Genomic DNA, 57,671 nt, shown 5'->3' with positions numbered 1-57,671 from the left:
AAAGCCCGACTTATACCCTGGCCGAACCGTATCAGGTTACGCTGAAGGGGCAAACTGTCACCATCATGCATTTTGACCTGTATCGCATGATCAGTGCAGATGAATTTGCTGAGGCCGGCTTCCGTGACGAGTTTAACGACAGCAATATTTGTGTGGTGGAATGGCCAGAAAAAGCCGATGGCGTGCTGCCCGAACCTGATTTGAATATATTTTTGCGCGTCGCCGGTGACGGTCGTGAGGTAGAATTGCACGCGTTGTCTGCCAAAGGTGTCGCATGTCTCGCATTACTCAAGTTTGCCCCGAATCTGTAAGCGCTGTTAGTACGGTAAGCACTACTGTGCATTCCCAACAACGTCGTGTCCTGCTCAAGGCTGGCGGCACCCTGCTGCTATCCGTGTTTGCGCCCACTGCCAATGCGGCACAAATACTGGCCGTGCGCGTCTGGCCGGCAGAAGACTATACCCGCGTCACGCTGGAAAACGATAGCGAACTGAAAACCAGTCATTTTGTGTTGAAAGACCCGTATCGCCTGTTTGTCGATATCGAAGGTCTGGAACTGAATGCCAAGCTGAAAGAACTGGTTGCCAAGATCAAATCAAATGATCCATACATCAAACAGGTGCGCGTAGGCCAGAACAAGCCGAATGTCGTGCGCCTGGTGTTTGATCTGAAAGAAGAAGTCAGCCCGCAGGTATTTACCCTGCAACCAGTGGGTAATTATAAACACCGCCTGGTATTCGATCTGTACCCAGCCAATCCGCCCGACCCTATTGCTGCAATGATAGAAAAGGGTGAATGGAACAAGGATGGTATTCCTGCACCTGGCACACCAAACGCGGTGGCGAATAACGGCAAGCCAGATACAAGAACCGATACTAAAGCCGATACTAAGGCCGATAGCAAAACAGACAACAAGCCAGACGAAAAAATCGCCGCCAGACCAGAAATCCAGCAGCAAACCGCACCAGAAAAGCCGGCCGAAAAACCTGCTGAAAAGCCGGTACAGCTAACCCGCATGATCACCATCGCCATTGACCCAGGCCATGGTGGAGAAGACCCCGGTGCCATTGGTCGTGGTGGCAGCCGTGAAAAAGACGTGGTTCTGTCGATAGCCAAGCGACTCAAAGCCAAAATTGAGCAGCATCCGAATATGCGTGTCATGCTGACGCGTGATTCGGATTATTTTGTGCCCTTGAATGTCAGGGTACAGAAAGCCCGTGCCGTGCAGGCTGATTTGTTCATGTCGGTACATGCCGATGCCTTTGTCAATTCCAGCGCACGCGGATCATCGGTGTTTGTGTTGTCAGAAAAAGGTGCCAGCTCCACAGCTGCACGCTGGCTGGCAGACAAGGAAAACGCTGCCGATCTGATCGGCGGCGTCAACATCAAAACCCATGACAGACAGTTGGCCAGTGTCTTGCTGGATCTGTCCACAACGGCACAGATCAATGACAGCCTGAAGCTTGGTAAAGTCGTGCTGAATGAAATCGGCGGCATCAACAAGTTGCACAAGGGTTCGGTTGAACAGGCTGGCTTTGCTGTATTAAAAGCGCCGGACATTCCCAGCATATTGATAGAAACTGCCTTTATCTCCAACCCGGAAGAAGAAGCCAAGCTGACCGATGAAGACTATCAGAATCAGTTGGCCGATGCCGTCATGAAGGGTATCAAGAAATATTTCGCCAAGAACCCGCCACTGGCAAAAAACCGCATGACCTGAAGTGATGGTGCCTGGGTTATAGGCAGCACAGACGCTGCACCTTGTGCAGCGCATTCGCCAGTGCTTCCATGGAAATGGAACCCAATGCCAAGCGCAAAGCCTGGGGCGCACTGGTACCGGCAGCAAAGGCATCCGCCGTACTCACCATGACACCCTGCTGCGCCAGGGCAGCAGCAATCTGATCTGCCCGCATCCCATCTGCCAGCGTCAACCACAAATAATACGATGAGGGGTGCGCCCTGATATGGCAACCCTGCAAGATGCGGCGTGCCAGCCGCTGGCGCTGTCTTGCATCCTTGCGTTTTTGCACTTCCAGCTTGTCAACAACACCAGCTTCTATCCACTGGCAGGCAAGGCTGACCATCAATGATGGTGTGTTGCCGGACGATACCCGTATCGCCGTTTCCAATGCCGGTATCAAGGCTGGTGGTGCCACCACCATGCCTATGCGCAAACCAGATGCCACGCTTTTTGATAAACCAGATACATATACAGTCTGCGCCGGGGCATAGGTGAACACTGGTCTGGGCGCTGGTTCTGCCAGGAAAGCATAGGCAGCATCTTCAATAATCAGAAACCGATACCGCGCTGCCAGCTGCGCCAGCTTCTTGCGTTCGGCATCCGACATGACCGACCCCATGGGGTTGTGCATACTGGGCATTACATAGACCGCACGCACCGGTCGCCGCCTGCATAGCGCTGCCAGTGCCGTCAGATCAAGTTTGTCGTCATGCAAGGGCAATGCCTCGACATCCAGCCTGGCCTGTTGCGCCAGTATTTTCATTCCCGGAAAGCTCACCGCATCCATCACCAGAATATCGCCCGGCATCAGCAAACCCAGCACGCTGATTGCCAGCCCCTGCTGTGCGCCGTTGACGATCAGGACCTGTTCCGCCGGTACCCGCAAACCACGGTTACGCAAATGCCTGGCCATGGTATGCCTTTCATGCATGCGACCGCCTTGCGGTGCTGAATGCAGCAAGGCATCCAGGTCACCTGAACTGGCCATGCTACGCAAGCCTTCTCGCAACAATTCGTCCTGTCCGGGCAGGGTTGGGTAATTGAAGACCAGATCAATGCTCCCGGCCTGCAGGGTTTGTTGTTCCAGCCCCAGACCGCGCGGCAGTGTGGTATCGCGTACAAATGTACCCCGCCCCATTTCACAGGCAACCAGACCACGCGCTTCCAGTTCAGCATAGACACGCGATGCCGTCGCCAGGGCAATGCCCTGTTGCTGCATCAGTTTTCGCAGTGTGGGTAACTGTGTACCGGGGCGCAGACTGCCATTGCCTATGCGCAGGGCAAAATCATCGACGATGGATTTATAACGCGCCAGAGCCATGGAAAGTATCTAGAACAATTTTTTTACTGTATTAAGTCACAAGACTACACTGCGTTTTTATTTCTGGCAATCATGGCCAGTCTCATTTCCAGGATGCGCTAATGATCAGCCTCAGCACGCTTGCTACCTTTAGTCTTGCGGTTTTATTTTTACTGTGTTCACCTGGCCCCAACATGGCCTTTGTCATGACTTGCGGCGTGCAATATGGTGTGCGTGGTGGCGTCGCTGCTGCGCTGGGCATAGGTGCTGCCGACATCGTACTGACAGTACTGACGGCCAGCGGCATTACTGCCGTCATTACAGCCTGGCCACCGTCGTTTGATCTGTTGCGTTATGCCGGGGCGCTGTATTTATTGTGGCTGGCCTACAAGGCCTTGCGTCGTCCTGCGATGGTGATGCAGGCCAGTGTGGCCGCATTTTCCTTGCGAACGGTATTTGTACAATCCAGCCTGAACAGTCTGTTCAATCCCAAAGCCTGGTTATTCTTCATGGTGTTTTTGCCGCAATTTGTGGATACACAAAACGGCATGGTAGTGCAACAACTGCTGTTGCTGGGATTGGTACTGACGCTGATCAGCAGCCTGTTCCACGCATTGCTGGGCAGCTTTGGCCATGTCATGCGCGGTGTACTGGTAAGGCATGCGTACGCAGCAAGACTGCAAGCCTGGCTGCTGGCGACGGTGCTGGTAACCTTGGCGCTTCGCTTGATGCTGATGACGCGCTAACGCCCACCGACTATCGGCTGTCGAGGTGGAATTGGCGAGGCTGAATTGTCGGTATGTTATGATTTGTTGGCAATCCATCCACTCTCCAACAATGGGCAGGCCAAGGCACTGCCACCGCAACAGGACACCAGCATGGCAATTAAAAGTATTTTGAATGTGACCGCAGCAGCAGGCGTCAAACTGTCCACGCGCATCATCGCTTACACCGCCTTTGGCATCGTCTTCAACCTGTTTTTGCTGATTTTCTTTTCCAGCTCTGCTGGCAGAAACAGCAGTGCCGTACCCTGGGTACTGTTATTGCTGATGGCCCTGGCATCACCCGTGGTGTATTTCATCATGGGAAAAAAACAGGGTACGGCCACCGCCCTGCATTTTATTATGGATGAACATGGTGATGACCTGAGCCGTTTTGTCGTCGGCAAACTGGCAGATACTTATCCGCAGTTGCTGGACAGCACCCAGGCCAAAGGTGGCGCCATTCATGAAAAGCTGAGCGCCGTGATTACCAGTATCAGCCAGCAATCAACGATCAACAAGGCGATTTTCGACAAGCTGCTTGAAAAGTTTGACTTCATTTCCATCGTCACCCGCGTGATGGAAAAAACGTCTACTGAAGGCGCAACCACGCAGGACGAAAAAGTGGATCGCATCGCCAGTGCGTTAAAGTCAGAAATTAATGTAGGTACCCTGAAACCAGACATGCGCCAGACCCAGATACTGGTGGCAGGCAATGCCGGCGTGGCACTGGTGTGTGCGTGGGTATTGCCGGTAATTTTCAGATAAGTACAAACAAATGCCAGTAATCTGTATTCAGGTTTGATCTTCTGACAGGGCACCGTTGGCAGCAAGGGCGTCCGAATCACAGGCTGTACCTGCTGCTATCCAGCGCCTGACGCGCTTGGCAAACCAGGCTTGCCAGCTTGTCGGTAGCCAGCGCAAATACGTCGCGGGCTGTACCAACATACCGCAGCGGTATTGCTGTACGTCGGCATGCCATTCCAGCGCAAGGCAACTGCCGCGTAACTGCCATAAAAAGACCCTTGCCACCGGGCAGGGTTCTGCCGCACAACAAACACCACAACCATTGCAAGGCTGGCCCAATAAGGGCTTCATCGGGGCATTGGCCTGCAACCAGATGATGGTGGAATCCATTACATCATGCCCCTAGCGAAGTGAAGCTACAGTCAAGCAAAAGTAAAACAGATTAGCTGGTTTTGCGCGTGCTCTGAAACAGCTTCCACAATGCACCCAGCACAACAGGTACCACGGCAGCACCAACACCGATCAGGACAATCGCGTTCAGGTGATCGCGTATGAACGGGATGTTACCAAAGAAATAACCAGACAGCACCACGCTGAATACCCACAGCAAGGCTCCCAGCACGTTATATAGCTGGAAGGTTTTGTGTGTCATGTCCGAGATACCTGCCACAAATGGCGCGAAAGTACGGACCAGTGGAATGAAGCGCGCCAGCACCACGGTTTTGCCGCCATGTTTTTCATAGAATTCATGGGTCTTCATCAGCGCCTTGCGATCTATCCAGCGATAGTCTTTTTCCAGCACCTTGTGACCGATCATACTGCCTATCCAGTAATTGATAGAGTTACCAGTAATCGAAGCGATCACCAGCAAAGTGATCAATAACCATACATTCATCGACCCGGTGGCACAAAATGTACCGGCAATAAACAGCAGGGAATCCCCCGGCAGGAAAGGGAAGATCACAAATGCCGTTTCGCAAAACACGATGGCAAACAACACAAAATAAACAAGGGTGCCATATTGCTGAATGACAGTGCCCAGCATTTTATCGACATGCAGAATCATGTCGAGGAGTTGCATAAAATCCATTATTATCCCAGGGTCAATACGAAGCCGCCGCAATCATACACCAGACCGCAATGTCTGAGACGCACTGACAGGTATAATCATGTCATGAATTCTAACTCTGCTACTTATCGCCCCATACTGGCACTGCCGGACAATCTGATTTCCCAGATCGCCGCAGGCGAAGTTGTGGAAAGGCCGTCTGCCGTTGTCAAAGAGATATTGGAAAACGCCCTTGATGCCGGTGCCAGCAATATCGTCATCCGTCTTGAAGAAGGCGGCGTCAAGCGTATTGCCATTACCGACAATGGCCGTGGCATCCCGCCAGACCAGTTGACGCTGGCGGTGGCCCGCCATGCCACCTCCAAAATCGCCAGTCTGGATGAACTCGAACATGTGGCTACCCTGGGTTTCCGTGGCGAAGCTTTAGCCTCCATCGCTTCGGTATCATTGCTGACGCTGACCACCCGCACGGCCGATGCCCCACATGCCTGGCAAATAGAAAACGGCAAGGTCTCACCTGCATCCGGCGCACAAGGCACGACCGTGGATGTGCAAGACCTGTATTACAACACCCCGGCCAGACGAAAGTTTTTAAAGTCGGAACAGACAGAATTTGGACATTGCGCAGAAATCGTGCGCCGCATTGCCCTGGCAAGGCCCGATGTTTCGTTTTCATTAAGCCATAATGGCAAGGCCGTCGACCACTGGAATGTCAGCGCCATCGACAAGCGCAGCGCGCAGATATTGGGCGAAGCGTTCTCAAATGCCCGCCTGTCGCTCGATGAAAGTGCTGGCCCCTTGCGCATACATGGTTTTGTTGGCTTGCCAACAGCATCCAAGGCACGCGCCGATGCCCAATTCTTTTACGTCAATGGCCGTTTTGTACGCGACAAGTTGCTGACCCATGCCGTGCGCGCTGCGTATCAAGACGTTTTGCACGGCGATCGTTATCCATCCTATGTATTGGGGCTGGATCTGGACCCGGCGCTGGTGGATGTGAACGTGCATCCATCCAAGATAGAAGTACGCTTCCGTGATAGCCGGTCCGTGCATCAGTTTGTGTTTCATGCAGTCAGCCGGGCACTGGCGCACACATCGGCGACCTCATTTGGCACTGTCCCCGGCCCCATGTCTGCTGGCTCTGGCATCGCAACGCCATCCGGCACAGGAAATGCGTGGGTATCCGGCGAACAAACCACTTTTTCAGCACAATTTGCCAATCCATCGCCCTATGCCGGTGGCGGAGGTGGAAACAATGGCAGCGGCTACGGCAATGCGTACCAAAATCCCTACCGCCCTCAGCCAAATGGTAACGTCACACAAAGTATGGAAAGCTATGGCGCTTTCTTTCGTCCCAATGCAAATGGCACAGGCGTCAATGAGACAGGGGCCAACTACGCAGGGGCCAATTTCGCACCCGCCAATCAAGTTGCCAACAGCCTGCCGGATGACGACTACCCATTAGGCTTCGCCCTCGCCCAATTGCATGGCGTCTATGTACTGGCACAAAACAGCAAGGGCCTGGTACTGGTCGACATGCATGCCGCCCATGAACGCATTTTGTACGAGCAGCTAAAAAATGCTCTCGATGAAAACAGCATGCCAGTGCAACCCATGCTGATACCCGTGACCTTCTTTGCGGATGCGATTGAAGTCGGTACTGTGGAAGAACATCAGGATACGCTCAAGGCCCTGGGCTTTGACATGGCCGCCATCTCCCCAACTACCCTGGCGGTGCGCGCCGTGCCTGCCCTGTTGAAGAATGCCGATGCCCAGTCACTGGCCAGAGATGTCTTGCGTGAAGTGCGCGAATTTGGTGGGTCACGCGTGTTGATAGACAGACGCAATGAATTGCTGGGCACCCTGGCCTGCCATACCGCCGTGCGCGCCAACCGCAGCCTGACCGTACCTGAAATGAATGCCCTGCTGCGCCAGATGGAACAGACAGAACGTTCAGACCAGTGCAACCATGGCCGGCCAACCTGGGTACAACTAGGCTTGAATGATCTCGACAAAATGTTCTTGCGTGGTCAGTAACAAGCATGGCCCCGTGACTCCATGACCAACACCCTGCCACACCATGACTGAACCAGCCCAGGCCATACCCGGCTTTCAGGCAGCGCCGCTATTTTTTCTGATAGCGGTCTTCCTGATGCTGCAACCGCTGTCCACCGACCTGTACCTGGCATCCCTGCCCAGCCTGGCCACGGTGTTTGCCGTGCCGGCATCCACCGTGCAACTGACGCTGTCATTGTTTGTGGCAGGCTTTGGTGGCGCGCAACTGGTGATAGGCCCGTTGTCTGACCGGTATGGCCGTCGCCCTGTCGTCATCGCGGGCCTGAGCCTGTATTTACTGGCCAGCCTGCTGTGTGGCGCATCACAAAGCATAGGCATGCTGATCTTTGCGCGCTTCTTGCAGGCACTGGGTTGCTGCTCTGCCGTCATCATCGCCCGGGCTATCGTGCGCGATGCCTATGCGCCGCAAGACAGTGTCAGGGTTATTTCCAAGGCCAGCAGTTGGGTATCCGCCGCGCCCTTGCTGGGGCCTATACTGGGATCATTTTTGCAGGTGCACCTGGGCTGGCGCGCCGCCTTTGTGGTGCATGCCCTGCTGGCGACAGCACTGCTGATCATGGTCATTGCCCGCCTGCCAGAAACCAATTTATACAAAGACCCCAAAGCCACTGAGCTGTCTGGGCTGGCCCGCAATTACCGCATCGTGCTGGGCTCGCCGCTGTTTTGGGCCTATGCCTTGCCGGGGGCCTTGTCGTATGGGTCCATCTTTGTGTTTATCTCTGGCGCATCGTTTGTATTGATCAAGGTGCTGGCCCTGCCCACTGGCTGGTTTGGTTATTGTTTTGCTTTTGGCGTTTCAGGTTACTTAAGTGGCACCGTGGTGTGCCGTCGCCTGCATGCGCGCTTTGGCACCAAACTCACCTTGCGCATAGGCAGCAGCCTGTCTTTGGCTGCGGGCGCAATTTTCCTGGCCATGGTACTGGCAGGCATGCAGCACTGGGCCATGATACCGCCCGTCATGTTCATGACCATGGGCGCACATGGTATCAACTTCCCTATTTCGCAATCCAATTCTGTCTCGCCTTTTCCGCAACAGGCTGGCACTGCTGCGGGGCTGATGGGCGCGCTGTACATGCTGGTGGCCTTTATCGTTGGCACCATCGTTGGTGGCACACATAATGGCACGGTCTACCCGCTGGCCATTATCGCCTGCAGCATGGGCAGCCTGATCTTTATCGCGGCACGCGTCTTACCCGCCATGATCCCGGCAGAACACACCGTATGAATACCACCACTACCCTGACGAACAAAGTCATAGCCATCATGGGGCCTACCGCCTCAGGCAAAACCGCCGCCGCGCTGGAAATTGCGCGCCACTATCCGGCAGAAATCATCTCCGTTGATTCTGCCCTGGTGTACCGCGACATGAACATAGGCACAGCCAAACCCAGCGCCGAAGAACTGGCCGCCGTACCACACCACCTGATCGACATCATCGACCCCGCAGAATCCTATTCCGTCGCCCAGTTTCGCAAAGACACGCAAAGACTGGTCAGCGACATACAGGCCAGGGGCAAGCTGCCCCTGCTGGTGGGTGGCACCATGATGTATTTCAAAGCCCTGATGGATGGCCTGGACGACCTGCCCGGTGCCGACCCCGCCATACGTACAGAACTGGATGCCGAAGCCGCCCGCATAGGCATAAGCGGCCTGCACGCAAGACTGGCAACGCTAGACCCGGAAACCGCAGCAAGGCTAAAGCCACAAGACAGCCAGCGCATACAACGCGCACTGGAAATCATCGCCATCACCGGCCAGCCCATGTCCGCCCTGCTGGCCAAACAGGAACGCGCCGCCCCACCGTTCGACATGCACGCCATCTCACTGGAACCATCCGACCGCAGCGTGCTACACCAACGCATCGCCCTGCGTTTTGACACCATGCTCAAGCAAGGTTTTATTGATGAAGTAAAAGCGCTCAAACAAAGACCAGACCTGCACGCCAACCTGCCATCCATACGCTGCGTAGGTTACCGCCAGGCATGGGATTATCTGGATGGACAAACCACCCTGGCAGAAATGCGCGAGCTAGGCATCATCGCCACCCGCCAACTGGCCAAACGCCAGGTCACCTGGTTAAGATCCATGCCAAACCGCATCATCATCGACTGCCTGGCAGCCGACGCCCAGGCGCAGATCATGGCCAGTGTGCGGCAGGCGTTGACAATATAAGCCAGCACCACACCTTCGCAATACAGACACTAAACCGCCAAAAACCCGCTACTAAATAACCACTAAAAAAGCCACTAAAAAGTCACCAACGCAGCCAAAGCCAGGCAACAAGCCCCACCCAACGCCAGGCAGAAACCCGACAAAACTGCAAAAACCATTGCTTTTTATGCCAAAACGGGAGAGACTTCCAGCAAAATAAGGCCCAAAGTATTGACACCCCAAGTCCAAACTGACATAATCGCAGGCTTCTTGGTGATATAGCTCAGTTGGTTAGAGCACAGCACTCATAATGCTGGGGTCGGTGGTTCAAGTCCACCTATCACCACCAGAATTTTCTGGCAGAGCGATCTGCTGGATACAAAAAACCCGCTTTTAGCCTTGTGCTTGAGCGGGGTTTTTGTTTAATTCAATCTTATATCGTCTATCTACATCCAATACTTTTGCATCCATCCTTAAATCCATGGATGGAAGCTATTAACCTCATGGACGAAAAATGTCTAAACTTGCCAAACCAATCTCAAATATCTAGATCAAACGCGCAAAACCTGGGGATAAAGCCTTACACGCCGGCAAATGGTGGAGGCATACATCTAGAGATAATGCTTATAGAATAAAAATTGGCGTCTGAGTTATATAATATAGAAGTTGCAACGCTTCGCGAACCTCCCAGCTTTGGCCTGCCTTCCAGCCTACAAATTAGAGTGGCAAATGTGGTCCTATATAACCAATCTCAATCGTATGGTCAGTAAAATTTGGAAATAAATGAATTCGCCCTGAACTGCCAAAGCGGGCATGCCACTCAAATAATTGACTAACACCATGTTGATTTTTGAAATAACGAAATCTTGCTAAACTGGGGTTGTTCATGGTTTTATTGCTTTCTTGCGTCACTTTCCGCCCCCACGCCAGTGCATGATTCTGATGCCAGTTTTTTGCTGTAATATTCAAATCACTTAAACACCCCTTAATTGTTTCAAATTGGTTTTCACCAATATCCGCTATTTGCCTCTCGACATCAAGTCCAAACAAAAGCGAGGGGAATACTTCGGCGCGTTTTTCCCAAAATGTCGCGCTAGTCAATTGATGAGATGCTTGCACTTCATATCTGGAAATAATTCCTTCTGCTTGCTTTGTTCCCGCCAAGTTATCAATTATTTCAGACACATCCTCGACACTACCATCACACAATAATTCCTTAAATCTGATGGTTAGCTGATCGCGCTCCCACTCAGTGACAGTTGGCAAAGAAATTGCAATCGCACATTGAATTGCGCATAAGACAAGCGCATTAGTATCAGTCGTAATCTCCATCGCAGGCTCGCATCCTAAGAATCGGTCTTTAACATCGTCGGGAAGACCATAAAGCAGAGGTGCTTTAGTTGCAAGCCCCATCCAGAAACGAGCCTCTGCTTTAGTGTTTGGATTACGTATTAAAATCACCAACAATGAATAGAGTGATTCGTCACCAGCCACTTTAATTTCAGGCATTTCACGCGGCAATCTTAGTCGTTGACTCAAGCCTAATTTCGCAATTAATGCAATCATGCCTTGCGCCATGTTCACCAATGACGTTTTTGCCTTTTCAACTGTCCAAGAAGCGGGAGTAAGCGACGCCTCGTTGAAGATCATTTCGCGCATCGCTTATCCTTTAGTTTTGGGTGCCAATAGCTCAATCAAATTTTCATCGTGTTGATCAAAAAATCCGGCTGGCCAATTATCAAGTCTGCCATCGTCGCTTATATTGGGGCTAGTTACTTTCGCCATTGCACCTTCACGTTCAAAGTAGTGGAAAGCAGCGTGAGCCGCTGCTAATCTCCCTATGCCTCCTTGACGGATATCAATTCGCGCACCATCCATAATATGGTCACTATGCGTTTCCATGATCACTTGCACACCCGCAGCAGCAGTACGAGCAGCTAATTGCCCAAGCCGTGTTTGACCTCGTGGATGCATATGAGCTTCAGGATTTTCTAACAAAACCATAGCACCTTTTTCGGCCGACAACAGTGCTACTATGACTGGCAACACGTAACTCAGCCCAAAACCGACATTGGTGGCACGAAATGCACGTGTCTTTATATCACCAGGCCGATCAAACTCAAACCCACTCAGTACCGAATCAGCCTTTCTAATTGCCTCAATCGACAGATGGCTACCGGGGCTTATTTCTTGCAGCCACGCATCTACTTGGGCTTCGAGACTACGAGGAATTTCTGGTTTAGAGAACAAGCGAGGATCATCGTGGTCAAGTAGAATTTTCTTCCCATATTCGAGCAAAAAATGCAATACATACTCGCCATGCAAGCCAAGATTTTCCCCCCTAACATGTGTCTCAGACAGTGGGAGCATTTTACGTGGACCAAAACGCTCTGCAAAAACATAGTGAAATTGCCCTCCAAATGGTGATATTGCCTCACGTTCGACGGCTTTTATCCATTGATCTTGCGCCTGAAGCTGTGAAATGCCCTGCCAAAGTAATCCCTGTTCTTCGGTGCTTGCAATAATTTTTAGGGTAGCTAAACTGGCCGGATCCTGAATTAACTCCTGCACCGTTTCAAAATGCGACGATGAAAGTATGTTTTTCATCTCACGGTTAACTGCTATATCAGGTAAGATTGAAGTAAGCCGATCTGACTTCTGGTCATAGGAATACCAAAAATCTATCGCAATTTTCGAAGACATGCCAGCTTCGGTTTTAGTATACGCGTTTAAGCCAATTCCAACTTGGTCAGCGTCTGCCCCCTCAAATAAAACATCGTAACCTGTACCAAGTTCGGTCAACTCACCATTCAGTGCCAAACGACCCGTTTTTAAGTCTCCACTAAGCCATGATTGCCGCATTAATAAAATACTTTGAATAACACTGCTTTTACCCATGCCATTCAAACCCGTCAACAACGTGAACATCCCCAATGGCAATGAGAGTTGTTTGAAGCATTTAAAATTGGCAAGTCGAATTTCAGAAATCATTTTAGTGTCTCTTTAATTAGTTGTTCGACCCTGGAAAAACGTATTTCAACTCGAGTGGAAGCTGCGGTTGACGATGAAATTGAAGTATTAAATTCATCATCTTCCATTAGGTGTTTGAAACTATCGATCAGTATGTCTTTTTTTAAAATCAAATCTGCCTGTTGCTCTGGCGCGCAATGAGCCAAATTAACACTCCAAGTTTCAAATAATGCTTTGTTAATGGGTTTTCTACGGCCATCCATTTGCGGCTTACGAAAAGTGTCACCGCCAAAAATAGCGCGCGAACAATCCATTGCTTGTCTGAATTTCTTATCGAGATCACCCCTTTCTGCTTCTGAAAGGGTATTTAATTCACGCATTGTTTGTGTCAAAAATTTATCCAAACCATCATTTTTACTCGCATACTCTTGCCAAGGATGTAAATAAAAGGCAAAGAACCGCAATACCATCTCTTGCGCCTGCATGCGCGTGTCATTTACTGGATTTGTTGTGGCTGTTGAAAATTCTCTTGCCTTGGCAACTTCTTGCAAAAACTCCCGAACCACGCCTTTGTTCAATGCATTTCGAATTTCTTGTGCTGTCAACTCCATACCACCAGTATTAATTCGCTTGAAAATATTGATCATTACCTCCTCAGGAGTACCATCTTGGATTAAATTCATAATCAATTGAGTCTCCTCAATCCGGCGTTGCAAGGGCCGCGGTAATTGTTCAAAGGTCGATCCATTTAATTTCGTCAGATACTCCAAGTCTTGCAAGACAAATACATTTTTTACGAAATCATAAATAGTCGTCATCCTTTGAATACCGTCAACCACCGACCAACGATCTTCGCCATCCGATGCCACATAAAATACTGGCAAAGGAATTTTTAATAACAATGATTCGATCAATCTGCTTTTACGGCCGATATCCCACAATCTAGCTTTGCGTTGAAAGGCCGGTGCCAAGTCAATTTCTTTAAAATCAATACGTTTGATAATGCCATCAATTAGCGCCGGGATCGTATTAACTTTAATTTTATCCGGGTCAAATGGACGAGTAATGCCTAAATTAGGGTCATCAATTTCAACCTCAACGTCTGCGGCGGTGCCGTTCTGGACAATTTCTGGAAGGTCAGTCATAGGATTGGGAGCTGAGGTTAGCGGTAGACTACTGGCTGCAATTTGATATTATTTTTTACAAGTATTAGGTTTTTGAGTCTAACAGAAAACACCTGTTATTTCCTTTCGAGGTCATATTATTAGGAGTGTTTTCGTCACAGCTTAGTGAAGAAAAGGAACGTGCAACGATTTGCTAGGTAAGTTGACAAACAAAATACTCGAAAGTGCATATTATTTTGTCATACGCTGGAAGGCCGACCAGGAGAAATGGGGAGTGCCCTCTGACAATATAAAAATAGTGAATAATTTTGTCTTCGAGCTATATGTGACACCTCGCGAAGCGTTGACAGGGTTATAGGTAAGTCAGCCATCGAGTGGCGAATGTCCTTTATTAGAATGCAGACCTGATCACAAGCACGGAAACCAACATTGGAAGATGCCATACCACAAGCACCAACCCGGCAAGGCTAGAGAACGTTGCAAGTGCACACTCTCCTTGCACGGAAATCGAGAAATCTTTTTTCACCAAATCGCCATAGACATGCTCAAACTGGCATATTTCTGGCTGAAATTAAAACCAACAACAGGCGTCGATGAGAGTCTGTAAAAATACTGTGTACGTTCTCCTGGTCATGAGCCAATCTTGGCGCACTACGTTGATGTCCAGTTTTCCATTTTGCGTATCAGCTCAAGCACCGCCACTCATCGCATTGACGTTTTACCTTCGTGTCTATGGTTTCTTGCTATTCGACGTAACGACGTTGATTTTCCCCGATGATAATTTCGTTGAAATCAAATGTGGCTTGGTCGGCAAGCTGTATCAACAAGCATCTTTTGATCTGAAAACTGGTATTGCGGCGGCAACCTCTGAAGTCTGCAATATCCATCCCCTATGCATTACTTTCCTGCCCAAGACAAAAATTGCACACTCGCAATAACATGCGCTAAAATGAGAATAATTCTCATTAACGTTTAATTGGTGCCTGGCACCTTGTTTGAAAACAGTGTCATGTCAGTCAACGATTTCAGCTTGCGGCAGCAAATGCATATTCTCTACAGTGACCATCAAGGTTGGCTGCAGACGTGGCTGCGCCGCAGGTTGGGGGATTCATTCGAAGCGGCAGATCTGACACAGGACACTTTTGTCAGCATACTCAAGAATGAGCAGGCGGCAGATATTCTTGAACCGCGACCCTTTCTTGCCACAATTGCGCGCAGGTTGATGGCGCACCGCCACAGGCGGCAACTGCTGGAATCTGCCTATCTGGATGCCCTGTCTGCCTTGCCTGAGCCGGTTGCAGCCTCGCCTGAATTGCAGTTACTGGCACTTGAGGCCTTGCAACAGATCGATATGGCTTTGGATGGCTTGCCACCAGCAGTGAAAGAAGCTTTTCTTCTGGCGCATCTGGAAGAGTTGAGTTACGCAGAAATTGCCGAGCGTCTGAAGGTCTCAAGCAGTTCGGTCAAGCAATATCTTACCCGCGCCAACCGGCAATGCCTTTTTGCACTGGCCGCCTGACATGATGTCATCTCAGGCCAATGCCATTACACCAGCGCCCATCATTGTGGGCGGCAAACCACTTGACCCAGGCATTGCCGATCAGGCGTCCGAATGGTTGACGCTGCATATGTCAGGAGAAATGACGGAGGCTGACAATCAGCGCTGGCAGGCATGGCGCGACGCACACCCCGACCACAATCGCGCATGGCAACATATTGAAGGCGTAATGGGGCGTTTTGGCAAGCTGCAGGCAAGCGCTGCTTACAAAAGCCTGTCACCATATGCAGCTGAAACAATGGCGGATAGCGATACCCATGCAAGCCGTCGTAAAGCCATGAAAATTTTGCTGTACCTGGGTGGTACCGGCGTAGCTGGCCTGTTTACGTCACAAACGCAAACCTGGCAACAACTGGCAGCCGATTACCATACCGGTGTTGGTGAAAAACGCGAAATAAGTCTTGCAGATGGCACCCGCATCACGCTCAATACCGCAAGCAGCATCAATGTAAGCTTTGATGGCAAACGCCGCCTGGTGCGTCTGGTGGCTGGTGAAATCATGATAGTTACAGGTCACATCAACGCCAATGAACGACCGTTCGTGATAGCTAGCAACGATGGCAACATTTGTGCGCTTGGCACACAATTTACGGTGCGCCAATATGAGGACCACACAGCGGTTACAGTGCTGGAACATGCAGTAGAAATTACCCCTGAGGGAACACCAGGTTCTTCGCAGGTAGTAAGGACTGGCCAGGGTGTATCCTTTACCCGGCATGGCTTTGGCAAGCTCAAATCCACTGATGAGCAGGCTGCGGCCTGGGTGCGTGGCCAGATCATTGCAGATGATATGCGGCTGGCTGACTTTGTGGCGGATCTGGGCCGATACCGGAAAGGTGTATTGAGATGTGATCCAGCCGTAGCTGATTTACGGCTTTCTGCCGTGTTGCCACTCAAAGATGTTGAAAGCATCCTCAACATGCTACCCAATTCCCTGCCGGTCAAAGTGATGTCGTTTACCCGCTTTTGGGTGACGATAGCACCTGCCTGATGATACTTTTTCAGTTCCCTCTATGAGGAAATTATCTTTTTTTACCCCTGATAATCATTTCTCTGAAAAATAATCCAATTTCTTCTGCCCGATTTCATTTCTCGCGGCACCTAACAAGTGAACGCTTTATTTTTAGCCATTAACTTGAGAGAAGACCATGCAGTCCAGGGAAATTACAATGCCATGTCCGCATAGCAAACGGACACAATTTAAACAGGCCTATACATCGCATAGCATCAAGACGAAAGGTATGGCAAAGGCGATTGCATCGGCAATTGCCGCCATGGCTGTTATTGCCGGCAGTGTACCCGGCAGCGCCATGGCACAAGCGAATGTTGCAAGGCAAGAACAGACCGTACGACAGGCCTACCACATTTCAGCAGGAGCACTTGCACCTGCATTGCGTCATCTTGCCAGCGTGGCAGAAGTACCGCTGACTTTTACGGCAGATCAGACTGACGGCAAAACCACGGCAGGCATCAACGGCCAATACACTGCGCAAGAAGCCTTTGCACTACTGCTGCGTGGTACAGGCTTGCAGTCTGTTCGCCTGGAGAATGGTGGTTATGTATTGCGGCCTCAAGCGGTTGCTCCTGAAAATGCCGCTGCCAGCCCGGCATCCGCACTGCCAGATGTGCAAGTGAGCGCATCTGCCGATAAAGAAAAAGCCTGGGGCCCGGTGTATGGCTATGTTGCCAAACGCAGCGCAAGCGCAACCAAAACTGATACTTTGCTGGTCGAGACACCACAATCCATATCGGTAGTCACCAGTGACCAGATACAGGCCCAGGCTTCGAAATCCATTCGCGATGTCATCGGCTACACACCGGGTGTGGGCGCGCAAACCAACGGTTACCGGGATACCGATAATCTGATACTGCGTGGCTTTCAAATAGATAATTCGAGCATACGCCGTGATGGCTTGCGTTCGCCCAGCAATACCTTCACCGGCACACAAGAACCCTATGGACTGGAACGTGTAGATATCTTGCGTGGTGCAGCATCCTTGCTATATGGCGCGACAGAGCCGGGTGGCCTGATCAATCTGGTTACCAAACGCCCATCAGCGGAGACCTGGCACGAAGCTGGCCTGGAGGTAGGTAGCTATAACCGGGTAGAAGCAACCGCCGACCTGAGCGGCAGCCTGAATGAAGAAGGCAGCCTGTCTTACCGGCTGACCCTGCTCAATCGCAAGAGTGATAGCTTCATTGACTTTGTACCCAATGACAGGCTCTATATTGCCCCCGCGCTGAACTGGAAAATTGCTGATTCTACGCAACTGACCTTACTTACCCACTACCAGGAAAGCAAGCTGAACCGTCAATGGGGCCTGCCACCGGAAGGTTCTTTGCTACCAAATAAAAATGGTGTTCTGCCCAGGGGACTGAGCATAGGCGAGCCACTGGATAACAGAAAAGATATACACAAATCTGCCACCTTGTTGTTGGAGCATCAATTCAACGAACAAAATAAAATCAATCTGTCACTGCGACGCAATCAGGTTGATCTGGATTGGAATTATGCTGGCAGAGACAGCCTTCAGGATGATCAGCGCACCCTGACCCGTTATTTTGCAAGGCGCATGGAAAAAGTAACGGCATGGACCTTCGATGCCAACCTGCAATCACAGATCAGGACAGGTTCTATCGACCACCAATTGACACTGGGTGTGGATGGCAGTTCTTCCGATGCGCAACGTACCCGCCGGTATGCGTTGATCGCGCCGCTGGATCTGTTCAAACCCGTCTACGGCGCAAAACCATATGGCGATGACGGTAAAGATGGTTACCGCGAGAACACCCGTGCCCTGGGCCTGTATCTGCAAGACCAGATCAAAATTGATCAGCGCTGGGTACTGTTGCTGGGCGCGCGTCATGACAGTGTGAAGATTGATCAGTCAGACTATTTTGAACCTGCATGGAACATGGACAAAACCACGTCCACTACTGGTCGGGCAGGCCTGGTATACCTGGCTGAAAATGGCCTGGCACCCTTCATCAGTTTCAGCCAATCCTTCCAGCCCATAGGTGGTACCGACAGACTGGGTGCGCGCTTCAAACCCACCAAGGGCGAGCAATATGAATTCGGTGTACGTTACCAGCCTGCTGGCAGCAATACCCTGCTGTCTGCAGCAATGTATCAACTGACTCAAAGCAATGTACAGGTACCCGACCCGGCAGACCCGGATAACTATTCAATACAAACCGGTGAAATCCGCGCGCGTGGCCTTGAACTGGAAGCCAAAAGCGACCTGACCCGTAACCTGCAACTGATTGCCGCCTACACCTATACCGATGCCAAGACCACCAAAGCGGGACCGACCCAGCCAGATGTCGTCGGTCAGCGCCAGGCAAACACCCCAACGCATCAATTCTCTGCCTGGGCCGATTATCAGTTTGCCGATTTGGGCGTCCCCAAACTGAAACTGGGTATGGGCATGCGTTATGTGGGCAAGGCCCTGGCATCGAATGCACCATATGAAGTCCCGGCGTTTCATGTGTTTGATGCTGGTGTGAGCTACGACGTGGACAAATGGCGTTTCAAATTGAATGTCAAAAATCTGACAGATAAATCGTATATCGTCGAATGCGGTAATGGCTATTGCAACTACGGCGACCCACGGCAAGTGACGCTTTCTGCACAATACCGCTGGTGAAGACGGCAGCAGCAGCTTAGACACATGCACACCAGCACACCAACGTATCGACCTGACCATTTCTGTGTCTACCTTAAAGCTACCCAGCCTCCCCAGACAGCACAAGTTGCGACCCACCATGGTAATTGTCCATCGGTGGGTAGGGCTGGTGCTGGCTGGCTTTTTAATTCTGTCTGGCTTGACTGGCAGCCTGCTGGCGTGGAACACGGAGTTGGAGACCATGCTGAATCCCCAGCTATTTCTGGCAGCGCCACCGACAGAACATGCAGCGATGCTGGATCCGTTGACACTGCGGCAGCAAGTGATGCAACACTATCCTGCGGCTGATATACCGTATGTGCCACTGTTTACCCAGACAGGGCACGCCACATTATTTTTTCTGGCACCGCGTGCTGGTCAAGTTCAGGAATTGCCCAATGAATTGCCCAATGACCAGATTTTCGTCAACCCCTACACGGGCCACATTTTGGGTCAACGCAAGTTTGGTGACATCGCACAGGGCAAGAAAAATCTCATGCCTTTCATTTACCGCTTACATCGTTCACTGGCATTGGGCAAAGCGGGCAGCTATGTGTTTGGAATCATCGCCCTGCTATGGACGCTGGATTGTTTCGTCGGTGCTTACCTGAGCTTGCCACCGCCGTCGCGTCAGGTAAATGGAAAATCCTGGTTGCGTCGCTGGTATCCAGCCTGGAAATTGCGCTGGAATGCAGGAAACTACAAACTGAACTTTGACCTGCACCGGGCCGGTGGTTTGTGGTTATGGGCAATGCTGTTCATCCTGGCCTGGAGCGGCGTCGCCTTTAATCTCCAGCAAGTGTATGCACCAGTCATGCATGCAGTGTTTTCTCACCAGCCTGGTGATGACATCATGCCTGCACTGGATAAAGCACAACCGGAACCAGGTATCAGCTGGACGCAAGCGCGCAACAATGGACGCACGCTGATGCGTCAGCAAGCTGTAAACAATGGCTTCGACATCAGTCGTGAAGATTCACTTTACTATGATGCTGACAAAGCGGTCTTTCGCTATGACGTACTCAGCAGCGCTGACATACGCACCGTTTCTGGTGGTAGCAGTATCTGGTTTGACGCCAATACCGGCGCATTCCGTGCGCTCTGGTTGCCCACGGGTGCCGCCAGTGGCGATACGCTCTCGACCTGGCTTACCAGCCTGCACATGGCTGCCTTATGGGGCATACCGTTCAAGTTACTTATCTGCCTGATGGGTATCGCGCTTACAGGTTTGAGTGCTACCGGCGTTTTCATCTGGGCACGAAAACGCCGCGCACGGCTGGCGGGAACTCAACGACAATAACCGATCAATACAAACACTCTCGCACGTCAGATTACCGTTTTTAATCTTTAGTACAAGTTCGTTTGTTATCTAGTTTGTTATCTAGAATGAAGACCTTCAGCAACTCAAGCAACCCTACACTTGCCTTGGCGTGATGGAATTGAAGCTTTCACTTGTGTCTTCGTGCCTTCACTATGACGAATAACCTGCTTCGCTGTTCTTGCCACAGGCGTTGCTAGCTACCCTCCCCCGCCGCTTTCCCCGTATGACTAAAAAACTGCACACCTATCTGTTCCGACAAAGTTTCGCTGGTCTGGATCAGGCGTTGCAGCAGGTCGGCCAGGTAGAGGCTGCCACCGACCAGGTCGGCTTCTGGTGTCAGGGCCTGCAATTCGTCGGCCAGTGCTGCCAGTTGTTCAGTTCCAGCCGGGCCGCGACCGGGTGCCATTTGCTGCAAGGTCTTGAGGATGCCGTCGACCTGAAACACGATGGAGCGGGTATTACTTTCATCCAGCAGTAGCAGATCAAGCAAAGGTAACCATTCTGGCCGGGCCTGGTAGCGCGCGCGGTAGGTGATAATGCTATCTGACAGCAGCAACATCCACTCCAGGTCGCCACCATCCATAGCCAGCCCGCGTCGCAATATCTGGCACTGGAATTGCAGCCTTTCCAGCCGCCGCCCCAGCGACATGAAACGCCAGCCCAGGTCGCGACTCATGCCATCCATTGCATAACCGGACATCAACATGGCGGCTTCGGTGGCGTCGTCCAGGCGGCGCATTGCTTCGGCCTGGGATGGTTGCTCTTCGACGGGGCTGTCTTGCCGCATCTTGCTGATTGCACGCCAGTTATCGAGTGAAATGCGTTCGCGCAACTGGCTGGCGCAGCGGTAGAGTTGCTGCTGTTGCTGCACCAGCCCCGGCACATCCGGCGACACCACGGCCCGCAGCAGCGCTGATTCGATTTGGGCGTCGGTCAGCATGGCGGCTGGCTGCACCGGTTCAGCGGTGACGTCAGTTGGTTCGGGTGGTGCGATCAACCAGTACCATTGGCACAGGCCAGTCATGGCTGCCCATTCGGCACCACGATCGTCTGGCCGGACGTGGAAAAGGAAATTGAGGGTGACGCGCAGCAGCCTGGCAATATTGTCGCAGCGTTCGGTGTTGCGGCCAAACCAGTGCAGGTTTTCTGCCACCCTGCTTGACAGGTGGGTGTCATCGCGCACTGGCTCACGCCGTTCCACGTTACCGCGCTCCTGATGTGGCAGGTCTTGCTGGGCCCTGGCCTGGACCCAGGTATCCTTGCTGCCGCCGCCTTGCTGCATTGTGATTACACGCGCATCTGGCCCGGTGGCCACGCGAGTCAGCCCGCCTGGCATGACGACATAGCCCTTGGGCGTGGCGCAGGCGTATACGCGCAGGCCAGTGGCGCAGGGGTACAAGCCGGCCCGGGGGGCTTCTTTCCAGACCGGTGCCTGCGACAGCCGCACCAGTTCCTGTGCCACGTAATTGCCGGGGTTGGCGCGCAACTGCCCGATCAGCGCAGCACGGGCATCGCCACGCTGGTCGGCACCAAACACCGGTCCCTGACGCAGTTGTGGAAACGCCGGCTTGATCACCAGGCTGTCGAGGCGGCTGACCACCGTATCCAGCGCAGCAGCTTCGCCACACCACCAGGTCGCCACCGATGGCATCTTGAGCGGTTCGCCCAGCAGGCGCTGGCACAGCGACGGCAAAAAGCCCAGCAAGGCACCTGATTCCAGCAAGCTTGATCCCAGACTATTGGTCACCAGCACGGTACCACGGCGGACAGCGTCGGTGAGGCCAGCCACGCCCAGCGCGGAGTCGGCACGCAGCTCCAGCGGATCGCAAAAATCATCATCGACCCGGCGCACGATGACGTGCACGCGCTGCATGCCGGACAGGGTCTTGAGCCAGACCATGCCGTTGCGCACCGTGAGGTCGCCGCCCTCAACCAGCGGCAGGCCCAAATAGCGTGCCAGATAGGTATGTTCGTAATAGGTTTCGTTATGTGGGCCAGGGGTCAGCAGCACCATGAGTGGCGGTTCGCCCGCGCGCAGTCCGGCACCGGCACTGCGCCTGCCCCAGTGCGCCAGACTGTCGCGCATGGTGTCAAAAAAACCTTCCAGCTTGCGCACCTTGAGATCACGTAGCATGTCTGGGAAGATGCGACCAATGACGGCGCGGTTTTCCAGCGCATAGCCAGCGCCGGAAGGTGCCTGGGTGCGGTCACCCACCACCCACCAGCGGCCATCAGGCGCGCGCGCCAAATCCAGTGCATAGAAATGCAGGGCGATGTCGCCCTGATGGCGTATGCCCTGACAAGGCCGTAAAAAGCCTGCATGGCCGTGTACCAGCGCTGGTGGCAGCAGGCCCTCAGCCAGCAGGCGCTGTTCGCCGTAGACATCAAGCAGGATGCGATTGAGCAAGGTAGCGCGCTGTGCTACTGCAGCCTCCACCTGTGCCCATTCATCATACGGCAAGATCAGCGGCAACACGTTCAGGTCCCATGGCCGCTGCATGCCCTTGGCATCGGCATAGACGTTGTAGGTGACACCGTTCTCACGTACCTGACGCTGCACTACCTCAATACGCTGACGCATCATGGCCGGGGACTCACCGGCCAGGCTGTCGAGCATGGCGCGCCAGTGTCCACGTGGCCGCAAACTCGCTTCCATCATTTCATCGTAGCTGCCGGGTGTGCCCGGATAACCCGTCAGTAGTGTGTAGTCCATGCGTCTCCTGTTTTGCTTTTAGTTTTATTTTTAGTTTTACTTTTAACCCGGCTGCCAGCGCAAATCCAGCGTCATCGGAAAGCTGGGATTGGGCGCTTCACGCAGCACCGTCATCGGTCCAGGCGTGTGTCCGTAGGCCCAAAAGCGGGCGAAGCGACGGGCCTCGGCAGCGTTGGCGTTGACTGGCGAACCACTCTCGGCACGGCCACCCGGATGGCTGACATGATAGGTGCAGCCACCCACCGCGCGCCCGCTCCAGCTATCGACCAGGTCGAAAGTCAGCGGCGCTTGCACCTTGATGGTCGGGTGCAGCGCCGACCACGGACTCCAGGCGCGGAAGCGCACGCCGGCCACATATTCTCCCGGCACGCCGGTCGGATGCAGCGGCAGCATACGGCCATTGCAGGCGACCACGTGGCGTCCGTCGGTAAGACCGCGCACCAGCAATTGCATGCGTTCAACCGACGAATCGACATAGCGTGCGGTACCACCAGTGCTCATTTCTTCGCCCAGCACATGCCATGGTTCGATCGCCTGGCGCAACTCCAGTTCGACGCCCTGATAGACTACCGTGCCGTAACGCGGGAAGCGGAATTCGATGAAGGGGTCAAACCAGTGATCCTCGAAGGCATAACCTGCCTCACGCAAGTCACGTGCAACATCGCGGATGTCCTGCGCCACCACATGCGGCAACATCCAGCGGTCATGCAGTGCCGTGCCCCAATGCACCAGCTTGGCCTGGTAGGGCTGGCGCCAGAAGCGCGCCACCAGCGCCCGCAGCAACAGCATTTGCAGCAGGCTCATGCGTTCGTGCGGTGGCATTTCGAAGGCGCGGAATTCCACCAGGCCGAGACGGCCAGTTGGCCCATCTGGCGAATACAGCTTGTCGATGGAGAATTCGGCACGGTGGGTGTTACCAGTCAGGTCTACCAGCAGGTTGCGCAACAGGCGGTCGACCATCCAAGGCTTATCGCCCGGATGCAGCGTGGGCAGCAACTGATCCATCTGCTGAAAAGCAATCGCCAGCTCATACAGATTATCGTCGCGCGCTTCGTCAACCCGTGGCGCCTGGCTGGTAGGGCCAATGAAGGTGCCAGAAAACAGATAAGACAGCGATGGATGGTTTTGCCAGTAAGTGATCAGGCTCTTCAGCAAATCGGGCCGCCGCAGCAAGGGGCTGTCTTCGGCGGTGGCGCCACCCAGTGTCGCATGGTTGCCGCCGCCAGTGCCGGTATGGCGGCCATCGACCATGAATTTTTCTGTTCCCAGCCGACACAGGCGTGCCTCTTCATACAAGGTGGACATGTTGTAGACCAGCTCCTTCCAGCTGGCTGCCGGATGGATATTTACCTCGATCACGCCAGGATCGGGCGTTACGCTCAGCAACTTGATGCGCGGGTCGCGTGGCGGTGGATAACCTTCTATCCACAGTTTCATGTTCAGCAGCGCGGCTGTACTTTCGACCGCAGCTACCAGCGCCAGATAGTCCTCGACCCGGGTCAGCGGTGGCATGAACACGTGCAAACGGCCAACGCGCACTTGTACGCACAGCGCAGTATGGATCACGTCACGCGGTGCCAGTTTGGAAGCGGTAGCGGCTGGCTGGCCGGTCTTGGCTTGCTGACTGCCTTTAAGCTGCTGGGCAGCCTTGGCTTGCTGATCTGCCTTGACTTGCTGACTGGCCTTCATTTGCTGACCACCCTTGGCAGCGGCCAGGTTCTGTGCGGGCTGCTTGTCGTACAGCGGCGGAGACAGTGCATCACGCGGCGCGAAAGGATCACGATCGAAGGCCGGCTCTTCGTCTTCCGGCATTACCCACGGCAGCGCATTCAGTGGCAGGCGCAAGCCCATGGGCGAATCGCCATCCAACAGATACAGATGCTCGCGCTTGAGCGGCCAGCGTGAAGTGCGCCACAGGGTGCCGATGGCGAGAGACTGGTCAGTCTCTTCCGGCTTGAGCGGCAATACATAGCCGACCACAGCGCCCAAACCCGTCTGCAACAGGCGCGCCAGGCGACGCCGTTCATCGGCCTGTGCCAGGTCAACACTCAACGGATCAAGATTGACCGGTAGCGTCTGTTCAAGCCTGGCCTGCTGCAGCACATCTTCATACGCCGGCAGGTGGCTGTCGGCAGGCAGGCGCAGCGCGCGCGCCAGAGCTGCGGCGAAGCGTTCGGCGTCTTGTGGGCCATAGCCATCGTTGACCTGTTCATCGGCGAACAGGCTGGCATCCAGCCACATTGGCTGGCCGTCGACACGCCAATAGATATTCAGCGCCCAGCGCGGCAGCGGCTCGCCCGGATACCACTTGCCCTGCCCATAGTGCAACATGCCGCCGGGTGCGAAATGGTTCTTCAGTCGGTGCATCAGTTGGCCCGCCAGACGGCGCTTGTCATCGCCGTGGGCTTCGGTGTTCCACTGTGCTCCATCCATATCGTCGATCGACACAAAGGTCGGTTCGCCGCCCTGCGTCAGACGCACGTCCTGATGTCTGAGGTCGGCATCGACCTGTTCACCCAACTGGTCGATCCGTTGCCAGTCTGCGTCCGAGTAGGGCTTGGTCACGCGCGGGTCTTCATGGATGCGGGTGATCGTCATTTCATGCTCAAACGTTACTTCGGCTTCGTCGGTGTAGCCAGTGACCGGCGCGGCTGACGATGGCAAGGCAGTACACGCCAGCGGAATGTGGCCTTCACTGGCCAGCATGCCGGAGGTCGGATCAAGGCCGATCCAGCCAGCGCCCGGCACATATACTTCGGCCCATGCGTGCAAGTCAGTGAAATCGACGCTGGTGCCGCTGGGGCCGTCCAGCGCTTCCTGATCGGCCCGCAACTGTATCAGGTAGCCCGATACGAAACGGGCCGCCAGGCCGACATCGCGCAAAATCTGCACCAGCAGCCAGCCGCTGTCACGACAGGAGCCGGCAAGTAATCCCAGTGTTTGTTCGGGAGTCTGCACGCCAGGTTCCATACGCAACTGATACGCAATGTCAGTCTGCAGCCGCTGATTGATGGCAACCAGAAAATCGTTGGTGCCCATGGCTTCCTTGAGCAAATCGCTGCGCATCTGCTTCACCCATTCCTGACGCAGCGGGCCGGGCTCTTCGTTCTGCAAGTACGGGCCAAGTTCGGCCTTGAGCTGGGCCGGGTACGCGAACGGGAAAGTCTCGGCATATTTCTCGACGAAGAAATCGAAGGGGTTGATGACCGTCATGTCGGCCACCAGATCGACCGTAAATTCCAGCCGGTCAGTCTTCTCGGGAAACACGAAGCGACCGATATAGTTGCCATACGGGTCTTGCTGCCAGTTGATGAAGTATTGTTCTGGTGTCACTGTCAGCGAATACGACAGGATGGGGGTACGGGCATGTGGCGCTGGACGCAGGCGCACTTCATGGGGTGACAACGCAACCAGGCGATCGTAACGGTAACTGGTTTTGTGGTGTAGCGCGACTCGGATTGCCATGCGGAGACCTTTGGTTGAGTGAGGGGGCGACCCTGTCAATCTAGCAGGATCTATGCCACTGGCGCAAGAAAATCCACTGCTGACCACGATGTGTAATGCACTCAGCCCACTCATCACACCATGCGCACCCTATGCTGGTGCGGTACGCACCGACATCGCCCATAACGGTTCATGACAATGGTTCATGACAACGGTGTGACCGTGACATTAACCTGCAGTTCGTGGGCGCCACCGCCCAGCACCACACCGCGCATCGGGGTGACATCACTGAAATCGCGCCCCCAGCCCAGGGTCAGATGTTCGCTCTGCACCAGGCAACTATTGGTCGGGTCGAAATCGACCCAGCCCAGCTCCGGGCAAAATACCGCCACCCAGGCATGCGAGGCATCCGCCCCGATCAGTCTTGGCTGCCCCTCCGGTGGATGGGTCTGGATGTAGCCGCTGACATAGCGTGCCGGCAGGCCAAGGCTGCGCAGGCCGCCTATCATCAGTTGGGCGAAGTCCTGGCACACGCCGCGCCGGCCAGCCAGCACTTGTTCGAGCGGCGTAGCGATGTCGGTGGCGTTACCGTCAAATTCGAAATCATCAAAGATGCGTGTGGTCAGGTCGAGTGCAGCGTCCAGCAATGGCCGGCCTGGGGTAAAACTGGTCCGCGCATACTGCTCCAGTGCTGCATTCCAGCGCACATGGGGTGACTCAAACAAATAGCTGCAGGCATCGAGTATGGCTGGCTGGCGTGACTGTTGCACCATGTCGCGCACCGTTTCCCAGCGCGGTGAGACGGCAATCTGTTCAATGCCGGGACGGGCTGCCAGCGCAATGGTCGACTCGGCCAGAACACGCAACACCTTGTGTGGCGTGGTCACCGTAAAGCGGCGGATGGCATTGCCGAAGAAATCAACCCCGTCGACGCCCTCGTCCACACCCGGATCAACCAGTAAATTGTGCGATTCGGTCTGCTGCACGGCAAAACAGCGCGGTGCCATGTGCAGCAACTGCTGCGACAGTGTCACCAGGCTCTGGTAGGTGTAACGGGTTTCATGCACCACGCTGTAGCGCAACATAGGCACAGTGCGGGCCACGGTTGAATTCATGGCGAATTAAGTAAGAAGCAAAAGACGTACTGTAGCATGTCTGGTCGCGTGCATCTCCCGCAAGTTCAATTGACGGGGATGAGTGTGGATATACCACCACCCTTCAGAGCAAGCATTTGACCCGCATCACTGATTTTGTATGCAGCAGCCTGGACTGAACGCTGAACCTGACAGCCACACAATAATCGGCATGCAACTACCATGTGCGTATCAGCCCAGACGGTTCTCGCTTCACTGTACCAGTCTTAAGCTTTAGCGTAGCTTCCCTTGTTGTCTGCAATGAAGCTATTCAACTGCTCAAGCAACCCGGCACTGGCCTTGCGCGTGATGAAATTGAAGGTTTCATTGCTGCCGTCGATATGATGAATATCCGCCAGCGCCAGGCCACCTTCAATGTTTTTGCCATAGGTGTCGCTCAGGTATTGGTTGCTGACATCACCTTCGCCAAAAGCATCGGCCTGGTGGTTTGCTATCAGCGTATTGACGATGTATGCCTGCGCATCTGCCTGATCCTTGGCGACTTCGTCAACGAACTGTATCGTGCAGCGGGGGTAGTAACGCGCTTTGGCGTCGATGTCTGCGGTTGAACCACGGGTTACGATGATGGTTTTTCCGGCCAGGGTTTCAGGGTGATCAAATGCCGCTTTGTCGATGCTGCGCACTAACAATGATCTTTGTACCTGAAAATAGGCATCACTCCAGCAGCCGCCAGGCCCAACATGGCGATTATCCCGTTGTTGCACGCCGGCAGCGGCGATGTCGCATCGGTTCTCGTCAGGCATGGTCCAGATGCCGTCGAAGTCATGTTCTATCAAGACGATGTCCAAGCCCAGACTGAGGGCGAATTTTTCCAGGAAGATGACATCCAGGCCTGTGAGTTTACCGTGTTCGTCCTTGTAGCAGACAGGCGCAAATCCGCCGTATGTGCAGACCGTCAATTTACCAGGGGTCAGAGTGGTGATGGTTGCCAGGGTTGTGGGCGTCGTTGCGTCTGTCATGATCTTGTTACTTTCTTTGTGGTGATAGTAAAGCCTGCATGCTACACAAACCATCATAGGTATTAATCAGAGGTACTGCTACTCTGATTTAGCGTCTGCCTTGTAAGGCTCATCCAGGCTTTCGACTTTCAACAAATCTGTCGTTGTCAGGATGCCAATCTTGACGATGTTGTAGCCATTCAGGGTTTCGCAACGCAGCGAACCTTCAGTGCAAAAACGTATGTCGCCGAGGTAATTTTGATTCGGGTAGTAGAAAAACATCATGTCACCAGCGCGTTCTATGTTCAGGGCGCGGTCCAGGACTTCTTCCGGAAACTGGCCTTGCGTTACCTTGAGCAACCATTCACGAAATCTTGGGATGGAGGCGGTGGCGATTTCTTTGGTGCGTTTATTGTGGGGGCCGTGAAAACCCAAGCGTGTTTTCTCCAAATGCTTGCTGGCAAGCATTTGCCTTTCCGTACCAGCCATAAAGATAAGCGCACAGGCAGACATGCAACTGCCGTTGACTGCGGTATTCATTTTGCCTTCTGTAATCAGGTCAGCAATGGCATACGCGGCACGCATATCGCCACCAGGGCTTTCTGTCATGACGACTGTTTTGACCGGGCCTTCTTCGAGCTTTTTGCGAAATTGCTGACTGTCTTCCGGCACGACTTTGCCGAACAATATCAGCGTCTGGTTGGACCGCAACATGGTCATGGCAGTCGCGTTGCCTGACAAAAGGATGGTGCACAGAGTGAAAAAAGCAAAAAGCTGTTTTAATTTGGATTGCATGGCGATAAGGCGTCGTTTAAATATAGGGATGATGCATGCTGCCGATTTCTGACGAACGGGTATCAGTCTTAGAAAAAACAAGTCGAAGCAGATACCTGTCCTTTTGGCATTGCAGGCATTAAACACCAGACATTCATAATTTGACAATGTTTTTATATATTATCTACCGCACAGACATGACATGGCGTTTGGGCGAAAATGTGCGGCACTGATGTTGGTCTTCATCTCCAATCCACAAGGATATATTCATGCTGACGCTATCTACCTCACTTACCTGGCAACAAATGCTGCTTGCTTATGGCAGTGCACTGCTCACCCTGCTGGCGCTGGATGCAATATGGCTGGGGGTGTTGATGGGATCGACTTACCGCGCATACCTGGGTGAGATGATGCTGGCACAACCCAGGCTGATACCGGCCGCATTGTTCTATTTGCTGTATAGCGTGGGTATGCTGGTGTTTGGCATTATGCCTGCCCTGCGTGCGGAAAGCTGGCAGCAAGCGGTGATGTTATGTGCTTTGCTGGGTTTGGTGGCGTATGGCACTTACGACCTCAGCAACCTGGCAACATTAAAAGCCTGGCCAGTGACGCTCACGGTGATTGATATCTGCTGGGGTGCGCTGGTATCAGGCATCGCTGGTACAGTGGGGTATTGTGTGGCAAGCCGGACATAGCGTGACATCAATAAGTTGGCATCCATAAGCTGGCATCAACTAAGCAGGACATTGATCTCTATGAACATACTGATCTTTGGTGCCACCGGCATGGTTGGGTAAAGCATACTGCCTGCATGTCTGCTGGACCAATATGTGAAAGGCTCTATCACCGTAGACCGCACCCTGAGCAATTGTATCGGGATGATGAACTGCGTTTTTCTCTTGATCAATTCTGCTCGCTTGTTGTTTGTAGTATCTCTATAAGATCACAACAGCATCCGGCAACTCATTCAGATTATCGCCATTCACCGGAAAGTGTTTTGTCAGGTGCTGGCTGACGGCTTGTATACCGCGAATCGCGCCTTGTTCATACTGCTCCAGTTTGAAGGCGCTTTCCATCATGCGGCAAATTTGTTCCCATTCATCGCTTGATGTCCTGGTATGAATGCCGCGATCAGCCACAATTTCTACATCGCGGTCAGCCAGCAGCAGGTAAATTAGTACGCCATTATTGTGTGCCGTATCCCAGATGTGTAACTGCGAAAATACGTCGATGGCGCGTGCACGGGCTGTCTGGCCACGAATCAACGGGCCACATTCCAGTGCTGCCTCTACCACGAAACGGATTTCACCAAGATGGCTGGATTCGCTGGCTTTGATGGCTTGCTCGATGGCTTGCAGGCTTAATGGAGGAAAGACCCGCCGGAGCTCGTTGTGTGTCGTGAGCAGGTGTTTTGTGATGCGCCTGATGTTGAAGTTAGTCATGATCACCACCGTCCAGATGCACCGCCGCCGCCAAAGCCACCGCCACCACCGCTAAAGCCGCTACCGCCGCCACTAAATCCACCACCACCTCTGCCACTGCCGCCATAGTAGGCACCAATACCTCGCGCGCCCAGGCTGCCGCTTAACAGCGTAAAGAATAATGCCAGTACACCCGCGATCATGGCGATGGATATGGCACCGGCTACCAGCCAGGCGACGCCGCCAACAACACCGCCGGTGACGATGGCACCGGGCAATCGGCCAAACAGGGCGCGCAATACACCGCCCACCACCAGGGCCATGATAAATAGTATGGGTGCATATTGCTGGAAGCCATCGGCATCGCTGGTTCGGCTGGTTAGGCGTGACGTTTTTGCAGGCAAGGGTTCACCATCAACCACACGTATCATTTGATCGGCACCAGCCTGTATGCCTGCATTGAAATCGCCCTGTTTGAAATAGGGGGTGATGGTGTCGCTGATAATGCGTTTGCTGGTGGCGTCGTTGAGTACACCCTCCAGGCCATAGCCTACTTCTATACGCAGGCTGCGGTCATTTTTGGCGATCAGCAGGATTGCGCCATCGTCAACTTTTTTCCGCCCCAGCTTCCATTGTTCGGCTACGCGCAATGCGTACTGTTCTATGGTTTCCGGTGCAGTGGTCGGCACGATGAGGACTGCAATCTGGCTACCTTTCTTGTTTTCAAAATCGCGCAACTTTTGTTCCAGTGCGGCTTTTTGATCTGTCGTCAGGGTTGCTGTCTGGTCTGTAACGCGGTTCTGTATGGGTGGGACGGCAATCTGGGCACAGGCAACACCTGCCCATGCCAGCATGACGCTCAACAATACTGTTCTTGCGTGCCTGAGGATATTCATTGCGCGCCGCCGGGTTTGGCTGCGGGCGTGCCAAAATCCACGGCAGGCGGTTTGGCCAGTTCTTTTTCATTCTCAACGGCGAAGTTGGGTTTGACCTTGTAGCCAAACATCATCGCTGTCAGATTAGAGGGGAAAGACCTGACCAGTACATTGTATTCCTGCACGGACTTGATATAGCGGTTACGGGCGACGGTGATACGATTTTCTGTACCTTCCAGTTGTGCCTGCAAATCACGGAAATTGGCATCTGATTTCAATTGAGGATAATTTTCTGTGACGACCAGCAGGCGCGACAAGGCACCAGACAGTTCGCCCTGGGCGGACTGGAATTTGGCGAAGGCTTCGGGATTGTTCAACAGTTCTGGCGTGGCCTGCACACTGCCGACTTTGGCACGGGCATTGGTAACACCAAGCAAGATATCTTTTTCTTGCGCGGCAAAACCTTTGACGGTGTTGACCAGGTTAGGCACCAGATCGGCACGACGCTGGTACTGGTTCAGGACTTCTGACCAGCTTGATTTGACTTGCTCATCCCCGCTTTGGAAACTGTTATATCCACAGCCGGAGAGGTTAAGTGTGAGTATTGCTGACAACAGCAGCCAAAACTTGCGCATGGGGAATTCTCCTGATCGATGGTTTTCCAGCAACAGCGGTGAAAGCAGTCCACATGTCTGGAATAATAACAATATTGCATCATCAGCTTGCCATGCATGCCGAAAAATCACTGTGCGGTAGCGCACCATGATGGGCAGCCGGATGCTTTATTAGCCGTCAAGCACATCTGAATCCAGTTTGCCAGGTCGTGATTTGATAAAGCGCAAAGACGGAGCATCGATTATTGAAGGCCTGGCTTTGTCTGAGTGTCGTCAACTTGTGCTATCGCTATCATTTACATATTGTCAGCTGTTTGCAAATCCATCTATACTCGTTTCCACCATCTCTTAACCGATAGGAAGCCGCTGATGATTACCCGTCGCAGATTTGCCTTGTCGCTTTCGGCACTTGCCCTGTCACCGCTCAGTTCTTATGTACATGCTGCTGCCAGGAAAATACCTGCCCTGTTGCGCCCGCCTGTGGCAAGGGAAGAGGCTGTGACTGACACCCTGTGGGGCAAGTCTATTGTGGACCCCTATCGATGGATGGAACAGAAACCCGATACCGACGAATTTGTCAGCTACCTGAAAGCACAGGGTGCCTATGCAAGGCAGATGCTAGACCGCCTGCCGGGCCGGCGTGTAGTGGAAGCATCGGTAACGCGTTTCACTGCCGCCGTGACGGATGTGGCAATACGCCAGATCAGCAGCACTTACATCATCTTTGCTCGTCGTACACCCGGGCAACAGACTTACAAAATTTATGCGCGCCCTCATGCCGGTGGTGCAGACATCTTGCTGATTGACCCCGAAGCCGGTGCGCAGGGTGGAGCCCCACGCCGGGTGACCGGTTTGCTGATGTCGCCAGACAGCAAACATCTGGCTTACACCATCGATAAAGGTGGTGATGAAATACGTGAGTTGCGCGTCCTGACACTGGATGGCGGCAAGGATGTACTGATCACGTTGCAGAATGGACTGCCAGCCAGCTGGTTGCCCGATTCCAGCGGATTTTTTTATTCACGCCTGCGCGATGGTGCAGTCAAGGGCAAGGTCGATTATTCGTTCGACACCGCGACCTGGCTGCACAGGATGAACACCGAGGCAGCACAAGACACAATGGCACTGCGCTGGTCAGATGGTCCGGCCATGGGCCAGACCGAACGCGAAATGCCAATGGTACTCACAAGTACGGTCAGTGACTGGGCGCTGGGTGCCATCTACAGCAACGGTGAATGGCCAGCCTATGGCATGGTGGCACGCAGCAGCGAGCTGGCACAAGGCAAACCCAACTGGATAGCCGTATTTGGCAAGGATGATGTCGCCGTCCATGCAGTCACTGCAGGTGACTATGTGTATGTGCTGGCCAAGGGCAAGGCCGAGCGGGGTGAAGTTTTCAAGGTCAGCATTAGTGACCCGGACAAGACCAAACGTGAAGTGGTGGTAGCGCAAGGCGAGTACGTGATTGACAGCCTGAGCCTCGCCAAAGATGGCTTGTATATTCATGAACTGCGTGGTCAGGTAGGTGCGCTGCGTCGCTACAGTTTTGCCACCGGCAAGGTGGAAGACGTTGCATTGCCTTTGAGCGGTGCCGTGTGGGATGTCAATTGCAATGCCAGGCTGGAAGGTGCATGGTTTGGCATGGATGGCCTGACATGGTTTGCCCGAATCATGAATACTGGTGCCGACCTGAAGGCAAAAGATATTGGCCTGACCCCGAAAGCACCGTTTGATACGTCGCCCTTTTTAACTACACGTCTGGAAATCAAGGCGCGCGACGGTGTCAAAGTACCGATAGAAATTCTGCATAAGAACAATACCAAGCTCAACGGCAAGAACCCTGTACTGATCGAAGCCTACGGTTCATACGGCATCATTCTCGATCCGGGTTTTCAGGGTTCCAAACTGGCTTTCCTGGATCAGGGTGGCGTGATTGTGTATGCCCATGTACGCGGTGGCGGCGAAAAAGGCGAGAGCTGGCATTTGGCCGGACAAAAAGCCAACAAGCCCAATACCTGGCGTGATGCGATAGACGTGGCCGAAGCCCTGATTAAAGATGGCTGGACTTCACGCGGCAAAATTGCACTGTGGGGTACATCCGCCGGTGGCATCATGGTGGGCCGCGCCATTACCGAGCGCCCCGATTTGTTTGCCGTTGCCATCGGTGAGGTAGGTGCCTTCAACACCTTGCGCTTTGAACTGACATCGAATGGCCCAGGCAATGATGAAGAATTTGGTACGGTAAAAAAAGAGGACGAGTTTAATGGCCTGATGGAAATGGATGCGTATCACCATGTTCTGCCCAATGTCAGCTACCCGGCCACACTGCTGATGACGGGTGCCAACGATATACGGGTAGAGCCCTGGCAAGTCGCCAAGATGGCAGCACGTATGCAAAAAAACCACGACCCTAAACGCCCGGTATTAATGCGTGTTGATTTTGATTCCGGCCATTTCTCGACCACCAGGAAAAATGCCATCGCCAAAAACGTCGATGTCTTCAGCTTCATTTTTGAGCATACGCGTGGTTAAACTGCCTGGCATGGCTTGAAGGCGTAAAGGGAATGCGTCTGACTTCAGATCACAATCGTGGAATGCCGGCTCCCTTGTAGCGGCAATGCGGTGTTTGATACATGCACATCGTGCGATGAATCATGATTTTTGACGAACAGCTTTTTGATGAGATAGGACATGCGGTTTTTCTGGAAATCCTCATAGTCCGCCAGCACCTGTCTCAGACTTGTTGCCTGGGCCTGCAACTCTTGTTCAACAGCAGGTGAAATCCAGTCTATGCGCCAATCTATACGCATACCGTTTGCCAGCGGCAAGCTGGCCAGCATGATTTCATCATTCAGAATTTCACTGGCTAGCGCTGGTGAAAAATCAGTGGCGTAGAATTTTTTTAAGGTACCCAGACCAAAATCCAACAGGTATTTTTCGTTGATGATGCAGACGGCATGTCCTTCTTTTTGCCTGTCATGCGCAAAGCCTTTGTAACCTATGTAAAAAATACCATTGTTTTGCCGGATTTCGGCATAACAACCCTGTACTCTGGCGACGTAGCCTTTTTCCTGGAGTATGTGTGACAGCATGGCAGACATGGCGAAACAGCATGTGCCATAACGGTCAAAAAATTCAAGAAATTGAAAATCATCAGCAATCTGCCTCAGCTCAAGAGCCAGTTTACTGTCTGTAATTACATCTAAAAATGCGGTGTTCATTGGGCTGGAGGCTGGGAGGCTGCGGACTGGCGACAAAAGGAAGAGAGCTACCTATCCACCGGTGAAAATGTTTACTTATGGCAATAATAGTAAACTTATAATGAAAAAGACGTGATAATTAGTAAATACTTGTAAGCATTTGTTTCAAGTACTGTACTTTGCGCCAATCCCTGACGCAGGCATTGGAAAGAGTGAGAGCAAGTCCAAGTCCAAGTCCCAGTCCCAGTCCCAGTCCCAGTCAATTAACGCCCGGGGCGCGGCAGGAAATAGTTTTTGCCCATACCCAGGCTGATCCAGCCATTGGAATAGTCATAGGCCCCCATGGGGTGACCAAAGTAATAGCCCTGTATGGTCTGGCAACCTAACTCACTCAGTATGCGTGCCTGTTCAGCTGTTTCTATACCTTCGGCGGTGACATCCAGATCCAGGCTTTTTGCCATTTGCATGATGGCGGCCACCATGCCCAGATCGCGTTCTGCGCCGGGTAAGGCAATCACGAATGAGCGGTCGATCTTGATACGCGACACGGGCAAGTGCTTGAGCAAGGCCATGGAAGAATAGCCGGCACCAAAATCATCAATCGCCACACGTACACCGATTTCCCGCAGGCTGTTGACCACCTTGCGGCTTTGATGAAAATCTTGCAGCATGGCTTCGGTGATTTCAATTTCCAGCAAATGAGGAGGTAGCTGGTAGGTATCCAGGGCATCCTGAATTTGCCTGGTAAACTGCTCATTCTTGAACTGGCCAGCAGAGACATTGACGGCCATGAATAACTGCCCCTGCCCGACTTCGTTCCAGCTATTCAACTGCTTCAGCGCCTCTGCCACTACCCAGTTGCCTATGCAATCGATAAAGCCAACCTCTTCGGCCACATGCACGAACTGCCCTGGTTCCAGCAAACCAGAGGCAGGATGATTCCAGCGCAGCAGGGCTTCAAAACCGATCAGGCGAAAATCAGCCAAATCGATAATGGGCTGGTAAAACAATTCAAACTCGTTTCTTTCGACGGCACCATACAGATTTTGCTCTATGTTCAAACGCGTACCAGACTTGTCGCGGAGGTTGCTGGAATAGGCGCAGATCTTCCCCTTGCCGCAACGTTTGGCTTCATACATGGCACTGTCGGCAGCCCCCAGAATTTCATGAATACTATTGCCGTCACCAGGAAACTTGGCGACACCTATACTGGCACTAATCACAAAATGATGGTCTTCGATCACTACCGGCTCGGCAAAAGATTTCAGAATCTTTTCAGCCACCAGCAAGCCTTCCGAGGGATGATTGAGGCTGGATACGATGACGACAAATTCATCCCCGCCCAGTCGTATCGCTTCATCGTGACGGCGTATCTGCCGCACTATGCGCATGGCGGCTTCCTGAATAACGCGGTCACCAACATGGTGGCCCATGGTGTCATTGATGGCTTTGAATTCATCCAGGTCGACAAAGATGACGGCGAAATGATTCTCGGCATTCAAGGTCTGCTGGATTTCGGTTTCCAGCCGCTGATCCAGCAAATAGCGATTGCCCAGGCCAGTCAGCGGGTCGTGGTAGGCCAGATGCGCCAGTTGCCGCTGGGCTTCGCGAATAAAACTGATGTCTGAAATGGCATGTACATATTGCTTTGCCTTGCCGGTTTCATCACGTACCACGCAAATATGCTGTAGCGCCGGGAACAGACGACCATCCCTGCATTTGCAGGCGACTTCGCCTGACCAATAACCTTCGGGCATAGCGGCAATGTCTTGATAGGTGGGGTCATTGTCCCGCCGTCCCAGCAAGATTTCACTGGGGTAATACCCCAGTATTTCTTCCTGCGGATAACCGGTCAGTCGTGTCAGTGCCGGGTTGATGGAGCTGACCTTGCCAGCCTCATCCAGTATCATGATGCCTTCTGCGGTAGTGCTGAAAACGACGCTTGCCTGCCGCAGGTTTTCTTCTGCCAGCTTGCGCAGGGTGATGTCGCGCAAGGCGCCGATGACGGTCTGTTTTCTTCCATGCCCTACATGCAGTTTGCCAACCATTTCCAGCCAGGCATAATCACCGTTGCTGCGCAGAGCACGAAAGCTGCAGTTGAATACGTCTGATTTGGTCAAAGCCTGCTGCACATTGGCCCTGTCATCCGGATGTATGCATTCCAGCATGGTGAGCAGGTTGGCCTGGAAAGGACTGAGGGCGCTATCCCACATGCGGTGAAAACGCTCGTCACCCTTGACGGTATCCAGTTGCTCTTCCCATTCCCAGATGCCGAGATCGGCGGCTTGGAGGGCGATGGACAGGCGTTCTTCGGATTTTTCCAGCGCGATTTCGGCATCATGGCGAGAACGTGCCACCTGTATGACTGCCGCCAGTTCCTTGGCACCAAATGGTTTCATGACATAGCCAAAGGGCTTGCTGGCAATGGCGCGCCTGACCGTATTATCATCTGCATAAGCAGTAAGAAAGATGACGGGTAATTTCCAGCGCTGATAAATCGCCTTGCAGGCATCGATACCATCTTCTGCGCCATCAAGATGGATATCCATCAACACCAGAGTAGGTTCGAGCTGTGAAACGGCCGACAACGCCTGGGTAAAATTACTGCGTATGCCGCACACGCGGTGCCCCAGTTCCACCAGAGTATGTTGCAGATCCAGTGCCACCACAGGTTCATCTTCCACGATCAGGATGTGCTCGGCATGCATCAAACTATTCCTTTCCGTTTTGGGCTGAGTGCTATCGTAAAACAGGAACCGGATGCGGTCGAAGATGTCGTCATTTCACCATGCAGTTGCGCGACAAACATGGGGATTAATTGCGTCCCCAGTCCTTTTGCTGCATCCCAGTTGAATTCCGTCGCTAATCCACGGCCATTGTCAGCCACTTGCAAATGCAGTTTATCGTCAGAAACTTCTTGCAGGCGGATATCAATACAGGCTTGTAACGGCCCCTGCCCGACCAGCCAGTCCGCAGGAAATGCATGCTTGATGGAATTCAGTATCAGTTCATTGATGACCAGGCCCAGCGGAATCATGCGGTGCGCACTCATAAAAACAGGTTTGCCTGGCCCCGAATACTGTAGTTTGATACCCAGCTTGGCAGTGTCATGGCTGGCAACCGTCAAGGCAATCAGTCGGTTGATAAATTCAGACAATTCAATCTCTGACATCATTTCCGAGTCATACAGCAATTGATGCACCAGCGCCATGGCCCTGATCCTGCCCTGGCTTTCACCCAGCACCCGCGCCACATCTTCGGACGCTTGCCGGGCCTGTAAATTGAGCAGGCTGGACACAATCTGCAGATTGTTTTTGACGCGGTGATGCACTTCATGCAGCAAGGCGGTTTTTTCTTCCAGTGCCTGTTCCAGTGCTTCCCACTGCCTTTTTTTACTACCTATATCATGCGCCAGTTTGCACGCGCCGATGACTTTGCCATTGCGGTCGCGCAAGGGTGAAATGGTAATCGAGACATCCACCAGATGCCCATCCTTATGTATGCGTACCGTATCGAAAGGCGGGATGCGTTCGCCATTGGCGATACGCCGCAGCAAATGCTGTTCTTCACTGAGCAGTGGTGCAGGGAACAGGAAAGTAATCGGTTTGCCCAGTGCTTCCCTGGAGGTATAACCGAGCAGGCGCTCGGCAGCCGGGTTCCAGCCGGTAATGATGCCTTCCAGTGATTTGGTGATGATGGCATCATCGGATGATTCTATAACCGAGCGATAACGGTCTTCCGACTGATGCAGGGCCGCTTCGCTGTCATGCCGCTTGCTGATGTCAATGCCGGACGGTATCAGATGGGTGATCTTGCCGGTTTCATCACGTAGCGGGGCCAGCATGAAATCCACCCACATGCGGCTGTCATCGATCATTTTGGCATGGACGTCATAACGTACAATTTCGCCATTGCGACAACGACTGATTGCGTCTTTCAACTGTTCGCCAGCCTGGGCGTCATGGCTCCACCAGTACGCATCCCACAGTTTTTTACCACGGACATCTTCAATGGCAATACCGGCAGCTTCCAACGGGGCGCGATTGCATTCCAGCACGGTGCCATCCAGATCCAGCAAGCCGACAAAGGCAAACAGATTATCCAGTACCCGCAACAGGCGCTGCTTGCTTTCCTCAGCTACCTGCGCTTCGAAAGAGTCTATGGATGCATCCTGTATCAGTGCCAGGATGCCACAGATATTGCCGCTTTCATCGCGCCGGGGGTAGTAAGACGCCAGGCGAAACAGTTTGCCGTTTTCTTTTCCCGGGGCATCGCCACGTATCTCCTGGCGCACCAGTGGAATGCCGGTTTCAAGCACGAAGCGCAGTTTGGGTTCGACGACATCAGCCACTTGCGGCAAATAATCACGGATGGGGTGACCCAGTTGCTCTGTGATAGGGATACGGTTCAGTTCGGCATGCCGGCGATTGATGAAGAGCAGTCGCAAATCAAGGTCGAGCACTGCCACGCCTATCGGCAAGGTGTCCGTCATGAGCAAAAACAATTGCTCCATTTCCCGACCTTGAAGACCATGCATGGCGCAGCCCTTCGTACGAAAAATTTACTTTATAAATGACTCTATCAGGACTTACGCAAAATTGTCACAGTAAGGCATAGCGACGCTTACACCTTGCAGTAACAGTTTTACCTTAATCATATTTTAACTATAAACAACAAAATATTAAAATTTAAATAATTTTTTTAACAATCTTTGAATATCTGTTGCATGTATGTCGCTTGCATGTCACTTGCATATAACGTCCATGTCACTGGCACATTAGCTGTGCAATACAGATGTGCAGCGCAACATACATGCAATACGCAATCACAACAAAGCCAGGCACCGGGCCTGGCTTTGACAGAGCAAAGATCAATGTATGAATATGGTCTGCAACTAGCTTGTAGACTTCCCTAGCAGTAACATTAGTGCATATTGATGCATTGTCCAGTTATTTTATTGTGCCAGTCGCTCTAAGGTGCTTCGACCACCAGCAAGGTCAGACGCCTTACCAGCGGCAACACCAACAATAGGGTTGGAAAGGCAAATACCCATGACAGCGCCCATGATCCCATCCAGATTTCGATGAAATGTTCCTCCAGACCGACGCTGCGCAAGCTACTGATCAGTGAAACGATACAGGTCATCAGTATCGACAGTAAAAAGGGCATGACGAGGCTTCCGTAGCGTGCAGGCAATTTGCGCATAGAGATGGCAGGAGTAACGTTTTTAATGATGTAAAAGTGCCGCAAGCCGGCTGAAATGACCCCATAGGCCACAATTGGTGGCTTGCTGAAGGCAGACGCTGACGGCAGCTTGGCAAAGTGTGCGATGTCAGTGTAATTGGCACTGATTTAAAAGTAAACTGTCGCCCGGACCGCAAGCCGTGCCAGCAAACATGTCCGGAAACGCAATCTGCGGTAAGATTTTGCCATGGACAATCCTGCACTCAAAAAAACTGGCATGAAGAAACATCTGGTCGTTGCCCTCGCCTATGATCAATTGTGCACCTTTGAATTTGGCTGCACGGTAGAGTTATTTGCATTGCATCGCCCCGAGCTGGATGTGGACTGGTATGACTTTGCCGTCTGCGCCATGGAAGCAGGCAAATTGCGGGCTGCGGGTGGCATCATTGTAGAAGTGCCACATGATTTGAGTATGCTTGATCAGGCCGATACCATCATCATCCCCGGCTGGCGCGATGCAGACGAAATGCCACCACCGGCGATACTGGAAAAAATCCGTGCAGCCCATGCGCGTGGTGCCAGAATTTGCAGTATCTGTTCCGGCGTGTTTGTCCTCGCAGCAGCCGGCATACTGGATGGCAGGACGGTAACGACACACTGGCGCTATGCCGAAAAATTGCTGAAGCGCTACCCAGCCATTCATGTGGAAGCGAATGCCCTGTATGTCGACCAGGGGCAGATACTGACCTCGGCAGGCTCCGCCGCCGGGCTGGACATGTTGCTGCACCTGGTACGCAAGGACTACGGTGCCAGGGTCGCCAATCTGGTGGCGCAAAGACTGGTGGTACCGCCACATCGTGAAGGTGGACAGGCGCAGTTTGTGCCGCGCCCCATGCCCAGCGACGAGCATGCACGCCTGGCAAAGCTGATGGACTGGATCAGATCCCACCCTGCCCTGCCGCACAATCTGACATCCATGGCAGAAAAAGCAGCGATGAGTACCCGTACGCTGCAACGTCAGTTCAAGGATTCCACCGGTATGGCACCGGGTGAATGGCTGATACGTGAACGCGTCGCCATCGCCAAAGAATTGCTGGAATCACCGCACACCAGCCTGACACAGGTGGCTGAACTGGCCGGATTTGGTTCTGAAGAATCGCTGCGCCGTCACTTCCGCCGCATCGTGGCCAACAGCCCGGGCAATTATCGCAAGCAGTTTGCCGATGTGCTGATTTGTTGACAGCTATGCCGGTTTAAGGCTACCGCGCCATACAAGTGATGAATGATTCCAGAACTCATTTCATACACTGCATCCCGAATCGCCTTGCTCGCACTCATCCCTATTTATGAAATGAGTTCTAGTACATTCACACCATGACTGCGCTCTTATCAAGAGAGCAAATTACGGGTACACTGCGCTCAACAATTTAATCTGCATTTTTCAGCTTTGATGCTGTCAGTCAGCCGCACATAATAATAATTTATCACTATGCAACCATGCATGTAATCTCCCTCATTTCTGGTAAAGGTGGCGTCGGTAAAACGACGCTGACGACCAATCTGGCCATCGCGCTGGGACAGCGTGGCAAACGTGTGCTGGTGATTGATCTTGATCCACAAAACGCGGTACGTCTGCATCTGGCGATGGACCCGGGTGATGATGCTGGTCTGGTACGTGAGGGTATTTTCCCTGAAGTTATTTTCCATAGCCCCTTTGGTGTCGACTTTATTCCCTTCGGGCGAGTGACTGAAGAAGAGTTGCTGGAATTTGAGTCTGCACTGGAAGCACGTCCCCAGTGGGTGGCGACAGCCATACAGGGCTTGCGGGTGGCCGCCTATGATTACATTTTGCTGGACACACCACCAGGTGCGACAGTCTACCTGCCACAGGCGCTGAAGGCGGCAGAGCGCGCATTGATTGTGGTATTGGCCGACGCCGCCTCTTACACCAGCCTGAGCAAACTATTCAAGCTGCTGGCGGAATATGGCGTACAGGACACGTATCCCCCTACTTCAACGACGACACATATCTTGCTGAACCAGATGCAGGAAAACAGCGAGTTGGGACAACAGGTCAGAACCGCGTTGATGAATACTTACGGTGCCAAGATGGCCCCCATGGTGATACACAGGGACGCCATGGTGCCGGAGGCGTTGGCGTACGAAAGATCAGTGTTGCAATATGAACCGGATGCACCGGCCAGCCGCGACATCCAGCATTTGGCAGACTGGCTCAGGACAACGGCATAAAGCAGTCGGTACAGACCTGCTATCGGTGGCGGGTTTAGTTAAACACCACCTGATAAGCATAGTTACCAGGCTTCAGGGCTTCAAATACGATCGCTACGCGGTAATCATCAATGCGTTTGATATTGGCCCCGGGAGTACCGATCTTCAAACCCAGAACACTGGGTAACTGTCCTTTTTGCGGCAACATCAAAATCAGGCTGGCATTTTCCAGAGGCTTGTCGCCGGTGATGGTCATATCAAATTCTATGCGCCTGCCTTTCACTGTGGACGACAGTTTCAGGCGATCGCGTTCATGCCACCAGTTGGCAACCTGGGTAGCCGATGCCAGCCAGATAGTATTCCTGTTGGCCTTGAGGTAGGCCAGATAGGCAGGAAATGCCTGGGCCAGCGTACTGTTTTCTTCAAAGTTCTGACTATGGACACTGAGTATTCCCAGTGCGCCCATTTGCCTGCTGGTTTCCGCATCCGCGATCAGGGCAAGTTTGGTCCGCTCTGCATCCAGTTGTTCCTTGCTTAAATTCAGGTCATCACGCTGGGTACGTGGCAACAACACCATGGCTTTGTCATTGCTGACTCCATCCAATTTGACAAACGCCGGCAAGCGTCCCTCTGTGCTGCCGGGGTCGGTCAGGTGATGCAGGAAGCCGGCCTTTTGCAGCATTAGCTGGGTGGTTTCGTCATAGGCTTCCAGCGGTGCGCGGAACCCGGTCAAAGCGCTGGTATCGGCCAGAATGGATTTCAAATCAGCGCGCATGCTATTCAGGCGTTTTTCCTGCTGCCCGGCGCTTTGGCCTTTAAAGCCTTCATGCACGTCACCGTGATAACCGACATCATAATCACGTGCCAGGGTTTTCGTTTCATCAGGAAATTGTCTGGCGACAGAGGTCAGCATATAGAAACTGCCGCGATAACTGATGCTGCGTATCATTGCCGCAAAGCGCAGGGCATTTGGGAAACCTTGCTCGGTATCCATTTCTATTATTTGCGCAGCATATTTACCTTCTGGCCAGGCAGCACGTACCAGGGCTGGTCGTCTTTGCAGCCAGCTCAGCGTGTCATCAACCAGACTGTATATGGGGTAAGGCTGCGCTTCCCATGCGGATTCGGCAAAGGCAAACACGGCACTGCGGCCGGATTCTGCCGAAGGTTCGGCATACAAGACCGCAGCTTCATTCTTGCGTTCTGCATCCTGTACCCGGCCCCAGTCCATGATGCGGGCGGCACCGGCCTTGCCACTGAAGCGCAGCAAACTTTCCGATGCGTTGCCCAGCCAGATGCGTTGCCCCGCAGCCTGACTGTGGGTCAGTGGTGTTTCACCATCCAGTATCAGGTAACGCGCCAATGATGTGGGTGGCACTGGTGATGTCGCGGATGCCAGGGATGCCGCAGACGCCGCCGCTGCCGGCGCACCCTGCACAATTTCGCCTTTGGAAACAGCACCCAGGCCTTCAAGAAATTGCCAGCCAGCCCATTCACCTTTTTCATTGCGGGTGCCGCTGGCCCAGGTCGCCAGTATTGCGCCGCCCTGTGTACGATAAGCCTGCAGGTCTATCCGTTCCTGTTCGCTGAGCGCTACCGCCGAAGGCAGTATCAGGACACCTTCGCTGATGTTACGCAACTCTTGTGGATCGGTGATTTCCTTGAAGCTGATCTGACGCTGTTTGCCATACGCACGCCAGGGCGCCAGCAGGCGATCATAATTACCGCCTATGGAAGAAAAATAGCTGCGGGTATTCGGTGATACATACAGGTACAGTCCTTTGGATGTTGGTGCCGATGTCGTCCCGCCAGGTGAACCAAAAGGTGTGTTCAGGCTGAATTGCGGCATTTGCCAGCCCAGCACCTGCATCGACGACAGATAGGCAAATACCGACACAGCCATGACTAGCACAATCAGCCCGATCAGATAGGTGCCTATGCGCCGGTATGCAGGCCGGTTTTCAAAACCGCTGGGATCTTCTGTTTGCATGAAAAATTAAAGCGCCGTTACCATGACTTAAGATGGGCTTGTGGTCGTGACAGCAGGGGCAGCATGTTTTTCTGGCGTATAACGCTTGAGAAAAATCGGCTGTATTTCACCCTCAACGGATGCGGTCGGGTCTTTGCGTTTGGGACGACGCTTGTCGCGCAACTTGAAAGCAACATAAGCAGCCACACCGACCACCAGCGTGCCTATGGTGGTGATCAGTATCACCGTTGCCAGTATCGAAATCAGATCCATGTCAGAGTTTGCCTTCCCGCTGTAACTTGCCCCAGGTCATTGCCGTTCCGCGCCATTCTTCTATAGTGGCAAAGACTTTGGAAATATCAATAATTGTAATGTAGAACAGCCGGAACACGACGGCATAGAATATCAGTGAGGGATCTTCTTCTTCGACAATGATGCAATAGGTAGCGGCGACGATATCCAGAATAGTCAGTTGCAACCACCAATAAAACAGGAAGATGACTACGCCGTATTGCAGACCTATATACACAAAGAAAACATTGCCCAGCACAGTGGAAAACGGCCACATGATGCCTTCAAACAGCATGTACCATAAGATGAAGAAGTTCAGGCCAGCGCGGCGCGGACTCCATAGAGCTGAACTATGTTTCCGGGTTGCCTGCAAAATGCCACGGGTCCAGCGGTAACGCTGCTTGAGCAAATCCAGCAGGCCGCTGGGTGTCTCGACCCAGGCGATGGCGGTTGGCTCATAGGCAATATGCCAGCCGCGCATCAGCAGCTTCAGTGTCAGATCACAATCTTCGGCAAAAGTATCATGGTCATAGCCACCGGCCTGTTGTAAGACAGTCTTGCGAAACATGCCCAGTGGCCCGGGTATGATATTGACGGCACGCATGAAGCTTTGGGCCTTGCGGGCCATGGCCAGGCCTTCGACGTATTCCAGCGCCTGCACCTTGGTCCACAGGTTTTCGCGATTCAGCACCTTGACGTTGCCTGCTACCGCACCAACACGCGGATCATCAAAATGGCGTATGCAGGCACGCAGGGTATTGCGTGAGAGCTTGGTGTCGCCATCCATGTTCAGAATATATTCACCACGGGCTGCGGTCATGCCGCTATTGAGGGCATCCGCCTTGCCACCGTTTTTCTTGGTGATGACGCGGATGGACACCTGATGGTCTTCGCGTGCCACGGCCAGCGCTTTTTCATAGGTATCATCACTGGACCCATCGTCAATCACCAGAATTTCATAATTTGGATAGTCGAGCAATAACAGTGAACGCAGGGCCTGCTGTATGACCGGCCCTTCGTTATAAGCCGGCACCACCAGTGAAATCATGGGCAGCGACGCTTCATCATGCAAGGTGCTTTCGGGTTCCTGACGACGCTTCATCAGGTATTCCAGATGTTCCATGAAGGAATACAGGATCAGCACGGCGTAGCGTATCACCAGCAAGGCAAGGAAAAACAAGAGATAGGCAGAGACGGCGCTGAGAAACAGGTTTTCAAACAGAACGCTGAATCTGCCCAGGCCGAATTGCCGCATGCCGCCCAGACTGTATACAAAAATCGCAGCGACGCCGCCTATGGACAGGGCCGCAATCAGGTAACGCCATAATTGCCTCAGTCCCAAAGTTTCTCCAGATTCATGGAGAATGATTTGGCGCGATAACGGGCATTGTCACGACGACTGGCCATGGACCACAGGTTAACGCCGATAGCCAGATTTTTGCCCAGCCAGCGCTTGCCCCCTACACCCAGACTCCAGTTGCTGCCAGCTTCGCCATACAACCGGGTGCCCACCTGGCCGCTGCCAAACAGGCTCCAGTTTTCACTGCCCCAGTCGGCCTGCAGGCCAAGATAAGCAGTACCAAAACCATCTGCCGGTGACCAGTAACGATTCGAATAAAAACGCACATCACGCGTTTCTATCCCTGCAAACGGTTTGATGCGGTGACCCAAAGGCCGCCAGGATGGAATGAAATTGCTGCGCGTGGTCAGGATCACGTTGTTGTCGGAGATGCGGAAAATATCAGCATGTCCACTAAATTGTCCCACCTCAAAATTCAGATTAGCATCGAGCCCGATATGGGCTGCGGTCAGACCATCTTCCACAGCGCGGGCGTTGAAGGCAGACTTGCCCCAGTTGCTCCGGCCAACTTCCAACAGAAAACGGCCGTCGTCTATCTTCAATTTCAGGTTGCCGAATACATCAGTTGCCGGCTTGGCCTGGACATTAAGCTCCAGCCTTGGTTCCAGCGGCAGGTTGAGATTCTGGTAACTGAAGCTGACATCTCTTTGCTGGACAGCGGTAGCCGGCAACTGATCGCGCAAACCGGCAGTACCGATTTCAAACACGTGCTGGCCCGTATCGTCGCGCCAGCGTTGGCTGATCGTGGCTTCGCGGCGTTTGGCATCACCAGAATCCTGTCCGGCACCGACGGTGATGAGCGTGCGTGGATTAAGTTCACGCATGGCATAGCCAAGCCCTTCAAGGGCCGCGGCGTTTTGCGGATCTTCCGCCAATACGGTTTGATACAGGGGCAAGGCCTGATCGTCACGACCTTTCCAGCGATAGACGTTGGCCAAACCAACGCGTGCTTCCTTGCGCTGCTTGCTATTCGACAGCAATTTATATTGCAATGCCGCCTGCTTGAAACGCCCTGACCAGGCCAGGCTATTGGCAACGATCAGACGCAGGCCAGTATCGGTTTTTTCTTTTTCCAGCACTTCCAGCCCCTGCGTACCGGCAGCCTGGTAATTTCCATTTGCGCTAAGGTCAACGATGCGTTGCTGAGCCGGACTCTGCGCTACATCCGAAGAGAGGTCTGCTGCAAACGCAAGTGTATTGCCGCATAAGGCAGCAAGAAAAAACACCACCGGCAATTGCTGCATACCATTCGATACGGATGCTGGCTGATTTGCTGATTTTGAGAAAAATGGGGTAAGGATCATAAACTTTTTTTATCGATAGCCTGATTAGTAGCCTAAATAGGCTGAATAGGCTGACTGGCCTGAACGGAAAACATCAACCCGTCTGCTTTTTGTAGGAAGCACGTGTCGCCCTTGGTGCCGGCTGTTTGCCAAAAACCTGATTGGCAGCGTGAGACTGGGGCACATCTGGCTGAGTCACACCATCCGTTACAGTATTCGTCAACTTATTCTCCACCACATTCGCCAGTAATTCTTTCACTTGCCTGGCTTCGTGCAAGACCGGACTGGCCTCCGCAATGACAGTGCTGACCGGCAGCTTCGTTTCAGTGGCGAAAGGCTTGCTGCCTGCATCAGCAACATCAGGCACCTGGGATAATTTTGCTACCGCTGATACCGTAGGTAGTTCCGGCTTAATCTGCTTTGGTATCTTTGCTTGCGGCACGACCCTGACCAGTTCTTCCTCATGCATGGGCTCAGCAGAATAATCAGGAAGATTTTTCTCACGGGCTGCGCGCGCCAACGTATTCAAGGCTGCTTCAATAGATGGCCTGTCGAGCAAAAATTCGGGATCGTAAAATGTGCTTTCCACCCGACCACCCAAAATGCGTTCTACGGTAAATGGCAAGGCAGATTCGGGACAACCATTAAAAAACAGATAGCATGCGCGGCCATCGCTGGACAGCAAATCACCGGGGCGAGAGATAGTGACCCGCCCAAGGATGTCAGGAAAACTGGTACCACGTACCAGTTCGCCGATGACCAGTGCGCAGGGAATATTCAGGGCGGTACCACGTTCAACAATGGCGCTGGCTTCACGGGCAAAACGCGCTGGTAATAAATAACCGCGTGCGCCAGATGGTATGACACTGGCCAGGGCGACTTCAAAATCAATCTCGACATTGCGGTCAAAGCTTTGCCCCTGCAAGGATTCCAGCAACAGCGGCAGCCGGCTTTCCGGAATGTCACGGTGTATCACCAGATTGACGCCCAGACGCAGCAACAAGGCTTCATTCTGGTAGCGTAGGGAAGCCTGTTTTTCACGCACGACTATATGCGCTTTCTTGCCAAGACTGGTACGCAGGGTATGCACGGTTTCTGCAATTTCACGCAGACTGGTGTCACGCTGAAAGCTCAGTATAACGGTCGCTGCATGTAAGCCACGGGTCGCATGCAACATTCCAACCATGCTGTTGACTTGCTGCCAGACACCTGGCAATTCGTTGGCAAGACCAGCCAGGTCTTCATCCATGTAAAAGAATTTTGTGGGTCCGCTTGCGACGGATTCAATGATCTGGCTGATCACATTGTCATTCGCATCTTCATTGGCGCGTATACCAATCTGGTACATGCCGTTATCGAGCGTCAGCAAAGGATACTGCCGGGCTGCAATGGTGCCTTCGGGTGATTGCCAATAATCAAAAACCAGTTCTTGTCCCTGACGCCCGCTGGTAATCTTGACGATGCCGGACAGTTGATCCATCATGGCTTGCAGGGTATCGGCACTGTTGCTGTTCAGGCGAGAAAATATCAGCAAGGCAGTCACCCTGTGCTTGCTGAACCAGAGTCGCATGACTTCTATTTGTTCCATCGCCAGCGAAATATCGTGCAGGCTGAATAATTCATCCGCCTGATCAAATATCAGATAGCTGCCATCAGGAATACCAAAATGATCAAGCTCCCTGGCAAAGCGGCCTGCGCCAAAGCGGAACATGTTTTTGGAAAAATTATCCTGACGTAAAAATATCTGCAATTTACCGCTATCGATTGCCTGACGGGTATCGTAGGTACCCAGCGCATCTATACGTTCAAGAAATGCCTCCGGGTGCGATGGCAAAATGACGGTGCAATCCATACCCTTGTTCCACGCATGCACCAGACTGCTGGCCAGCAAAGGTACGCGTGAAGGCGGCATTTCTGCGATCAATGCATACAGGCCGCCAACCAGCATCTGATCTGTCAGACTGGGAAGACCAGGAAGATTCAGCCTGGCGTTGGCAACGGTGGGGGTCTCATGCATAATGGCGAGCGCCTTTTGTTTAATTGACAAAGAATCCTGATAACGCAATCTGTGGATACTTGTCAGCATTATTATTGCGCCATTTTACCATGTGTAACATTGCCGAAAATGTGATTGGTTTGTTAATTATGTTTTCATTTTTATCACAATCGACCTTGAATAAATTTCAATATGCAAAGAAAAACTTCATCAACACCTTGCACCGGCGAGCACCATCTGCCGACAGAGCAAGGCTTTAGCGCCCGCTATCTGTTGAAGTTTTGTTTGCTGTTTTGTTTACCGTTTTGTTTACTATCGAGCCTGCAATTGCTCATGCCGATGACGGCAACGGCGCAATCCACCGGTGCCCTGTACGAACCGGAACCGCCAGCGGATGCCAGTTATATCCGCGTGATTTACCTCGGCCAGCAAGATCAGGTGGACGTACTTATCGACGGCAAAATCCGCCAGACGTCTTTGCAGGAATCCCAGTTCAGTCATTACATGGTGTTGCCAGCCGGACCGCACGAGCTGATTTTGCAGTCACGTACTGGCAGCAAGAAAGCCCAGACACTGAAGCTGGATGTGCGTGCAAAACGCATACAGACACTGGCTTTCATGCACCTGCAAGCGCAAACAACAACCCTTACTCCCGTCATATTTGAAGACAGAAGTAATAGCAACCGGCTCAAGTCCACCTTGACGGCTTACCATCTGGCACCAGAGTCTGGTACGGTCAATATCAAAACTGCGGATGGCAAGACCAGCGTTTTTCGTGATCTGGCTCCATCCACCAGCTACTCGCTGGCGGTAAATCCGGTCAGTGTGGAATTGCTGGTTTGTCCATTGAATGAGCGACCAGCAACGTCCGTTGATTGTGCGCCTTCCGGCAAGGGACAGGCCAGGACTCCACTGGCGATGGAACGCGGGGACAACTATAGTTTGCTGCTTTCAACGGAAGCGCATTCAGACTTGCGTGCACGGGTTTCCAAAAACACGCTGGAACCGGGATTTTCCAGATGACATTAACCCGGCTATCCATCTGCATCACCACTAAAGTCATGGTGACTGCCATTCGCATTTCAGGAGTATAAACATGTTGCGCCCCTACCTACATCTGGCCAGTTGGCTAACCACAAGCCTCATTGCAGTGAGTCTGAGTACATTACCTGCATCTGCGCAGGAAGCTGCTGCCATTGAAGGCAAACATGACTGGCTGTTTTATCGCTATGAATGGACTACCAGTGCCGATCTGGCAGCAAGCAATACCTCACTGGACCTGATCAAAGGGTTCAATCAGGCCCTGAAGGACAACGGCATTACCCTGGTAGTAGCCATGGTGCCACTCAAGGCACGCATTTACCAGGCCCACCTGCCAGATCAGAACAAGCTCAATCCTTATATGGCAGGCAATTATCAAAGAATGGCACAGGTATTGAACTCGGCAGGTGTCAAAGTCATTGACCTGAATACCAGTTTTTTGCAGAACGTAAAAAGCCAGCCGGATAAGAATCTGTTTTTCCGCCTTGACAGTCACTGGTCTGCGCAAGGTGCCATGCTGGCGGCAGACACCGCCACCATCAGCATGGAAACCGATGCAACACTCAAAGCCATACTGCGAACTATTCCAACTGAAAAATTCTCGGTACGCTGGACACAACAAGCCATCGCCACCGTATCACGCGACCTGGTCAACCAGTTACCCAAAAATGCGGCCACCTATGCACCAGAAATGGTGTACGACGTCGAGGTGAGCAAGGCTGCCGGCAGCAATAATCTGCTGGGTGATGCACCTGTCACTTTGATCAGCCTGGTGGGTAGCAGCTATTCCAAACCCTGGACACGTTTTCCTGACTTATTGAAATACAGCCTGCAAAAAGATGTACTGACCGTTGCGGTAGGTGCTGACCAGGGGTCGTGGGTAGGCATGGAATCGTATCTGCGCGATGATGCCTTTCGCAATAATCCACCGAAACTGCTGATATGGGAAATGCCGGAAAGAGACATGCGTGCACCACCGGCCTTCCCTTACCGCGAAGAACGCTATCGCAGCGACAATCTGGAATGGTTGCAACGTGTGTCGGCGCTGGTGCAACAGCAGTGCCGCCCCTCACCTGTCACTGCCAGCTTGCCTGGGGCCACTAAAAACGGCGAATTGAACATACAACTGAGTCCCGCCAGTGATGGTCTTGATTATCTGCAGGCACAGGTGAGCAGCAAGACATCGCAAACGCTGACCCTGGAAGCGATGAAAGGGGATGTTGGCGGACGCAAATCAAGCCAGGCCGTCCCCGTTAATGGTGATGCCACTACACACAGTCTGGTATTTGCATTGCCCCGGGATGGCAAAACCTATACGGGCGTGAAGATAACAGCCAGTGAGCCTGGTGCGATATCGATCACTGAATTGAAAATGTGTCGCGCAACAGCTGTGTCATTGAAGTAAGCAAAACACATGCATTGATGAAAGGCATGCAAGTATTTCTATGCCGCTTCATTAATGATTGATAAAATTAATCGAAATAATCAGGACCAGGCCTCCTTTGCAACGCTGATGGATTTCTTTTGTAAATCATCTGAACGGCTTGCAGTACTTACCATTCACCATAGAAAGTATTCATGAATCGCCAGGACGATGGCAAAGCACCTGAACATAGCTGGCCCATTTTGCAGTCTATCGCTGCAAAACAGGCACATCGTCCTGCGCTGTTAACAGAAGCAGAACGGGAAGCACGCTGGCAATACATGCCTGTCGCTGAGGTGGTTATAGCAGGGGCAGCAGGCGCGACACCATATGCCGGCTCGCCGCCTGGTGGCTCACCCAACCGCAAACAACAAATCGCCAGTCAGCTCCAGCATTTGACGTCCTCCACCACGGGCATGAGCAATGCCAGGAATTCATCCTCGGTTCAGGCATTGTTCCAGCGCCTGGCAACTGATGAGAAAAATTTGTCCGCGCCATCCGGCGATACCGGATTTCTGGGACAGCTACTTAAAAAATGAAAATTATTGCAGTTGTTTCCATGAAGGGTGGCGTCGGTAAAACCAGCGTGACCGCCAATCTGGCTGCAGTTCTGGCGCAGGATGCCAGTACCGACAGCATCGCTGTCTTGAACCTGGACCCGCAAAATAGCCTGCACCTGCATTTCGGGCTAGGTGTCGCATTGGAAGATGGGGTATGCAGACAGACAGTACTGGAACAGGACTGGTCGGATGCTGCCTATCCGACTGCCTATAACGTCATCAACCTGCCCTATGGCGATGTCAGCGAAGCAGAACGCAAGAAATTTGAACTCTGTCTGACCAATCAGCCCGACTGGATAGAACAACAGATCCGCCTGCTTGATCTGCCCGATGACGCTATCCTGCTGATTGATACACCACCAGGGCCATCGGTGTACCTGCGGCAAGCCGTTGCCTGCGCCGATCTGATTGTCATGGTTGCACTGGCTGACGCCAGTTCTTATGCCACCATACCAGCCATGGAATCCTGGTTAAGCAATATGGAAACCGGCACGTCGCTTGATCATTGCATGCTGCTATTGAACCAGCTCGAACCTGACAACAAGCTCAATACCGACATCGCATCTGCATTAAGTAAATCATATGGCCAGCGCATGTTGCCTTTTGGCATACCGCGCGATGAAGCCATCAGCATGGCTTTTGCATTTCAGCAGCCGCTTTGCCATTACGCCCCGGATCATCCCGCTGTCGGACAGTTTCAGGGTATCGCTGACTGGGCAGTAGAAATGCTGAACGAAAGTATTTGATATCAGCAGGAATAGAATCAATAGAAATTAAAATCAACAGGAATTAAAAAAAGGGCCGTACGCCACACGTACAGCCCTGTCAAGCGCACTGCAAAACATCCTGTTTAACTCACTTCCCCAAACCACGCGCCATAGGCTGGCAAGCTGACTTTTCCTGCTTCAGCCTGCCCTGGCAAACCTGCGGCGTCCATTGTTTTTGCCCCGGTTGTATCAGGCCAGTAGAAACTCACCGGTTGATTGCCCAGATTGAATGCGGCCACGATACTGTTGTTGCCAGCAAGGTCACGACGTATCGCCAGTACCGATTCGGGAGCATCAAAGAAGCTGATATCGCCCCGGCTAAGTTGCGGGTATTGCTTGCACCAGGCAAGGATATGCCGCGCATAATTGAGCACTGAATTGCCATCTTTATCCTGCACAGATACGGCGTGGGCTGTATGTTCTGCCGACACCGGCAACCAAGGCTTGCCGCTGCTGAAGCCTGCATGCACCTGATCTGCCTGCCAGGGCATAGGCGTACGGCAACCGTCACGCCCCTTGAATTCTGGCCAGAACGTAATGCCGTAAGGGTCTTGTATATCTTCATAAGCAACTTCGGCCTCAGTCAGCGCCAGCTCATCCCCCTGATACAGGCATGGCGTGCCTTTCAGGGCCATTTGCATGGCCAGCAGCATTTTGGCAAAAGCAGGCGTTGCCTGCGGACCACCCCAGCGTGTCATGACCCGCACCGAATCATGATTGCCGACTGACCAGGACACCCAGCCGCCCTTGACACGCGCTTCAAATTCTTCGACCTGTTGTCGAATATACCCAGCGGAACAGGTTGCCGTCAGCAGATTGAAACTGTAAGCCATATGCAGTTTGTTATCGCCTGCCGTATATTCCGCCATGACACCCAATGAGTCATCGGCGCCCACTTCACCGATGGCAATCGCACCGAATTCATTGAGCAAACTGCGTATGCTTTCCAGAAAGGCCAGATTTTCTGGCTGTGTCTTGTCATGGATATGCGCCTGCATGCCATAGGGATTATTGTCTTGCACGGTTTTATTGTCACGCACCTGGCTGGGCGGATTGTCGCGCAGCGCCCGGTCATGGAAATGAAAGTTGCAGGCATCCAGCCGGAAGCCATCCACTCCGCGTGCCAGCCAGAAACGCATATTGTCCAAATGTGCCTGGCGCACTTCGGGATGATGGAAATTCAGGTCCGGCTGGCTGACCAGAAAATTATGCATGTAATACTGGCGGCGGCGTGCATCCCATTGCCAGGCAGAACCACCAAATACAGACAGCCAGTTATTTGGCGGTGAACCGTCCGCCCTGGGGTCAGCCCAGACATACCAGTCTGCCTTGGGATTGTCACGACTCTGGCGACTTTCGGTAAACCAGGGATGTACATCGGAACAATGCGACAAGACCTGATCGATCATGATCTTCAAACCCAGCGCATGGGCACGCTGCAACAAACGATCAAAGTCGGCCAGCGACCCGAAAATGGGATCGACATCACAATAGTCTGCCACGTCGTAACCAAAGTCCTTCATGGGCGACGTAAAGAAAGGCGATATCCAGACAATATCCACACCCAGTGCAGCGATGTAATCGAGCTTAGCGGTGATGCCGGGCAAGTCACCGATGCCATCACCGTTACTGTCGAAAAAACTGCGCGGGTAGACCTGATAGATGACGGCGTCGCGCCACCAGTCGGCAGGCTGCTGGCCCTGCTTCATTTGAACACTAGTATTCATCACTCAGACCAGAAAATAATTGAAAGTACAGGCAACGCATCAGGCATCAATCAAATGAGCAGCAGAATCAGCAACCACCGACAGCCGTTCAGTCAAAATGGCAGATACACCTAAAAAGGCCGGGTATTCTGCAGTAATAAGGAAAGTCGGTACCTGCGCAAGATAAGTGGCGAAACGCCCTTTTGCTTCAAAACGCTGGCGAAATGCAGACGTGTTGAAAAATTCACCCAGGCGCGGCACGATACCGCCACCGATATACACGCCACCGGTAGCCCCCAGGGTCATCGCCAGATTACCGGCGATGGTTCCCAGCATGGCGCAAAAATATTCAACTGTACGGACACACACAGGGCAACTGCCATCCAGCGCAAGCCGCGTGATATCGGCGGCATTCATGTCTTCCGGATTGGATATCTGATCCATATGTGACAGGGCACGATACATGATTTCCAGACCCATACCGGAAATCAGGCGCTCAGCAGATACATGCGCATATTCCTTGCGGGCATAACGAAGAATCTCGATTTCCGTATCATCCGCCGGTGAAAACGAGACATGGCCACCTTCACTGCACAAAGGTATCCAGTGCGACCCCGAAGGAATAATGCCGGACACACCAAGACCGGTACCAGGCCCGATCAGACCGATGGCGCGTTGCGCTTGCGCCTGGCCGCCACCAACCTGCAATTTTTCATGTTCTGCCAGATGAGGCAAAGCCATCGCCAGCGCAGTGAAATCATTCACCACCACCAGATTCTGGAAGCCACAAGCCTGACGCAAAGCCTCGATGGAGAAAGCCCAGTGATGATTAGTCATGCTTATCACATCCCCCTCCACAGGGTTGGCAATGGCAATGGCTGCATGTTGTACTGCCTGCTGACACAGCGCCTTTACTTCTTCTCTGGCAAGATAGGCCGTAATGGCGGCCTGCAAATCGGGATAGGCATTGCAGGGCAATACGGTAATCGCTTCAAAACGATGATTCGTCGTTTCCAGGGCAAAGCGCGCATTGGTGCCACCAATATCTGCCAGCAAACGCGGCCCTGCACTATCTGGTATTTTTGGATTTTTGGTCAACATCTCAGCATTCATATTTTCAGATCTGCCTCTGGCTACCTATTCAGGCATCAATTTATGTAACAATACTACATAAAATTCACATTACTGTCTAACAAATTTACACCCGCCGTGGTGAAATTAGAGTGAAATCTGAAAAATCAGCAACGAAAACTATTTCCATCTGATAAAAATTGAATGAAATTCAACTAAGTGCAATGTAGTCACACTACTTTTTTAGTGTGTCGAAACATATATACTGCGATCATTTTTCAAGATGAATTTGCCAGCCTCTGCGCATAGCAGCGTTTATATCTCAACACGTCAGCGCACAATTGCAAATGATCTGCATCGGCAAACCGGACGAAGTCGATGCGGAACAGCAAGATAGCAGATGATTTTTCTTTGGCCAGACATAAGGGTCTTTGCCTGAAGGCATGGGCATGATCCAAGCAAAGAACGACATCAATATGGATGGTGATGGTGACAGAAAATTTCTCTGCTTCACTTTTCAGATCAAAGTCAGCAGACCCAAAACAGTCCGCAGAAATTTTAGCCGCACCGGCATGCATTTTTACAACGGCACAGATAACTTTCAGGCTTGTCGTAAGCTGCTATTTATTGCCGGTTTGGAAGAAACAAAAACATGGATAAGATGACCTCAAAACTGATCACTCCACAGTGCATTTTTTTGGGGCAGATACCTGCAGGAATTTTCATCTTGTTAGTGCATATACGGACCATGCTTGCTGACTGGCTGCATACATCTGGCATGGTTCAATTATTGCTAAGTACCAAGCGCCTGTTTGGTCGCTTATTTTCAGGGTCACCACAAATAATCATTATTTTGATATTTAGAGGTTGGATTTGCTTATTCCCGCAGCAAGTAAAAGCTGGCAATCATGTCCGCGATTATTGGCCAGAGAGTTAAATTCCATGCTTAGTACAAAAAATATGGCAAGTTTTCAGCAAAGAAGCGCAATTTTTTCTTCAACAGCGGTTATTATTACCGCCTTCATATTCTAAGTTCGAGGAGACAGCGGGAATGGATTTTTCAAATCGCCAGCAAGAGCCGGGAAAGAAATTTATCGGATTAGGGCTGGTCATATTATTTCACGTGCTGGTGGTATATGCACTGGTATCGGGCCTGGCGCGCAAGGCCATGGAAG

Annotated in this window: 48 protein-coding genes and 1 tRNA gene (1 of these 49 running past the window's edge); 24 read left to right on the top strand and 25 right to left on the bottom strand. The window is 52.6% G+C overall.

What is annotated here, in order from left to right:
* Positions 1 to 311 carry the 3' portion of a tRNA (adenosine(37)-N6)-threonylcarbamoyltransferase complex ATPase subunit type 1 TsaE gene (gene tsaE, locus H8L32_RS26475; RefSeq protein ID WP_186950868.1) on the top strand. It extends 175 nt beyond the left edge of the window, so only the last 311 of its 486 coding nucleotides appear in the window; its start codon lies off the left edge, out of view; it ends in the stop codon at positions 309 to 311.
* A 26-nt stretch (positions 312 to 337) separates the two neighbouring features.
* The gene (locus tag H8L32_RS26470; RefSeq protein ID WP_329605235.1) at positions 338 to 1,720 is read left to right on the top strand and encodes an N-acetylmuramoyl-L-alanine amidase; all 1,383 of its coding nucleotides are present in this window, start codon (positions 338 to 340) and stop codon (positions 1,718 to 1,720) included.
* A 16-nt stretch (positions 1,721 to 1,736) separates the two neighbouring features.
* On the opposite strand, the gene H8L32_RS26465 is transcribed toward H8L32_RS26470, so the two are convergent.
* Positions 1,737 to 3,062, bottom strand: coding sequence for an aminotransferase-like domain-containing protein (locus tag H8L32_RS26465; protein WP_186950866.1), 1,326 nt, complete (start codon positions 3,060 to 3,062; stop codon positions 1,737 to 1,739).
* A 101-nt stretch (positions 3,063 to 3,163) separates the two neighbouring features.
* On the opposite strand from H8L32_RS26465, the gene H8L32_RS26460 reads away from it, so the two are divergent.
* Both H8L32_RS26460 and H8L32_RS26455 read left to right on the top strand, forming a co-directional pair.
* Positions 3,164 to 3,787 carry a LysE family translocator gene (locus H8L32_RS26460; protein ID WP_186950865.1) on the top strand — a complete coding sequence of 208 codons (624 nt, stop codon included), beginning with the start codon at positions 3,164 to 3,166 and terminating at the stop codon, positions 3,785 to 3,787.
* 132 nt (positions 3,788 to 3,919) lie between these two features.
* Positions 3,920 to 4,570, top strand: a complete 651-nt coding sequence (locus H8L32_RS26455; RefSeq protein WP_186950864.1) for a hypothetical protein — start codon at positions 3,920 to 3,922, stop codon at positions 4,568 to 4,570.
* Between the two features lie 27 nt (positions 4,571 to 4,597).
* Here the strand turns inward: H8L32_RS26455 and H8L32_RS26450 are convergent, their stop codons facing one another.
* Together H8L32_RS26450 and H8L32_RS26445 are read right to left on the bottom strand one after the other, a co-directional pair.
* On the bottom strand, positions 4,598 to 4,939 hold the full coding sequence (locus H8L32_RS26450; RefSeq protein ID WP_186950863.1) for a hypothetical protein: 342 nt from the start codon (positions 4,937 to 4,939) through the stop codon (positions 4,598 to 4,600).
* Positions 4,940 to 4,991: 52 nt separating this feature from the next.
* A complete protein-coding gene (locus H8L32_RS26445; protein WP_186950862.1) occupies positions 4,992 to 5,639 on the bottom strand; it encodes a VTT domain-containing protein in 648 nt (215 codons plus the stop codon).
* Between the two features lie 84 nt (positions 5,640 to 5,723).
* On the opposite strand from H8L32_RS26445, the gene mutL reads away from it, so the two are divergent.
* The 4 genes from mutL (at position 5,724) to H8L32_RS26425 (ending at position 10,194) form a co-directional block, all read left to right on the top strand.
* Positions 5,724 to 7,655 (top strand): DNA mismatch repair endonuclease MutL, encoded by a 1,932-nt coding sequence (mutL, locus tag H8L32_RS26440; RefSeq protein ID WP_186950861.1) that lies wholly within the window; start codon positions 5,724 to 5,726, stop codon positions 7,653 to 7,655.
* Positions 7,656 to 7,698: 43 nt separating this feature from the next.
* Positions 7,699 to 8,919, top strand: a complete 1,221-nt coding sequence (locus H8L32_RS26435; protein WP_186950860.1) for a multidrug effflux MFS transporter — start codon at positions 7,699 to 7,701, stop codon at positions 8,917 to 8,919.
* Positions 8,916 to 9,866, top strand: coding sequence for a tRNA (adenosine(37)-N6)-dimethylallyltransferase MiaA (miaA, locus tag H8L32_RS26430; protein WP_186950859.1), 951 nt, complete (start codon positions 8,916 to 8,918; stop codon positions 9,864 to 9,866). The genes H8L32_RS26435 and miaA overlap by 4 nt, the downstream gene beginning before the upstream one ends.
* Positions 9,867 to 10,117: 251 nt before the next feature.
* Positions 10,118 to 10,194, top strand: a tRNA-Met gene (locus tag H8L32_RS26425).
* 368 nt (positions 10,195 to 10,562) lie between these two features.
* On the opposite strand, the gene H8L32_RS26420 is transcribed toward H8L32_RS26425, so the two are convergent.
* The 3 genes from H8L32_RS26420 to H8L32_RS26410 are packed head-to-tail and all read right to left on the bottom strand — an operon-like array spanning position 10,563 to position 13,960.
* Entirely contained in the window at positions 10,563 to 11,504 is a 942-nt protein-coding gene (locus tag H8L32_RS26420; RefSeq protein ID WP_186950858.1) for a hypothetical protein, read from the bottom strand.
* 3 nt (positions 11,505 to 11,507) lie between these two features.
* Complete coding sequence (locus H8L32_RS26415; RefSeq protein WP_186950857.1) at positions 11,508 to 12,836, bottom strand: AAA family ATPase; 1,329 nt, start codon at positions 12,834 to 12,836, stop codon at positions 11,508 to 11,510.
* On the bottom strand, positions 12,833 to 13,960 hold the full coding sequence (locus H8L32_RS26410) for a DUF262 domain-containing protein (protein WP_186950856.1): 1,128 nt from the start codon (positions 13,958 to 13,960) through the stop codon (positions 12,833 to 12,835). The genes H8L32_RS26415 and H8L32_RS26410 overlap by 4 nt, the downstream gene beginning before the upstream one ends.
* A 611-nt stretch (positions 13,961 to 14,571) precedes the next feature.
* Here H8L32_RS26410 and H8L32_RS26405 point away from each other — a divergent pair.
* From H8L32_RS26405 to H8L32_RS26385, 5 genes are all read left to right on the top strand, one after another.
* Positions 14,572 to 14,877 (top strand): hypothetical protein, encoded by a 306-nt coding sequence (locus H8L32_RS26405; protein WP_186950855.1) that lies wholly within the window; start codon positions 14,572 to 14,574, stop codon positions 14,875 to 14,877.
* Between the two features lie 71 nt (positions 14,878 to 14,948).
* Positions 14,949 to 15,458, top strand: coding sequence for a sigma-70 family RNA polymerase sigma factor (locus H8L32_RS26400; protein ID WP_186950854.1), 510 nt, complete (start codon positions 14,949 to 14,951; stop codon positions 15,456 to 15,458).
* Between the two features lie 4 nt (positions 15,459 to 15,462).
* Complete coding sequence (locus H8L32_RS26395) at positions 15,463 to 16,488, top strand: FecR domain-containing protein (RefSeq protein WP_222619511.1); 1,026 nt, start codon at positions 15,463 to 15,465, stop codon at positions 16,486 to 16,488.
* Between the two features lie 250 nt (positions 16,489 to 16,738).
* Entirely contained in the window at positions 16,739 to 19,144 is a 2,406-nt protein-coding gene (locus H8L32_RS26390) for a TonB-dependent siderophore receptor (RefSeq protein ID WP_186950852.1), read from the top strand.
* A gap of 118 nt (positions 19,145 to 19,262) precedes the next feature.
* A complete protein-coding gene (locus H8L32_RS26385) occupies positions 19,263 to 20,462 on the top strand; it encodes a PepSY-associated TM helix domain-containing protein (RefSeq protein ID WP_186950851.1) in 1,200 nt (399 codons plus the stop codon).
* A 214-nt stretch (positions 20,463 to 20,676) separates the two neighbouring features.
* Here H8L32_RS26385 and H8L32_RS26380 read toward each other — a convergent pair whose 3' ends face one another.
* Both H8L32_RS26380 and H8L32_RS26375 read right to left on the bottom strand, forming a co-directional pair.
* Positions 20,677 to 23,196 (bottom strand): circularly permuted type 2 ATP-grasp protein, encoded by a 2,520-nt coding sequence (locus tag H8L32_RS26380; protein WP_186950850.1) that lies wholly within the window; start codon positions 23,194 to 23,196, stop codon positions 20,677 to 20,679.
* A 42-nt stretch (positions 23,197 to 23,238) separates the two neighbouring features.
* Positions 23,239 to 26,661: a transglutaminase family protein gene (locus tag H8L32_RS26375; RefSeq protein ID WP_186950849.1), complete on the bottom strand. Its 3,423-nt coding sequence runs from the start codon at positions 26,659 to 26,661 to the stop codon at positions 23,239 to 23,241.
* A 52-nt stretch (positions 26,662 to 26,713) separates the two neighbouring features.
* Here H8L32_RS26375 and H8L32_RS28075 point away from each other — a divergent pair, with 52 nt between their 5' ends.
* On the top strand, positions 26,714 to 26,836 hold the full coding sequence (locus tag H8L32_RS28075) for a hypothetical protein (protein ID WP_268977658.1): 123 nt from the start codon (positions 26,714 to 26,716) through the stop codon (positions 26,834 to 26,836).
* A 7-nt stretch (positions 26,837 to 26,843) separates the two neighbouring features.
* Here H8L32_RS28075 and H8L32_RS26370 read toward each other — a convergent pair whose 3' ends face one another.
* The 3 genes from H8L32_RS26370 to H8L32_RS26360 all read right to left on the bottom strand — a co-directional run bounded on the left by H8L32_RS26370 (position 26,844) and on the right by H8L32_RS26360 (position 29,452).
* Positions 26,844 to 27,755 (bottom strand): transglutaminase family protein, encoded by a 912-nt coding sequence (locus H8L32_RS26370; protein ID WP_186950848.1) that lies wholly within the window; start codon positions 27,753 to 27,755, stop codon positions 26,844 to 26,846.
* 245 nt (positions 27,756 to 28,000) lie between these two features.
* Complete coding sequence (locus H8L32_RS26365) at positions 28,001 to 28,753, bottom strand: substrate-binding periplasmic protein (RefSeq protein ID WP_186950847.1); 753 nt, start codon at positions 28,751 to 28,753, stop codon at positions 28,001 to 28,003.
* A gap of 78 nt (positions 28,754 to 28,831) precedes the next feature.
* Positions 28,832 to 29,452, bottom strand: coding sequence for an ATP-dependent Clp protease proteolytic subunit (locus H8L32_RS26360; RefSeq protein ID WP_222619510.1), 621 nt, complete (start codon positions 29,450 to 29,452; stop codon positions 28,832 to 28,834).
* 323 nt (positions 29,453 to 29,775) lie between these two features.
* On the opposite strand from H8L32_RS26360, the gene H8L32_RS26355 reads away from it, so the two are divergent.
* Positions 29,776 to 30,201: a DUF2177 family protein gene (locus tag H8L32_RS26355; RefSeq protein WP_186950845.1), complete on the top strand. Its 426-nt coding sequence runs from the start codon at positions 29,776 to 29,778 to the stop codon at positions 30,199 to 30,201.
* A gap of 240 nt (positions 30,202 to 30,441) precedes the next feature.
* Here the strand turns inward: H8L32_RS26355 and H8L32_RS26350 are convergent, their stop codons facing one another.
* From H8L32_RS26350 to H8L32_RS26340, 3 genes are read right to left on the bottom strand one after another with little or no spacing between them, the layout of a single operon-like run.
* Positions 30,442 to 30,948: a TPM domain-containing protein gene (locus tag H8L32_RS26350; RefSeq protein WP_186950844.1), complete on the bottom strand. Its 507-nt coding sequence runs from the start codon at positions 30,946 to 30,948 to the stop codon at positions 30,442 to 30,444.
* 2 nt (positions 30,949 to 30,950) lie between these two features.
* Entirely contained in the window at positions 30,951 to 31,823 is an 873-nt protein-coding gene (locus tag H8L32_RS26345; RefSeq protein WP_186950843.1) for a TPM domain-containing protein, read from the bottom strand.
* On the bottom strand, positions 31,820 to 32,437 hold the full coding sequence (locus H8L32_RS26340; RefSeq protein ID WP_186950842.1) for a LemA family protein: 618 nt from the start codon (positions 32,435 to 32,437) through the stop codon (positions 31,820 to 31,822). The genes H8L32_RS26345 and H8L32_RS26340 overlap by 4 nt, the downstream gene beginning before the upstream one ends.
* Positions 32,438 to 32,785: 348 nt before the next feature.
* Here H8L32_RS26340 and H8L32_RS26335 point away from each other — a divergent pair, with 348 nt between their 5' ends.
* The gene (locus H8L32_RS26335; protein WP_186950841.1) at positions 32,786 to 34,948 is read left to right on the top strand and encodes a prolyl oligopeptidase family serine peptidase; all 2,163 of its coding nucleotides are present in this window, start codon (positions 32,786 to 32,788) and stop codon (positions 34,946 to 34,948) included.
* A 44-nt stretch (positions 34,949 to 34,992) separates the two neighbouring features.
* Here the strand turns inward: H8L32_RS26335 and H8L32_RS26330 are convergent, their stop codons facing one another.
* The 4 genes from H8L32_RS26330 to H8L32_RS26315 all read right to left on the bottom strand — a co-directional run bounded on the left by H8L32_RS26330 (position 34,993) and on the right by H8L32_RS26315 (position 40,785).
* Positions 34,993 to 35,517 (bottom strand): hypothetical protein, encoded by a 525-nt coding sequence (locus H8L32_RS26330; protein ID WP_186950840.1) that lies wholly within the window; start codon positions 35,515 to 35,517, stop codon positions 34,993 to 34,995.
* Between the two features lie 362 nt (positions 35,518 to 35,879).
* Entirely contained in the window at positions 35,880 to 38,324 is a 2,445-nt protein-coding gene (locus tag H8L32_RS26325; protein ID WP_186950839.1) for a two-component system response regulator, read from the bottom strand.
* Positions 38,324 to 40,153, bottom strand: a complete 1,830-nt coding sequence (locus H8L32_RS26320; RefSeq protein ID WP_186950838.1) for a PAS domain S-box protein — start codon at positions 40,151 to 40,153, stop codon at positions 38,324 to 38,326. Before H8L32_RS26320 ends, H8L32_RS26325 begins: the two co-directional genes overlap by 1 nt.
* Positions 40,154 to 40,587: 434 nt before the next feature.
* On the bottom strand, positions 40,588 to 40,785 hold the full coding sequence (locus H8L32_RS26315; RefSeq protein WP_329605234.1) for a DUF2798 domain-containing protein: 198 nt from the start codon (positions 40,783 to 40,785) through the stop codon (positions 40,588 to 40,590).
* A 292-nt stretch (positions 40,786 to 41,077) separates the two neighbouring features.
* On the opposite strand from H8L32_RS26315, the gene ftrA reads away from it, so the two are divergent.
* Both ftrA and bcsQ (H8L32_RS26305) read left to right on the top strand, forming a co-directional pair.
* A complete protein-coding gene (ftrA, locus tag H8L32_RS26310) occupies positions 41,078 to 42,040 on the top strand; it encodes a transcriptional regulator FtrA (RefSeq protein WP_186950871.1) in 963 nt (320 codons plus the stop codon).
* Positions 42,041 to 42,297: 257 nt separating this feature from the next.
* The gene (gene bcsQ, locus H8L32_RS26305) at positions 42,298 to 43,050 is read left to right on the top strand and encodes a cellulose biosynthesis protein BcsQ (protein WP_186950836.1); all 753 of its coding nucleotides are present in this window, start codon (positions 42,298 to 42,300) and stop codon (positions 43,048 to 43,050) included.
* A 34-nt stretch (positions 43,051 to 43,084) separates the two neighbouring features.
* On the opposite strand, the gene H8L32_RS26300 is transcribed toward bcsQ (H8L32_RS26305), so the two are convergent.
* The 5 genes from H8L32_RS26300 to H8L32_RS26280 form a co-directional block, all read right to left on the bottom strand.
* On the bottom strand, positions 43,085 to 45,019 hold the full coding sequence (locus tag H8L32_RS26300; protein WP_186950835.1) for a polysaccharide deacetylase family protein: 1,935 nt from the start codon (positions 45,017 to 45,019) through the stop codon (positions 43,085 to 43,087).
* 27 nt (positions 45,020 to 45,046) lie between these two features.
* Positions 45,047 to 45,271, bottom strand: coding sequence for a hypothetical protein (locus tag H8L32_RS26295; protein ID WP_186950834.1), 225 nt, complete (start codon positions 45,269 to 45,271; stop codon positions 45,047 to 45,049).
* Between the two features lies 1 nt (position 45,272).
* On the bottom strand, positions 45,273 to 46,631 hold the full coding sequence (locus tag H8L32_RS26290) for a glycosyltransferase family 2 protein (protein WP_186950833.1): 1,359 nt from the start codon (positions 46,629 to 46,631) through the stop codon (positions 45,273 to 45,275).
* Complete coding sequence (locus tag H8L32_RS26285) at positions 46,622 to 47,953, bottom strand: tetratricopeptide repeat protein (protein WP_186950832.1); 1,332 nt, start codon at positions 47,951 to 47,953, stop codon at positions 46,622 to 46,624. The genes H8L32_RS26290 and H8L32_RS26285 overlap by 10 nt, the downstream gene beginning before the upstream one ends.
* Before the next feature lie 73 nt (positions 47,954 to 48,026).
* On the bottom strand, positions 48,027 to 49,949 hold the full coding sequence (locus tag H8L32_RS26280) for a BcsE family c-di-GMP-binding protein (protein WP_186950831.1): 1,923 nt from the start codon (positions 49,947 to 49,949) through the stop codon (positions 48,027 to 48,029).
* A 312-nt stretch (positions 49,950 to 50,261) separates the two neighbouring features.
* Between H8L32_RS26280 and H8L32_RS26275 the strand changes: the two genes are divergently transcribed.
* The 4 genes from H8L32_RS26275 (at position 50,262) to bcsQ (H8L32_RS26260) (ending at position 53,698) form a co-directional block, all read left to right on the top strand.
* Positions 50,262 to 50,951: an alginate O-acetyltransferase AlgF gene (locus tag H8L32_RS26275; RefSeq protein ID WP_186950830.1), complete on the top strand. Its 690-nt coding sequence runs from the start codon at positions 50,262 to 50,264 to the stop codon at positions 50,949 to 50,951.
* A gap of 73 nt (positions 50,952 to 51,024) precedes the next feature.
* Positions 51,025 to 52,374 carry an alginate O-acetyltransferase AlgX-related protein gene (locus H8L32_RS26270; RefSeq protein ID WP_186950829.1) on the top strand — a complete coding sequence of 450 codons (1,350 nt, stop codon included), beginning with the start codon at positions 51,025 to 51,027 and terminating at the stop codon, positions 52,372 to 52,374.
* 173 nt (positions 52,375 to 52,547) lie between these two features.
* The gene (locus H8L32_RS26265; protein WP_186950828.1) at positions 52,548 to 52,931 is read left to right on the top strand and encodes a hypothetical protein; all 384 of its coding nucleotides are present in this window, start codon (positions 52,548 to 52,550) and stop codon (positions 52,929 to 52,931) included.
* The gene (gene bcsQ, locus H8L32_RS26260) at positions 52,928 to 53,698 is read left to right on the top strand and encodes a cellulose biosynthesis protein BcsQ (RefSeq protein ID WP_186950827.1); all 771 of its coding nucleotides are present in this window, start codon (positions 52,928 to 52,930) and stop codon (positions 53,696 to 53,698) included. The genes H8L32_RS26265 and bcsQ (H8L32_RS26260) overlap by 4 nt, the downstream gene beginning before the upstream one ends.
* Positions 53,699 to 53,802: 104 nt before the next feature.
* Here bcsQ (H8L32_RS26260) and H8L32_RS26255 read toward each other — a convergent pair whose 3' ends face one another.
* Both H8L32_RS26255 and H8L32_RS26250 read right to left on the bottom strand, forming a co-directional pair.
* Positions 53,803 to 55,446 (bottom strand): alpha-amylase family glycosyl hydrolase, encoded by a 1,644-nt coding sequence (locus H8L32_RS26255; RefSeq protein ID WP_230412430.1) that lies wholly within the window; start codon positions 55,444 to 55,446, stop codon positions 53,803 to 53,805.
* A 39-nt stretch (positions 55,447 to 55,485) separates the two neighbouring features.
* Positions 55,486 to 56,526 (bottom strand): glucokinase, encoded by a 1,041-nt coding sequence (locus H8L32_RS26250; RefSeq protein WP_186950826.1) that lies wholly within the window; start codon positions 56,524 to 56,526, stop codon positions 55,486 to 55,488.
* Between the two features lie 419 nt (positions 56,527 to 56,945).
* On the opposite strand from H8L32_RS26250, the gene H8L32_RS26245 reads away from it, so the two are divergent.
* Together H8L32_RS26245 and H8L32_RS26240 are read left to right on the top strand one after the other, a co-directional pair.
* Positions 56,946 to 57,161, top strand: coding sequence for a hypothetical protein (locus tag H8L32_RS26245; protein WP_186950825.1), 216 nt, complete (start codon positions 56,946 to 56,948; stop codon positions 57,159 to 57,161).
* Positions 57,149 to 57,433 carry a hypothetical protein gene (locus H8L32_RS26240; protein ID WP_186950824.1) on the top strand — a complete coding sequence of 95 codons (285 nt, stop codon included), beginning with the start codon at positions 57,149 to 57,151 and terminating at the stop codon, positions 57,431 to 57,433. The genes H8L32_RS26245 and H8L32_RS26240 overlap by 13 nt, the downstream gene beginning before the upstream one ends.
* The last annotated feature ends 238 nt before the right edge of the window (positions 57,434 to 57,671 follow it).

The organism is Undibacterium hunanense (assembly GCF_014284335.1).
Lineage (GTDB): Bacteria > Pseudomonadota > Gammaproteobacteria > Burkholderiales > Burkholderiaceae_D > Undibacterium > Undibacterium hunanense.
The sequence above is the reverse complement of the archived record's forward strand: the minus strand, read 5'-3'. Positions and strand labels throughout refer to the sequence as shown.

Bases quoted from the DNA above. Each gene is read 5' to 3' on its own strand.
- H8L32_RS26465 (WP_186950866.1), bottom strand. From the start codon at position 3,062: ATGGCTCTGGCGCGTTATAAATCCATCGTCGATGATTTTGCCCTGCGC.
- H8L32_RS26460 (WP_186950865.1), top strand. From the start codon at position 3,164: ATGATCAGCCTCAGCACGCTTGCTACCTTTAGTCTTGCGGTTTTATTT.
- H8L32_RS26455 (WP_186950864.1), top strand. From the start codon at position 3,920: ATGGCAATTAAAAGTATTTTGAATGTGACCGCAGCAGCAGGCGTCAAA.
- H8L32_RS26450 (WP_186950863.1), bottom strand. From the start codon at position 4,939: ATGGATTCCACCATCATCTGGTTGCAGGCCAATGCCCCGATGAAGCCC.
- H8L32_RS26445 (WP_186950862.1), bottom strand. From the start codon at position 5,639: ATGGATTTTATGCAACTCCTCGACATGATTCTGCATGTCGATAAAATG.
- mutL (WP_186950861.1), top strand. From the start codon at position 5,724: ATGAATTCTAACTCTGCTACTTATCGCCCCATACTGGCACTGCCGGAC.
- H8L32_RS26435 (WP_186950860.1), top strand. From the start codon at position 7,699: ATGACTGAACCAGCCCAGGCCATACCCGGCTTTCAGGCAGCGCCGCTA.
- miaA (WP_186950859.1), top strand. From the start codon at position 8,916: ATGAATACCACCACTACCCTGACGAACAAAGTCATAGCCATCATGGGG.
- H8L32_RS26420 (WP_186950858.1), bottom strand. From the start codon at position 11,504: ATGCGCGAAATGATCTTCAACGAGGCGTCGCTTACTCCCGCTTCTTGG.
- H8L32_RS26415 (WP_186950857.1), bottom strand. From the start codon at position 12,836: ATGATTTCTGAAATTCGACTTGCCAATTTTAAATGCTTCAAACAACTC.
- H8L32_RS26410 (WP_186950856.1), bottom strand. From the start codon at position 13,960: ATGACTGACCTTCCAGAAATTGTCCAGAACGGCACCGCCGCAGACGTT.
- H8L32_RS26405 (WP_186950855.1), top strand. From the start codon at position 14,572: ATGAGCCAATCTTGGCGCACTACGTTGATGTCCAGTTTTCCATTTTGC.
- H8L32_RS26400 (WP_186950854.1), top strand. From the start codon at position 14,949: ATGTCAGTCAACGATTTCAGCTTGCGGCAGCAAATGCATATTCTCTAC.
- H8L32_RS26395 (WP_222619511.1), top strand. From the start codon at position 15,463: ATGTCATCTCAGGCCAATGCCATTACACCAGCGCCCATCATTGTGGGC.
- H8L32_RS26390 (WP_186950852.1), top strand. From the start codon at position 16,739: ATGGCAAAGGCGATTGCATCGGCAATTGCCGCCATGGCTGTTATTGCC.
- H8L32_RS26385 (WP_186950851.1), top strand. From the start codon at position 19,263: ATGGTAATTGTCCATCGGTGGGTAGGGCTGGTGCTGGCTGGCTTTTTA.
- H8L32_RS26380 (WP_186950850.1), bottom strand. From the start codon at position 23,196: ATGGACTACACACTACTGACGGGTTATCCGGGCACACCCGGCAGCTAC.
- H8L32_RS26375 (WP_186950849.1), bottom strand. From the start codon at position 26,661: ATGGCAATCCGAGTCGCGCTACACCACAAAACCAGTTACCGTTACGAT.
- H8L32_RS28075 (WP_268977658.1), top strand. From the start codon at position 26,714: ATGCCACTGGCGCAAGAAAATCCACTGCTGACCACGATGTGTAATGCA.
- H8L32_RS26370 (WP_186950848.1), bottom strand. From the start codon at position 27,755: ATGAATTCAACCGTGGCCCGCACTGTGCCTATGTTGCGCTACAGCGTG.
- H8L32_RS26365 (WP_186950847.1), bottom strand. From the start codon at position 28,753: ATGACAGACGCAACGACGCCCACAACCCTGGCAACCATCACCACTCTG.
- H8L32_RS26360 (WP_222619510.1), bottom strand. From the start codon at position 29,452: ATGACCATGTTGCGGTCCAACCAGACGCTGATATTGTTCGGCAAAGTC.
- H8L32_RS26355 (WP_186950845.1), top strand. From the start codon at position 29,776: ATGCTGACGCTATCTACCTCACTTACCTGGCAACAAATGCTGCTTGCT.
- H8L32_RS26350 (WP_186950844.1), bottom strand. From the start codon at position 30,948: ATGACTAACTTCAACATCAGGCGCATCACAAAACACCTGCTCACGACA.
- H8L32_RS26345 (WP_186950843.1), bottom strand. From the start codon at position 31,823: ATGAATATCCTCAGGCACGCAAGAACAGTATTGTTGAGCGTCATGCTG.
- H8L32_RS26340 (WP_186950842.1), bottom strand. From the start codon at position 32,437: ATGCGCAAGTTTTGGCTGCTGTTGTCAGCAATACTCACACTTAACCTC.
- H8L32_RS26335 (WP_186950841.1), top strand. From the start codon at position 32,786: ATGATTACCCGTCGCAGATTTGCCTTGTCGCTTTCGGCACTTGCCCTG.
- H8L32_RS26330 (WP_186950840.1), bottom strand. From the start codon at position 35,517: ATGTCTGCCATGCTGTCACACATACTCCAGGAAAAAGGCTACGTCGCC.
- H8L32_RS26325 (WP_186950839.1), bottom strand. From the start codon at position 38,324: ATGCATGCCGAGCACATCCTGATCGTGGAAGATGAACCTGTGGTGGCA.
- H8L32_RS26320 (WP_186950838.1), bottom strand. From the start codon at position 40,153: ATGCATGGTCTTCAAGGTCGGGAAATGGAGCAATTGTTTTTGCTCATG.
- H8L32_RS26315 (WP_329605234.1), bottom strand. From the start codon at position 40,785: ATGCCCTTTTTACTGTCGATACTGATGACCTGTATCGTTTCACTGATC.
- ftrA (WP_186950871.1), top strand. From the start codon at position 41,078: ATGAAGAAACATCTGGTCGTTGCCCTCGCCTATGATCAATTGTGCACC.
- bcsQ (WP_186950836.1), top strand. From the start codon at position 42,298: ATGCATGTAATCTCCCTCATTTCTGGTAAAGGTGGCGTCGGTAAAACG.
- H8L32_RS26300 (WP_186950835.1), bottom strand. From the start codon at position 45,019: ATGCAAACAGAAGATCCCAGCGGTTTTGAAAACCGGCCTGCATACCGG.
- H8L32_RS26295 (WP_186950834.1), bottom strand. From the start codon at position 45,271: ATGGATCTGATTTCGATACTGGCAACGGTGATACTGATCACCACCATA.
- H8L32_RS26285 (WP_186950832.1), bottom strand. From the start codon at position 47,953: ATGATCCTTACCCCATTTTTCTCAAAATCAGCAAATCAGCCAGCATCC.
- H8L32_RS26280 (WP_186950831.1), bottom strand. From the start codon at position 49,949: ATGCATGAGACCCCCACCGTTGCCAACGCCAGGCTGAATCTTCCTGGT.
- H8L32_RS26275 (WP_186950830.1), top strand. From the start codon at position 50,262: ATGCCGATGACGGCAACGGCGCAATCCACCGGTGCCCTGTACGAACCG.
- H8L32_RS26270 (WP_186950829.1), top strand. From the start codon at position 51,025: ATGTTGCGCCCCTACCTACATCTGGCCAGTTGGCTAACCACAAGCCTC.
- H8L32_RS26265 (WP_186950828.1), top strand. From the start codon at position 52,548: ATGAATCGCCAGGACGATGGCAAAGCACCTGAACATAGCTGGCCCATT.
- bcsQ (WP_186950827.1), top strand. From the start codon at position 52,928: ATGAAAATTATTGCAGTTGTTTCCATGAAGGGTGGCGTCGGTAAAACC.
- H8L32_RS26255 (WP_230412430.1), bottom strand. From the start codon at position 55,446: ATGAATACTAGTGTTCAAATGAAGCAGGGCCAGCAGCCTGCCGACTGG.
- H8L32_RS26250 (WP_186950826.1), bottom strand. From the start codon at position 56,526: ATGTTGACCAAAAATCCAAAAATACCAGATAGTGCAGGGCCGCGTTTG.
- H8L32_RS26245 (WP_186950825.1), top strand. From the start codon at position 56,946: ATGATCCAAGCAAAGAACGACATCAATATGGATGGTGATGGTGACAGA.
- H8L32_RS26240 (WP_186950824.1), top strand. From the start codon at position 57,149: ATGGATAAGATGACCTCAAAACTGATCACTCCACAGTGCATTTTTTTG.